Origin of the sequence: Tistrella mobilis, assembly GCF_039634785.1 — a bacterium.
GTDB classification, from domain to species: Bacteria; Pseudomonadota; Alphaproteobacteria; order Tistrellales; family Tistrellaceae; genus Tistrella; species Tistrella mobilis.
Map to the genome: position 1 here is coordinate 1 of NZ_JBBIAB010000003.1, position 57,671 is coordinate 57,671.

Consider the following 57,671-nt stretch of genomic DNA (forward strand, 5'->3'; position numbering starts at 1 on the left):
ATCTCTCTAGGCACAAGGTCATATCGAGATGCCAAGGCGCTCATCGGTCAGTCGTTCTTAAAGTCCTAAGATCGACGACCGCCGCCCTCGCATCCCTTCCGATCCGTTTCACAATGTCAAAGATCCTGACGAAGCGCTTCCGCCTCGCGGCACCCTCGGGCGCCTGCCTCTCTTAAGAGGCTGTATTCTCTGGCTTTTCAGCCCCGCCCGGCGCCGCGTCGTCCGCGGTGCCCGTCGGTGTGGGGCGGTTTTTACCCCCGCCGTCCGGCTGCGTCAACTGCTTTTTTCGAAGCGTTTTCGGCGGCTGTTTCGGCGTGTCGCTCAGCGCATTTCTGCGTGGCGACAATTTCTGAGGCTACAGAAGCCGACCGGGTCTGGCAAGCAGTTTTTGCGGCATCATGCCCTCTGCTCTCCGCCCCTTGTGGTGTGAAGCGGATATGGTGCGCATCTTCGCCGTCGTCGAGTCCCCCCGCCGTCGAAATCGGCAGCGTTCATCGGCCTGCGATATTCCGCCGCGGCCCGGACCGGACACCTTTCGCTAACCTTCATTTAAGCTTTGGTCGCTAGCCTGTAGGGCAACGACAAGGCCCGCGCCGCGCCCGTCATGCGCAACGCGTGGCAATAATACGGTTCCCAGGGTCGCCCTGATAAACGCCCCATTCAGCAGAAGGCAGCCGACGGATGGCCCGACCCAACCGCCCGTTCACCACAAAGACCATCAGGCTGACGGCCCTCGTCGTGGGTGTCACCCTGTTCAGCCCTGCGCTGCTGCCGGGCACGTTGCCCTTCGCCGGTCTCACCCCGGTTGCCGGCGCTGCCCGCGCTGCGGAAGGCTCGTCACTGGCCGCCCCCACGGGCAAGGTCATTCTCGACGTCTCCGGCAGCATCGCCGTGACCAACACCCCAGAAGGCTCCGCCGCCTTCGATCGCGCCATGCTTGCCGCCATGCCGCGCTCCGCCATAGAGACGACCACCCCCTGGACGGAAGGCGCGCAACGCTTCGAAGGGGTATTGCTGGCCGATCTGGTGGCGCGCCTCGGGGCCACCGGCACCAGGATCACGGCCCGGGCCCTGAACGACTATTCCTATACGTTCGATCTGGCCGACGCGATGTCGCGGGGCGCCCTCATCGCCGACCTCACCAACGGCAAACAGATGTCGGTGCGCGAGCGCGGCCCGCTCTGGATCGTCTTTCCGCTCGACGACATGAAGGGCATGACCGAGGTGGAGCGGCACGAGATGCAGTCGCGCATGGTCTGGCAGCTCAAGCAGATCACCTTCAACTGACCCGACTTCCAGTCTCCCCAACCGGATCGGCCGCCGGCATGCGACGCCTTCTCACCTCGAAACGCCTGGCAGGCGCGCTCGGCGCGGTGATCGTGATCCTGGTCGCGACCATCGGCTGGACCGTGGCCCAGCTGGTGTCCGAAACCCGGCTGAGGGCGACGGAGCGGAGCGAGCGCGACTGGGCCGTGGTGCAGCTGGAATTCGAAACACTGCGCATGGCCGACGCCTATACTCATTACCGCTTCGAGCGCAGCCAGGACGCGCTCGACGAGCTGTTGCTGCGCGCCGACATCGTCGAGAGCCGGCTCAGCCTGTTCCGCGAGGGCATCGTCGCCGACGCGCTGGCCGGACGTCCGGACATCAAGGATCTGGTCTTCACCATCCGTATCACCCTTCTGGATGTGGGCATCGTCGAGACCTCGGACGATGCCGAGGCCATCGCAGCACTCGGGCGCAGCATCGAAGCCCTGCGGGCGAAGGCCTACGACGCCTCGGTGGCGCTTCTGCTCGACAGCAATCGCAGCCTTGCAGCACTCGAGGTGCGCCTCAGATCGCTCTGGTACTGGATCGCCCTGCCGCTTACCGCCCTGATCCTGGTCGGCGGCTTTCTGGTCGTGCTGCTGACCGGGGCGGTGAGGCGGGAAAGCCAGCGCCGCGAAGAGGCCACCCGCGCCCGCCGCGAGGCGCTGGCCGCCGAACAGATGCTGTCGAATGCGATGAGCGCGATGTCCGACGGCCTGCTGATCGCCACGGCCGACGGCCGGATCGTCACCGCCAACCGCCGGGTCGACGAGCTGATGCCCGCAACCATCAGCCGGCCCTTTGCCGGCCGCCGCATCCGTGCCCTGCGCGACCAGCTGTTTGCTGAAGCGGTGATGGACATCCGGACCAGCGCAGCCGGATCCGGGGCCGAGATCGACCCGCTTGATCCGCAGCCTCTGGACCGCGATCACGAACTGCATCTGGCCGGTGACCACTGGCTGCGGATCAGCCGCCGCGCCACCGCCGATGGCGGCATGGTCTTCGTGATGTCCGACATCACGCCGCTGAAGCGGCGCGAGCGCGACCTTGCAACCGCCATGCATGCCGCCGAGGCGGCCAGCCGCGCCAAGACCGAATTCCTGGCCAATATGAGCCATGAGTTCAAGACGCCGCTCAACGCCGTCATCGGTTTCACCGATATGATCATGCAGGGGGCGGCAGGCCCGCTGAACGATCGGCAGCGCGAATATCTGGGCCATGTCCGCGACGGCGGCAATCGTCTGCTGTCGCTGATCGACGATATCCTGGAAATGGTACGGGCCGATCGCGACGGGCTGAAGGCGGCACCGCTGGACCTGGACCGGCTGGTCGCAGGTGCGGTCACCGACGCCGAACGCGCCGCCCGCGAGGCCGACGTCACGCTGGCCCGGCTGGAGCTGGATGTGCCGGTGCATGGCGCGATCCGCGGCGACCGGCGTCTGCTGCGCCGGGCGATCGATGCGCTGCTGTCGAATGCGATCAAATTCACGCCGCCCGGCGGTCATATCACCGTCAGCCTGCGCAACACCACCCTGCCCCATCCGGAGGGCAGCCCGATCGCCGGGATCGAAGTAAGCATCGCGGATACCGGGATCGGCATTGCCGCCGAACAGATCGAACGGGTGCAGCAGCCCTTCGTGCAGATCGACAGCAGCCTGGCCCGCCGTTACGAAGGGGCCGGGCTGGGCCTGCCGCTCGCCCGGCGTTTCGTCGAGGCTCATGACGGGCAGTTGAGCCTGAATTCGGCCCCGGGCCTCGGCACCGAAGCCCGGATCTGGCTGCCGCTCTCCAGTGCCGAACCCGAGGCGGCACCGGCAACGCGACTGCGCGCCGCCTCGCGCTGACGACCGCTTCGCTCAGTCCTCGTCCCGCCCGCCCTCTGCGGGCAGCGGCAGCAGGATCACCGCCTGGGTCCCCTCCCCCGGCTCGCTGAACAGGTTCAGCCGCCCACCATGAGCCTCGACCAGCCGGCGGGCCAGCGGCAGCCCCAGCCCTGTCCCTTCGAAGCGGCGCGAGAAGCCGGCATCGAGCTGAACGAAGGGCTCGAAAGCCCGCTCGATCTCGCCGGGGGGCATGCCGATGCCGTCATCCGCAATCTCGATCCGTATCCACCCGGCCCCTCTCTCCTCCTGACCGGCATCCACCGTCCGCCGGGCCGTGATCGTCACCCAGCCGCCCGGTTCGGTGAACTTGATGGCATTGGAGAGCAGGTTGACGATCACCTGACGGATGCGGACTTCATCGACCACGGCCGGCAAGGCCGGCGGGTCGACGTCGAGCGACAGGGTCAGCCCGCCCTGATCGGCCTTGGGCTGCAACATGCGCACGGTGGAGCGCAGCAGCCGGGCCAGATCCAGCGGCCGGGGATCGAGCGGCAGAGCCGCCGCCTCGGCCCGGCTCAGATCCAGGATGTCGTTGATGACGCTCAGCAGATGGGTGGCGCTGTCGCGGATATCGCCCAGATATTCCCGCTGCCGGTCCGACACCGGGCCCGCATAGCCCATCAGCAGCATGTCGGTAAAGCCGATCACGGCGTTCAGCGGCGTGCGAAGTTCGTGGCTGACATTGGCCAGGAAATCCGTCTTCACCTTGTTGGCCCGCTCCGCCGCATCACGGGCGGCGGCGAGCGCCGCTTCGCGCGCCTTGATCGCGGTCACGTCGGAATAGAGCGAGAGCAGCCCGCCGTCATGGGTGGGGCTTTCCCGGACCATCAGCCAGCGGCCGTCGGCCATACGCATCTCGAACCGCCCGCGTCCGCGGGCCCGCATCTCGCGCCGGCGCCGCCCCCAGGCCTCCGCCGTCTCACCCATCGTATCGATGATGCCGCGCTCCAGCACGTCGCGCATCAAGGTATCGAAGGACATGCCCGGCCGGAGTTCCGGCGCCCCGGGCCCCATGATCTCCTGATAGCGGATATTGCTGATCAGATAGCGGTCGTCGGGCCCGCAGAGCAGCAGGGCATCGGTCATGGAATTCAGGGCGTCGAGCAGGCGCGCCTCGCTTGTGCGGCGAACCCGTTCCGCCGCCTCGGCGCGGGCCAGATGGCGCCGGGCGATGGACCGTTCGCGCCGGACCAGCATGGCCAGGACCACGATCATGGCGCCGAGGCCGAACAACATGGCCGCAACTGCACCCGGGCCGGGCGTGATCGCGCCGCTGCCCACGGCAAGCGCCACGGCGGCGGCCGCGATCCCGAGCGCGATCAATCCGCGGGTGAGGCCTCCGGCGGATTCCTTGTCCCACTGCTCCACGGGCGATCCCTCATTCTGCTGCGGCGGTCCTGCTTGTTGTCATTCGTGACCATCCGCCCTCAACTCCACCCGCTCGGAGCCGCGGGGTCAAGCAGCGAGCGCGGCCGCATCATCAGCGCTTGCAACGCGCCGCCACAGGCAGTACAAACCGCGTCGACCGCATACGGGATCCCGGGGCCGTAGCTCAGCTGGGAGAGCACCTGCTTTGCAAGCAGGGGGTCAGGGGTTCGATCCCCCTCGGCTCCACCAATTCCGTTGCATCAAAACGTCTCAGCAGGGGCCGACCGCACACGCGGCCGGCCTTTTTCGTGTCTGTCCCCGCCGTCCCTGCCCCACGCCGTCCCCGAACGGAGCCCGACCACGCCATGCCCGTGCCCAGCCCCACCCACGTCCTGACCATCACCTGCCCCGACATCGTGGGCCTTGTGGCGGCCGTGTCCGGCTTCCTGTCCGGGGAAGGCGTGTTCATCAACGAGAGCGCCCAGTATGGCGACCCGGAAACCCAGACCTTCTTCATGCGGGTGGTGCTGTCGGTTCCGGGCGATGGCGATGGTGCGCTGGGGGTGCGCTTCGCCGAGGTCGCACGCCGGTTCTCCATGCGCTGGACGCTGCACGATCTGCGCCGCCGGCCGCGGGTGCTGATCTGCGTGACCAAGGCGGGCCACTGCCTGAACGACCTGCTGCACCGCTGGCACAGCGGCCTGCTGCCGATCGAGGTGGCCGGCGTGATGGGCAATCACGACAGCCTGCGCCATCTGGCCGACTGGCACAACGTGCCCTTCCACCACCTGCCGGTGACCGCCGCGACCAAGGCGGAGCAGGAACGCGCCCTGCTCGACCTGATCCGCACGCTGGATGTCGAACTGGTGGTGCTGGCCCGCTACATGCAGATCCTGAGCCCGACGCTCTGCCAGGCACTGTCCGGCCGCTGCATCAACATCCATCACAGCTTCCTGCCGGGCTTCAAGGGCGCCCGCCCCTATCATCAGGCCCATGCCCGCGGCGTGAAGCTGATCGGCGCCACCGCCCATTACGTGACCACGGACCTGGACGAGGGCCCGATCATCGAACAGGCCGTGGAACGGGTCGATCATACCCACACCGCCGAAGAGCTGGTGACCATCGGCCGCGACATCGAAACCGTGGTTCTGGCCCGGGCCGTGCAGTGGCACGTGGAGCGGCGGGTGCTGATCAATCACAGCAAGACGGTGGTCTTCCGCTGAGCCGCCACGCTCTGCGATACCACTGCCCCGACGACACATGCAGCTTTTGCTTGCCGCAGGTCACCCCCACACGGCTAAACTGGCATGACCAACGGCCGGTCCCGCAGAGGTCGGGACGCTCCGCCTGGGGAGGCGGAGGGCCGGATGAATGCCGGAAACAGCGGCAATACGGGGGTAACGACATCCATGATTTCTCTGGGCAAGCGCGCCGGCGCACGACAGCTGGCGGGGCTGGCAATGGCCGCCGCGATCACCATTGCGGCACCGGTGGCGGCCAAGGCCGAACAGTTCGTCAACGTGCTCACCGGCGGTACCAGCGGCGTGTACTACCCGCTGGGCGTGGCACTCTCGAAGATCTACGCCGACAACATTCCGGATGCCCGCACCTCGGTGCAGTCCACCAAGGCATCGGTCGAAAACCTGAACCTGCTTCAGGCCGGCCGCGGCGAGATCGGGTTCGCGCTGGGTGATTCGGTCGGCCTCGCCTGGGCGGGCGACACCGAAGCCGGCTTCAAGGGCAAGCTCGACAAGCTGCGCGCCATCGCCGCCATCTATCCCAACTATGTTCAGATCGTGGCCAGTCAGGACAGCGGCATCAAGACGCTCGCCGATCTGAAGGGCAAGCGCATCTCGGTCGGCGCGCCGCGCTCGGGCACCGAGCTGAATGCCCGCGCCATTCTGGGGGCGGCCGGTCTCAGCTATGACGATCTGGGCAAGGTGGAATACCTGCCCTTCGGCGAATCGGTCGAGCTGATGAAGAACCGTCAGATCGATGCCACCCTGCAGTCGGCCGGCCTGGGTGTCGCCTCGATCCGCGACCTCGCCACCAGCGTGCCGATCACCATCGTGGCGGTGCCCGCCGATGTGGTGGCGAAGATCGGCGATGCCGCCTATCAGGCGACCGAAATCCCGGCCGGGACCTATGACGGCCAGACCGATGCGGTGCCGGCGGTGGCCATCCGCAACATCCTGGTGACCCATGCCGAGGTGCCGGATGCGCTGGCCCACGAGATGGCGAAGCAGATGTTCACCCATCTCGACACCATGGTCGCGGCCCATGCCGCCGCCAAGGCGATCTCGCTGGATGGCGCGACCAAGGGTCTGCCCATCCCGCTCCACCCGGGTGCCGAGGCCTATTATCGCGAGGCCGGCGTCCTGAAGTGACGGAACCCGAGGCGGCCGGCCGGTGAATCATGCATGCCAAAGCATGCAGTTCCCGGCCGGCTTCCCGTGTCGACACGCCTGTCTCGGGACATCCACGCACATGACCGCATCGACCGTCCGGCCCGCCGACGAGGCCCGGCATCAGGGCCATGACCACCTCCAGGACCACAGCTTCGAGGCGGGGCCGATGCATGCGCCCCTGCCCGACCGGACCCAGGGCCTCGGCCGGGCCATCTTTCTGGTCGCCGTGATCTTTTCGGCCTTCCAGATCTACACCGCCGCCTATACGCCGCTGTCGAGCCTGGTGGTCCGCTCGATCCATGTCGGTTTTCTGCTGCTGCTGGGCTTCATGATCACCGCCGCGCACCGGCCGAAAGGCTCGGCAATGCGCTGGATCGATCTTGGCCTCGGCATCGCCGGCTTCGCGCTCGGCCTCTATCACTGGATCTTCGAGACCGACATCCTGCTGCGCGCCGGCGATCCGTCGATGACCGACATCGTGCTGGGCTGCGCGATGGTCCTGCTGGTCTTCGAAGCCGCCCGCCGGGCGATGGGCATCGCGCTGCCGATCATCTGCGCGCTGTTCCTGTCCTATGCGATCTTCGGGCATCTGCTGCCCTCGCCGCTCAATCATCGCGGCTACGGTTTCGATCAGGTGGTCGACCAGATGTTCCTCGGCACCGAGGGCATCTTCGGCATCCCGATCCTGGTCTCGTCGACCTATATTTTCCTGTTCATCCTGTTCGGCGCCTTCCTGGAACGCGCCGGCATGATCATGCTGTTCTCCGACGTCGCTATGGGCACGGTCGGCGGCGCCCGCGGCGGCCCGGCCAAGGTGGCGGTGGTCTCCTCCGCGCTGATGGGCACGATCAACGGCTCGGGCGTCGCCAATGTGGTGACCACCGGCCAGTTCACCATCCCGCTGATGAAGCGGTTCGGCTATCGCCCCGCCTTTGCCGGCGCGGTGGAGGCGACGTCGAGCATGGGCGGCCAGATCATGCCGCCGGTGATGGGCGCGGTGGCCTTCATCATGGCCGAGACGCTGAACGTCCCCTATATCGACGTGGTCGAAGCAGCGCTGATCCCGGCCCTGCTCTATTTCACCACCGTGCTCTGGATGGTGCATCTCGAAGCCGGGCGCCTGAACCTTTCCGGCCTGCCGCGCGCGGAACTGCCGGATCCGCTGGCGGCGGTGAAGGCGCGCTGGCACCTGATCATCCCGCTGGCCATCCTGGTCTACCTGCTCTTCGCCGGCTACACCCCGCTGTTTGCGGGCACGGTGGGGCTGGCGCTGACCGCGGTCCTGATCCTGGGCGCGCCGATCTCGGGCCTGCTGCCGGCCATGCCGCTCCGCATCCTGTTCTGGGTGGCGATCGGCCTTGCCACCGCCGGCTTCTTCCACTGGGGCATCGACGTCATCGCGGTGGTGATCCTGGCGCTGGTGGTGGTCTGCCTGGCGATCAAGGGGCTCCGCTCCACGGTCGACATGATGGTCCAGGCCCTGGCCGACGGCGCCCGCAATGCCCTGGGCGTCGGCATCGCCTGCGCGCTGGTCGGCACGATCATCGGCGTGATGACCCTGACCGGCCTCGCCACCAACTTCGCCCGGGTGATCATCGAAGTCGGCGATCAGAGCCTGTTCCTGTCGCTGGTGCTGACCATGCTCACCTGCCTGGTGCTGGGCATGGGCATTCCGACCATCCCCAACTACATCATCACCTCGTCGCTGGTGGGGCCGGCACTGCTGGAACTGGGCGTGCCGCTGATCGTCAGCCACATGTTCGTGTTCTATTTCGGCATCATGGCCGATCTGACGCCACCGGTGGCGCTGGCGGCGTTCGCGGCCTCACCCATTGCCAAGGCCAGCGGGCTGAAGATCGGCGTGAACTGTCTGCGCATCGCCATCGCCGGTTTCGTCGTGCCGTTCATGGCGGTCTACACCCCGGCGCTGATGCTTCAGGATGGCGGCCCGATGGCCCAGGCGATCGGCTACTGGCCGGCGGTCGGCTATATCGTGCTCAAGGCGGTGATCTCGATGGGGCTGTGGGGGGCCGCCAGCATCGGCTTCCTGGCCGGGCCGCTTGCCTGGTGGGAACGGCTGCTCGCCGCCGTCGCCGCCTTCATGCTGGTTGCGGCCCTGCCGGTCACCGATGAACTGGGTCTCGCCCTCGCCGCCCTGGTCGTCGGCCAGCATCTGCTGCGCCGCCGCATGGCGCGGCGTGCTGCATCATGACCACCGCTGCCGCCCTCGGCCTGTGCATCGCACTGGCCGCGGGCGGCCCGCCGCTCACCCGTCTGCCGGCCGATCCCGATGCCGCGCTCGACCGCTTCACCCTCGCCTGGACCCATTCGGTGGAGCGCATCCGCTGGCGCGAGGACTGGATCATCGGCCGGGACGGCCGCCTGCATGCCGGGGAGGCTGCCATAGAGGGCAGCGGCGCCGGCATGGAACCGCCCGATGATGCCCGGCTGATCGACGGCCACTGGGTCTACACCCCGCATCTGCCGCCGCAGGATGCGCTGACGCTCGCCAATTCCACCATGACCGGGCCGCACGAGATCTGCGTCGCCGGCAGCTGCCGCAGCCTGTTCGATCTGGCACCCGCCGCACGCGACCGGCCGGTGCGCCTGTTCCCATGTCCGGGCGATGCGCTATCATCGGGCAGCACGACAGCACCAGAGGCGGGAACCGCAAGATGATGGAGGGTCTGCGCCAGCGGATCTGGACACGGCTGCGCCAGACGCTGTGGTTCCAGCCGGCCCTGGCCTCGGCACTTGCGGGCTTCTGGGTGGTGCTTGCCATCATCGGCGGGCCGCTGCTGTCGGGCATGGACGATCTGCCGATTCCCGACAAGGACACCATCGTCGAACTGCTGAAGATGGGCGGCGGCAGCCTGCTCACCATCGCCACCGTCACGCTGTCGGTGCTGATGGTGGTGCTGAACGCCGCCGCAGGCCAGGCCTCGCCCAGGGCCCTGCCGGGGCTGATGTCCGACCGCATGACCCATCGGGCGCTGGCCGCCTTCATCGGCGGCTTCGTCTATGCGGTGACGGGCGTGGTGGTTCTGGGTCTCGGCCGCGACGGCGACGGTGCGCGGCTGCTGATCGGCGCGGGCGGGCTGCTCACGCTCTGCCTCGCCCTCTACCGCATGGTGCTCTGGTTCCACCACATCGCCGACCTGCTGAAGCTGTCGAGCATGATCGACCGCATCTTCCGCACCGGCGACCAGGCGATCGAAACCTATCGGGCATCCCCCGCCTACGGCCTGCGCCTCAGGCCCGCGGCCATGCCGGCGCTGAGCGGGCCTGGTCTGGTGCCGCTCTATCCGCGCCTGACCGGCCATCTGCGTCTGATCGACGTTGCCCGTCTGGCCGGCACGGCCGAGGCGCACCGGCTGTCGGTCATCATCTGCCACAGGCCCGGCACCGCCATGCACCCGCAGAAGCCGATGGCGATGATCCGCACCCATGACGGCCGCCCGATCGACGATGCCCTTCGCAACATCCTGATCGGCTGTTTCGACATCGGCCGCGACCGCACCGAAGAACAGGACCCCCTGCTCTGCCTGGAACTGCTGTGCGAAACCGCCTGTCGGGCGCTGTCGCCCGGCATCAACGATCCGGAGACGGCCATCATCTGCCTGGACCGGCTGGAATCCCTGCTGACCGGGCTCGTCGCCCGGCCCGCCGATGCCGATGCCCCCGCCGATACCGAAAGGCTGGGGCCCGGTGCGGCCCATGTGGTGCTGCCGCCGCTGCCGCTGGATCTGGTTCTCGACCGTGCCCTGATGCGCATCGCCCGTTGCGGCGCCGATGCGGTCGAGGTTTCCTGTCATCTGCTGCAGGTGCTGGAGGCGATCGTGCGCAATGCGCAGAACGAGGCCGATGCCGATGTCGCCCGCGCCGCCGCGATCAGGGCCCATGCCCATGCGGCGGCGGCCCTTGCCACCGTCCACGATCGGGATCGGGCCGATACGGCCCTTGCCGCCATCCCGTGATCCCGACGCCGTTTCCCCTCGCCTCACGAAAGGCAGCACGAATGAGCGCCCCCCACGATCATGATCACGGCCCGAATCACGGCTCTGGCGACGACTGGCGCCATACCGGCGTGCAGGTGATCGCCGGCGATCAGCTGGACCCGAACACCGCCCAGACGCCGGGCATGTCGCGTGCCACCGCCATCAACAATGCCCGCACCGGTGCCAACAAGATCTGGGCCGGCACCGTCACCATCCAGCCCGACGCCAAGACCGGCGCCCATCATCACGGCGCGCTGGAAAGCGTGATCTATGTCGTCCGCGGCCGCGCCCGCATGCGCTGGGGCGACCGGCTGCAGTTCACCGCCGAAGCGGGGCCGGGCGACTTCATCTATGTGCCGCCCTATGTGCCCCACCAGGAAATCAACGCCGCAGCCGACGAGCCGCTGGAATGCGTGCTTGTCCGTTCGGACCAGGAGCCGGTGGTGGTCAATCTCGACATCGAGCCGGTGGAAAAGCCGGAAGCGGTGAAGTGGATCGATCCCATCCACCGCAGCTGAACCACCCAAGCCTTGTCAGACCGCCGACCAGCCGCCATCGACCAGATGGGCGCTGCCGGTGACGAAGCCGGCCTCGTCGGACAGCAGGAAGCAGGTGAGCGCCGCCACCTCTTCCGGCGTGCCCAGCCGGCCGATCGGATGCTGCCGGACCAGATGCCGGCGCGCCTCGGGCTCGACATGGGCGATCAGCGGCGTGTCGATGAAGCCGGGGCAGACCGCGTTCACCCGCACGCCCTGCGCCGAATATTCGACCGCCGCCGTCTTGGTCAGCCCGATCACCCCATGCTTGGCGGCGACATAGGCGGCCGATCCGGCAAAGCCGTTCAGCCCCAGGATCGAGGCCATGTTGACGATGGCCCCGCCCCCGGCCGCCAGCATCGCCGGGATCTCGGCATGCATGGCATAGAAGACCCCGTTCAGGTTGACGTCGATCACCCGGCGCCAGCCGGCGATGCTGTAGTCCCCGACCGGTCCTTCGGCCCCGCCGATGCCGGCATTGTTGACCGCGAGATGCAGGCCGCCGAAGCGGGTCACGACATCGGCGACCAGACCTGCCACCGCATCGGGGTCGGCCACGTCGACGGCAAAGGCGGCCGCCTCGACATCGGCATCGCGCAACTCCGCTGCCAGGGCTTCGGCCGCATCCGCCTTCAGATCGGCAAGCGCGACCCGGGCGCCGCCCGCGCCAAGCCGGCGGGCAATGGCGGCACCGATGCCGGATCCGGCGCCGGTGACGAGGGCGATGCGGCCGTCGAAACTCATGGATGGTCTCCTCTGAGGCATGCGGCCGGAATGGCATCGGCCCGCATGAACGGATCTTTCACCGCAGCCGTGTTAGGCTTCGTTTGTTACGGTGTCTGTGGAGGATGATGACCGTGGTGAAACAGGTCAACCCCGACGCGGAAGACCGACCTGGCGTCCAGGCGATGCGGCTACGCGAACTCCATCGCGTGCTGGTGACGGCGCATGCCGCGCCGGACATCGCCTATGCCGACTTCATCGATACCGGCCGGCGCATTCTGGGCCTACATCGCCGCCCCGGTCTGGGTGAAAGAGCGGATCTATGGCACGCTCGCCTTCATGGACGCGCGACCCCGGCCCGAGGGATTCGGCAGCGGCGAGGTCGAATTCCTCGAGATGATGGCAACGGCACTCGGCCGGGTCGTCGAGCGGGATCTTGCGGAACGGGACCGGCCGCTGACCGAGAAGCGGCTGGATACGGCGGCACGGCTGTTCGGCACCGCCTTCGATCAGGCGCCGATCGGTATGGCCCTGGTCGCCCCGGATGGCCGCTTTCTCAAGGTCAACCGCGCCTTGTGCCGGATCTGCGGATATGACGAGACCGAGCTGCTGGCGATCGATTTCCAGCAGATCACGGACCCCGATCATCTCCAGTCCGATCTGGCCCTGTTGCGGGCTGTCCTGCGCGGCGAGCGCACCGACTATCGGATCGAGAAGCGCCATATCCGCAAGAATGGCCGCCGGACCGAAGTGGAGCAGGCCAATCACCGGCTGGAGCGGCTGGCCGCCACCGATCCGCTGACCGGTCTCGCCAACCGGCGCGCCTTTATGGCGCAGTTCGAAAACGCGCTCGATCGTCACGCCGCCACCGGCCGGTCGCTGTGTCTGCTGCTGATCGACATCGATCATTTCAAGGCCTTCAACGATCGCTTCGGCCATCCGGCGGGGGATGCCACCCTGTCGCGGGTCGCCGCCGCGATGACCGGAAGCCTGGGCGAGAACGGCATCGTCGCCCGTCATGGCGGCGAGGAGTTTGCCGTTCTGCTGCCCGAGACCGACCCCGAGGCCGGCTACGCGCTGGCGGAACGGCTGCGTTGCGACATCGCCCGACTGCGGGATCTGCCGGCGCCGGTCACGATCAGTATCGGGCTCGGCCCCTGCCCGCCCGGCTCGGGCCAGGACGACATCGCCCGCGCCGAGCTGATCGCCCTGGCCGATCGCGCGCTTTATGCCGCCAAGGCCGCGGGCCGCAACCGGGTGGTGACCGCAAGGCGGTAGCAGGCTTGATCGCGGACAGCGGTCGCGGGACACTGCCCCATAAACCCGGACGTCAGATGCCGGACCGGATATGTGAGGGGGAGGAGGCCGCCCGCGGCGGATCATGGACAGCTGGCTCGTGCTCGCCCTGTCGCTGGGCTATCTCGCCGTCCTGTTCGCCATCGCCTGGCAGGGCGATCGGGTGGCGGCGCGCCGCGGCGGCACGGCCGCACGTCGCGCGCCCCTGCTCTACGCCCTCAGCCTTGCGGTCTACTGCACCTCGTGGACCTTCTATGGCGCCATCGGCCGCGCGGCCACCGGCGGCTTCGATTTCCTGTCGATCTATGTCGGCCCGATCCTGATGATCGGTCTCGGCTGGCCGGTCCTCGCCAAGATGGTACGGGTGGCCAAGGCCGAGAACGTCGTGTCGATTTCCGATTTCATCTCGGCGCGTTACGGCAAAAGCCGGGTGCTGGCGGCGCTGGTCACCGCGATCGCGGTGGTCGTGGTGCTGCCCTATTTCGCCCTGCAGCTCAAGGCGATCACCATCAGTTTCGAGGCCCTGGCCGGCAACCCCTTCGCCGGCTCGGTCATGCCCGACCTGCCCGGGCGGACCACCCTGCTGGTCACCGTGATCATGGCCGCCTTCGCCATTCTCTTCGGCGTGCGCACCATCCATGCCAACGAGCATCACCCCGGGCTGATGAGCGCGATTTCGGCCGAATCCCTGGTCAAGCTGGCCGCCGCCCTGATCGTCGGCGCCGCGATCACCGTGGTGGCGGCGGGCGGGCCGGTCTCTCTGGTCGGCACCGCGCTTGCCGACCCGGCGCTCGCCCATATGCTGGAACCGCGGCTCGGTCTCAGCTGGTGGGCGATGACCCTACTGTCGGGCTTCGCCATCCTCTGCCTGCCGCGCCAGTTTCATGTCGCGGTTGTGGAGAATACCCATGTCGGCGACATCCGCACCGCGGCCTGGCTGTTCCCGGCCTATCTGATCGCGATCAACCTGTTCGTGGTGCCGGTCGCCATGGCCGGCCTGCTGCTCTTCGCCGGCGCCGACATGAATGCCGACACCTTCCTGGTGACCGTGCCGCTGGCGATGGGAGAGCCGGGCCTCGCCCTGCTCGCCTTCATCGGCGGGCTGTCGGCCGCCACCGGCATGATCGTGGTCGGCGCGGTCGCCCTCAGCACCATGGTCTGCAACGACCTGATCGTGCCGGCGCTGATGGCGCTGCGCCCCGGCTCCCGCCGGCTCAGGGACAACCCCACCCGCATGCTGCTTCTGGCCCGCCGGCTGGCGGTGATCGGCATCCTGGCGCTCGCCTATATCAACTACCTGCTGCTCGGCAGCACCTTCCCGCTGGTCACCTTCGGCCTGGTGTCCTTTGCCGGCGTCGCACAATTCGCGCCGCCCCTGCTGCTCGGCCTGTTCTTCCGCCAGGTCACCAAGGCCGGCGCCATCGCCGGTCTGGTTGCAGGCTTCGCCGCCTGGGTCGCCACCGTGCTGTTGCCGTCCTTCGCCGAGGCCGGTGTGGTCGCCGGCAGCCTGCTGCACGATCTTCTGTTGCGGCCCGGCTGGATCAGCATCGACGACATCACCAGCGTGCACGACCTGGACGTTCTCTCCGGCGGTGCGCTCGTCAGTCTGGCACTCAATCTCGTGGTGCTGCTGGCGGTGTCGCGGTTCACCCGCCAGTCAGATCTGGAGGCGCGGCAGGCGGAACGTTTCGTCTCCATGCGCCACGAGCTGGGCGAACGGCGGGTGCACCCGCGCGGCGCGACCCTGGCCGATCTGCACGAACTGGCCGCACGCTATGTCGGCCGCACCCGCGCCGACGCCGCCTTTGCCGACCTCGCCCAGGCCCGCAACCCTCATACCGACGGCTTCGACGCCGCGCCGCCGCTGCGCATCGACCAAGAAGCGGTGCAGGCGACCGAATGGCTGCTGGCCGGCGCCATCGGCTCGGCCTCGGCCCGGGTGGTGGTGGCCAGCCTGCTCGCAGACCGGCGTCTGTCCCGTTCCGATGCCCGCAGCATCATCGACGAGGCCTCGCGCGCCATTCTGGATCAGCACACCCTGCTGCGCTCGACCATCGAGAATGTCGGCAAGGGCATCTGCGCCTTCGATCGCGACTTCCGGATCCTGGTCTGGAACCGGCGCTTCCTCGACATGCTCGACGTGCCGGAAAGCCTGATCACCGTCGGCACGCCCTTGTCCGACATCGTCGACCATCTCCATGCCCGTGGCGAGTTCAGCCATGACCGCGAGATCGTCACCCTGCTGCGCCGGTCCGACCCGGATCTGCGCGGCCGGCCCGACATGTATCAGCGGATCCGCCCCGACGGCACGGTGCTGGAGGTCACCTCCAACCCGCTGCCCGATGGCGGTTTCGTCGCCGTTTTCAACGATGTGACCGAGCGTCACCGCGCGGCCGAAGCACTGCGCGAAGCCAATGAGGGGCTGGAGCGCGGCATCGCCGAACGCACCGCCGATCTTGCCGATGCCAAGGCCGAGGCCGACCGGGCCAACCGCGCCAAGACCCGCCTGCTGGCGGCGGTCAGCCACGATCTGCTGCAGCCCCTGCACGCCGCCCGGCTGTTCATTTCCGCCGCCCGCGACCGCGGCAACGACCCGCTGGTCGGCCAGGCCGATGCGGCGCTCCGCTCTGTAGAACAGCTGCTGGGCGACCTGCTCGACATCACCCGGCTCGACACCGGCGTGGTCAAGCCCAGCCGCGGCGCGGTGGTGGTCGACGAGGTGCTGCGGCCGCTGATGGGCGAAATGGCGGTGGTCGCCGCCCGCCACGGGCTGAAACTGGTGCACGTCCCCAGTTCGGTGACCGTCGAGACCGATGCCGTGCTGCTGCGCCGGATTTTGCAGAACCTGATCGGCAATGCGCTGCGCTATACCCGAACCGGCCGGGTTCTGGTCGGTTGCCGGCGGCTGGGCGACCGGCTGCGGATTGAGGTCCACGATACCGGCCCCGGCATCCCGGCCGAAAAACAGGCCGAGATCTTCCAGGAATTCCGCCAGCTCGATGGCGGGCCGGGGGACCGCGACAAGGGGCTGGGGCTGGGTCTGTCGATCGTCGAGCGGCTGGCGGCGATCCTCGGCCACCGGGTCGGGCTCCGCTCCACCCCCGGCCGCGGCAGCTGTTTCTCGGTCGAGCTGCCGGTGAGCGAAAGCCGCGCCCTGGCGCGGCGCGTGGCACCAGAGACCCGCGGCGGCGGCTTCGACGGTACGCTGGTCCTGTGCATCGAAAACGAACCCGCGATCGCGGAAGCCATGACCGCCCTGCTCGGCGGCTGGTCCTGCGAGGTGGTCTGGGGCACCACTGCCGAGGCGGCGCTGTCGGCCCTCGGCGACCGCCGCCCCGACATCGTGCTGACCGATTATCACCTCGATCACGGCCTGAGCGGGCTCGACGTGCTCGCCGGCCTGCGCACCCGTTTCGGCGCCGCCCTCCCCGCCGCCGTCATCACCGCCGACCGCAGCGACGCCGTCCGGCGCGCGGCCGAGGCGGCCGACTGCCGCATCGCCTACAAGCCGCTGCGCCCGGGCGCACTCCGGGCGCTGATCGCGCATATGGTCGCGAAGGGGCGAAGCCGCGCCGCCGAATGACCTCGGCTACGGGTGATGTCAGCTGCCCGCCGTCTCGACCTCGGTCGCATGCAGCGCCAGCCGGCCGGCCAGGATGGCGGCCTGGGTGCGGCTCACCACGCCCAGGCGGCGCAGGATCACCGTCACATGGGCCTTCACCGTGGTTTCGACCACGCCCATTTCATAGGCGATCTGCTTGTTGAGCTTGCCTTCGGCAATGCCGGCCAGCACGCGCAGCTGCTGGGGGGTCAGGCCGGCGATGCGGTCGGCGACGTCGACATCCTCGGCCGTGTCGGCCTCGTCGGTGTCCGGCTGCCAGATCTGGCCCTCGATCACCGCACGGATCGCGGCACCAAGCCGGTCGACCGGCGCCGATTTCGGCACGAAGCCCGAGGCGCCGTACTGCATCGCCCGGCGGATGGTGGCCGCATCCTCCATCGCCGAGACCACGATCACCGGAATTGCCGGATGTTCGTTGCGCAGCAGCACAAGGCCGATCAGCCCGTTCATACCCGGCATGTGCAGGTCCAGCAGCACGCAGTCGATGCCGTCATCCCGGGCCAGCACCGTTTCGACTCCCGAAAATTCCGAAGCCTGGATGGTCTCCGCCCCGGGCAGGCTGTCGGCCACCGCCTGGCAGAGTGCCGCCCGCATCAGCGGATGATCGTCGGCGATCAGGATCCGATACGACATGTCCCGCCCTCCCCTCGGGTCCCGGGCATCCGGCTGCGTTGGCCGTACCCTTATGAGGCAGGATCATGCGCAAGTTTCTGTCCGACGCAAGGCCGGTCTGCATATGAATTGAAACGGACAGCCGAAGCTGCCCGTTCCATGATACCCCATTCGCGGGTGCAGCACGCACCCTTGGGCTGTATGTTGCGTCGCTCAATCGTGCTGGTAGATGTCCACCGACCTGGTATCCCGGACGAAGAGCACGCCGATCACCAGGGTCGCCGCCGCGATCACGATCGGGTACCAGAGGCCCGAATAGATGTCGCCGGTGGCGGCCACGATGGCGAAGCTGGTGGTGGGCAGGAAGCCGCCGAACCAGCCATTGCCGATGTGATAGGGCAGCGACATCGAGGTATAGCGGATCCGGGTCGGGAACATCTCGACCAGCATCGCCGCGATCGGGCCATAGACCATGGTCACGTAGATGACCAGCACGGTCAGCAGCACGATCAGCATCACATGGTTGACCCGGGCCGGATCGGCCTTGGCGGGGTAGCCGGCCGCGGTCATGGCATCGCCAAGCGCCTTGTTGAAGGCGGCGCCGGCGGACTGCGGGTCGACCGGGGCGGCGTGGCTGCCGCCGCCATGCAGGTTGACCTCGGTCTTCCCCGTGGCGCCCGATGCATCGTAGCTGTCGATCACCACATCGCCGACACGGATCTGGGCGATGGTGCCGGCGGGGGCGGCCTCGTTGCTATAGGGCGCGCCCTTCTTCACCAGGGCCGACTTGGCGATATCGCAGCTGCTGGTGAATTTCGACGTGCCGACCGGGTTGAACTGGAAGCTGCAGCTCTCCGGATCGGCATAGACCACGATCGGCGCGCTGGCCACGGCCTGTTCCAGCGCCGGGTTGCCGTAATGGGTCAGGCCCTTGAAGATCGGGAAATAGGTCACGATCGCAAGCGCCAGGCCGACCATGATGATCGGCTTGCGGCCGATGCGGTCCGACAGGCTGCCGAAGATCACGAAGAAGGGCGTGCCCAGCAGCAGGGCGGCGGCGATCATCAGGTTGGCGTCCTGCGGATCGATCTTCAGGGTCTGCTGCAGGAAGAACAGGGCATAGAACTGGCCGGTGTACCAGACCACCGCCTGACCGGCGACCAGGCCGAACAGCGCCAGCAGGACGATCTTGAGGTTCTTCCAGTTGCCGAAAGCCTCGGTCAGCGGCGCCTTCGAATGCTTGCCCTCTTCCTTCATCTTCTGGAAGACCGGGCTTTCGTTCAGCATCATCCGGATCCAGACCGACACGCCGAGCAGCACGATCGAGATCACGAAGGGAATGCGCCAGCCCCAGCTTTCGAAGGCCTCGGCCGACATCGACACGCGGCAGCCCAGGATGACCAGCAGCGACAGGAACAGGCCCAGCGTCGCGGTGGTCTGGATCCAGGCGGTATAGGCGCCGCGGCGGCCATTCGGGGCATGTTCGGCGACATAGGTCGCCGCACCGCCGTATTCGCCACCCAGCGCCAGGCCCTGCAGCAGGCGCAGGATGATCAGGATCACCGGTGCGGCGATGCCGATGGTGGCGTAATTCGGCAGGATGCCCACGATGAAGGTCGAGGCACCCATGATCAGGATGGTGACGAGGAAGGTGTATTTGCGGCCGATCAGGTCACCCAGGCGGCCGAAAACCAGCGCACCGAAGGGACGCACGGCGAAGCCGGCGGCGAAGGCGAGCAGTGCGAAAATGTACGCCGCCGTCTCGTTCACGCCCGAGAAAAACTGTTTGGCGATGATCGCGGCCAGCGAGCCGTAGAGGTAGAAATCGTACCACTCGAACACGGTTCCCAGCGAGGAGGCGAAGATGACCTTCTTCTCCTTGCTGGTCATGGGTGCGGCCTTGCCCGTATCCGCCATGGATATGTTGGCCATGTATCCTCCCTGCAACGTGGCGTTGCTCAGACGTTTTCTGCGTTGGAAGACGCTGCCTGACGCCGATCCTGAAGCAGGGCCGTTCCCGCGGACCCGGATGCTTCGATCTTCCCCATCGCCCGTCAGGCCGGTCGATGGTGAAACGATGCGCCGCGCGGCCGAAGGACGCAGCCCCGACCTTGGTCGGGGTGAGATCCGATACAGACCCTTGAAATGAAAGAGGAATTCTTGTGCGCCGCAACATATCGTCGCATCGCAGCGCACAAATGCCTGCCGGGGCATTCACCCGGAGATTGCGCGCCTGGTCTCAGGCGGCGATCCAGCCGATCAGCAGATCGGCGAGCGCATCGGAATTGTCATCCATCATCGGCATGTGCGAATTGCCGCGGATGCCCATCGCCGGCAGGTCCATCAGGCTCGCCTCCACCCCGGCCGCCCTCAGCTGATCCACATGGCTGCGGGTGGTGGCGGCCAGATACGACCAGAACGGCGTCTCGTCGACGAAATCGCCCAGCATCAGCAGGCGCCGCTGCGGCCGGCCGTCGGGGCCCAGGGGCGACCAGCCTTGGGGCAGCGCCGGCATGCCCGAGGGCTCGATGCCGATGCAGCCGCGGACGAGATCCGGTCTGGCCGCCGCCGCCGCATGGGTGAACCAGCCGCCCTGGCTGTGGCCGACCAGGATGCAGGGGCCGATGGTTTCGATCACCGCGATCAGCGCCGCCAGCGCCTGGGGCGCCGTCGACAGCCAGCGCGGCACATGGTTGCGGCAAAGGTCGTCGAAGCCCGCCATCGGGAAACGCTGCCCCGGGAAGGGGCGCCGTGCCGCCATGTCTGCCGCAGCGCCCAGCCGATAGAGCGTCCAGGCCTGTTCGTCGGTGCGCATGATCGCCCGGCCCGGCCAGTGGCCATCGACCGCGCACCAGCCGGCACGGCCGCGCTCCACCCCGTCGACGACATGGGTGGTGAACCCCGCCTGAACGAAACGGGTCAACCAGCCGGGCCGGCCGTCGGGCGTCGTCTCCCACATCGATCCGGTCAGCGCGCCGCCATGGACCAGAACCAGCGGCAGCGCGCCGGGCCGGGCGTTGCGCGGCACGAAGCTCTGGACATAGGCCTGATCGGCGAAGACAGCGCCATTGGGGTCGTGCACGAAATCGGGCGTGTCGGCCGAGAAATTGATCCGCTCAGGCGCCGCATCCCGGGTGACGACCCGCCCGCCGCCGCAGCGAAAGCTGCGGAAGCAGGCGAGATCCATCTCGTGGCCTCGGGCCTCGGTCACTTCGCCACCAGCGGGCAGGTGCTTTCCGACAGCGGCCAGACCAGCTGGTCGCCGGGAATGGTCGCCACGATATCGAGATAGTCCCAGGGGCCCTTGGATTCGGCCGGCGCCTTCACCCGGGCCAGATACATGTCCCGCACCACCCGGCCATCTTCGCGCAGCCGGGCATTGCGGCTATAGGGATCGTCGATCGGCAGCGCACGCATCTTGGCCGAAACCGCATCGGCATCGGTGCCGCCCACGGCATCCACCGCCTTCAGATAGTGCAGCACCTCGCCATAAACGCCGGCCTGAAGCATGCCGGGCATGGCGCCCACCCGCTCCATATAGCGCTTCGACAGCGCCCGTGCGCGGTCGTCGACATCCCAGTAGGACGGCGTGGTGAGATAGGTGCCCTGCGCCGCCTGAAGCCCCAGACCGTGGATGTCCGACAGCATCAGGATCAGGGCCGCCAGCTTCTGGCCGCCCGCGACCAGACCGAATTCGCCGGCCTGTTTGATGGTGTTGATCGTGTCGCCGCCGGCATTGGCGATGCCCACCACCTTCGCGCCCGAGGCCTGGGCCTGCAGCAGGTAGGACGAGAAGTCCGCCGTCGCCAGCGGATGGAACACCTCGCCCACCACCTGGCCGCCGGCGCCGGTGACCACGGCTGCCGCATCGCGCGCCAGCTGATGGCCGAAGGCATAGTCGGACGCGATCATGAACCAGCTGTCGCCGCCGGCCTTCACCACCGCCCCGGCCGTGCCCCTGGAGAGGGCATAGGTGTCGTAGGTCCAGTGCACGCCATAGGGCGAGCACGACTTGCCGGTCAGCGCCGGGGTGCCGGCGCCCGAGAACAGCACCATCTTCTTCTTTTCGCGGGCGATTTCCTGCACCGCCAGCGCCACAGCCGAATTGGGCACGTCGACGATCACGTCGACCCCGGCCTGATCGAACCATTCACGCGCGATCGACGAGCCGAGATCGGTCTTGTGCTGATGGTCGGCCGAGATCACCTCGACCGGACGGCCGGCAACCTTGCCGCCCATGTCTTCGACCGCCAGCCGCGCCGCCTCGACCGAGCCCTTGCCGGTCGCATCGGCGGTAACGCCGCCGAGATCGGTCAGCACGCCGATCCGGATCGGCTTCATCTCGTCCGCCGCGGCCTGCCCGGCCACGGCCATCAGTCCCGCCACCACGGCCAGGACCACCGCCAGGCGGCCGCCGGCCGCCTTGCTCTTGTTCCGCATCTGGTTTCCTCCCGCTCCGGCGCCATGGCGCCGCGGGCTTCAGGGCGCAGAGGCCCGGCCCGTTCTTGTGTGCTCGGCTTGTGTGGTCGGGCATCTCGCGCCGGGTCGCCGATCTGCTATCGTGCGGAGCGCTGATGCCATGGGGAGCATAATCCTCCCATATGGGACGAATTGTAAACCCCCGCCAGACCAGGCTGCCACCAGGAGGCCCGCCCTTGCCCCGTCCGTCGAAGACCACCACCGACATGGAGGAGACGGCTCCCCTCGTCCGCGATCTGAAACTCTTCGGTCTGTTCGACACGGTGCCGATCCGCCAGGCCTATCGCCTGGCTTTCCTGACCAATTTCTACCGGGCGCCGCTGCTGCGCCGGATCGAGCAGGAACACGGGCTGACCCGCCCGGAATGGACGATCCTGATCTGTCTCAGCCACCAGGACGGGCTGAACCCGCGCGACATCTGCGATTTCACCGAACAGCCGCGCAACAATGTCAGCCGCGGCGCTGCCCTGCTGGAAGCCAAGGGCCTGATCACCCGCAGCCCCGACCCGGAGGATGCCCGCCGCGCGCTCCTGCACCTGACCGAGACCGGCCGCGCCCTCTATGCCCGGCTGATGCCGCTGTTCCAGGCGCGCGAGGCCGAAATGCTGGCAGTGTTGAGCCCCGAGGAGCGCGCGCAGCTCGACCATCTGCTGACCCGGCTGACGGCGGAGCTGCCGGTCTGGCGGTGACCCCGCAGCCCGCATCCTCCGGAACCGATGGCGACGGCGCCGGTTGCGTCCCCGAACCGCAACCTGCAACGGAGCCCCCGATGACCCGGATCACGCCTGAGATGCAGCGCTGCATCGATGCCTGTCTCGCCTGCTATCAGTCCTGCCTGGGCACTGCCATGGGCCATTGCCTGGAAAGCGGCGGCCGCCATGTCGCGCCCGAACATTTCCGCCTGATGATGGCCTGCGCGGAAATCTGCCGCACCTCGGCCCATTTCATGCTGACCGGCACCCGCCACCACCGCCATGTCTGCCGCGAATGCGCCGAGATCTGCCAGGAATGCGCCCGCAGCTGCAACGACCTGGAGGGCATGGAGGCCTGCGCCGCAGCCTGCCGCCATTGCGCCGAACGGTGTCTGGCGATGGCGGCGTGAGGGTCACGCCATCTCGCCAAATGAGATAAATATCGTTCAGAGATGAAGAAGGCCCGGGTGGTTTATGCTGTCCGGGCTCCTTCACCGTCAATCAGCAGCAGTGCCGAAATTTTTCATCGGACTGCTGCTGATTCAGCTCGTCAATTTTTTCGACGTGATCTAGATTTATATCTTCATTAACTTGCACGAATGGAAAGCAATCGCTTTCATATTATCATTTTAATATATACAATTTTTGCGAGTATTTAAAATGATACAAGAGCGCATCCTGCCCCCTTTGAGCCATTCCCTGGCACTGATCAACTTCCCACTAACGGTAACTACGCTCAGAGCGTATAATGTGCCGCACGCGGTTTGAGTGGGACGACGCCAAGCACAAGAAGAACCTGCGAGATCGCGGCTTTGGTTTTGACCAGGCCGCCAGGATCTTCTCCGGCCACGTCGTCGAATGGCTCGATGACCGCTTCACCTATGACGAGGACCGCATCTGCGCCCTGGGTATGGTCGACGGCCGACTTTATTGCGTTGTCTACACCATGAGGGGTGACACGATCCGGATCATCTCCGCCCGCCTCGCCACCAGAAGGGAGCAGTCGCTATGGCCATAACCCGCATGACGCTGGACGAGATCATGTCGCGACCTGCGGAGGTAGATCAGGCGAAGATAGATGCCACCACCGAAACCGACCTCCGCCGGCATATGATCGAAGACGGACAGGATCCGGACGCCCCTCTCGACACCCTCCGCTTCCTGAACCCGCGCGACGTCCGCCGCCGGTTGGGCATGACCCAGAAGCAGTTCGCGGACGTCCTGCATATCCCCCTGGGGACCCTGCGCAACTGGGAACAGGCCCGGACGGCGCCCGATCCGGCCGGGCGTGCCCTGATGATCATCCTGCAGCGCGAACCCGAAGCGGCCCTGCGCGCTCTCCGGCAGTCTGCGTGACCTGTGCTCTCGCCGAAGGTTCTTGCGGGATCGCAGATGCTCCCGAATCCGTGGCCAAGCCTATCCCAACAGCCATCTTGACGCCTGTGGAATTGGTAGCGACCGGTCGATACCATCGACACCACAGCACGAGCAAATTACAATAACCGACTGAATTTTCTAATCTATTCAGTCACCCACCGCCTTTCGTGCCAACTCAGCTGCGGCATTTACCTCAGCGACACGCTGTTCGGCGACGTGGACAAGCGACTCACGCATACTGCGCGTCACCTTCACAGCGCCGCTAGCCACGCGATTAATCGCCCGCACGGAATATCCTGAAGCATCGGCAAACGCTGTCTGCCATCCGCTGGCTCCGTACAAGGCGCGAGCAATTGCCACAAATTCTTCATTCGTCATTTATTGTCATCTTGCAGTTTTTACATAGGCATTCAACGGATCATCTACTTTTGGTTGCATATAGAGGCAAAACCGCCGTCGTAGGCCAACCGGAGTGCCTCAGCTGAAGTCAACTTGCTCCTCGGCCGGCAGCCCCTCGATGACCGCCTCAATACGCTTCAGCCGTTCGCCCTCCTCAGGCGGAAGATCCTGAGGTGCGTCGGTTCGAGCTTCCGGTTTCCCACCAGCGTCAGGAGACCTGGTCACGCGCCTTGACCTGACGGAAAGCCGCATACATGTCGCGACCGACATTCTTCACGTCGGATGCCGGGCCGGATGGATTGCGGATGTTCTGGAATCTGCCGGTGACGGGCGGGGCCAGAGCGCCGGCGACGAACGAGCCCATGACGGTCAGCCCGGCCATCATCCCCGACACGAAGGCACCGGCCGCCCGCTTGCGATTTCGTCCGTTTTTCATGGCCACCTCCCCTTACAGGGTCCGTCACATATAGATGACGTCGCCGTCCCACGCCGTCAATCTCGACCTGACGCGGCAGCAAAATGACGATCCACCTGGCACCTCAACCGTCGAAACGGAAAAAGGCCCGACTGACAGAAACGTCAATCGAGCCTTTTCCCACAGTGCCAGTAGCACTGCATTGATTGGTAGCGAGGGAGGGATTTGAACCCCCGACCAAGGGCTTATGAGTCCCCTGCTCTACCACTGAGCTACCCCGCCGCAATGCGGTGGTGCCGGTTCGTCTTCGGCGCCGCCGCTCAGGTGGGCGTGAAATAGCGGATCGGCAGGCGGGTTGTCAAGGGGCGGTGTGACGGTTTTTGGCAGGCTGGTCCCCGATCGCGGTCGTGGCGGTCAGGCCGTAGAGGCGGGCCGCGGCGGCCGCGTCGTCGAGGATGGGCGGCAGGCGGTCGAGCAGACCGCGATACGCCGCCCGGGCCTCGTGGCGGGTATGGGGCCAGTCGCTGCCCCAGAGGATGCGGTCGGGGCCGAGCCGCTGCGCCAGCCAGGCGACATGGCCGTCCACCGCCACCCGGCTGCGATAGGGCGCGCTGGCCTTGACATGAACCCCATGATCCGACGGCAGGGCGGCCAGTGCCCGAAACCAGGGCTCGGCGGCCGGGTCCGCCGCCTCGGGCAGGCCCAGATGGTCGATCACCAGCCCGCCCGCCGCCCTGGCGAGCGGCGCCAGAACCGGCGCCAGGCGGCTGCTTTCCAGCTGGATTTCCAGATGCAGCCCGGCATCGCGCATGCGCCCCAGAAAGCGCCGCACTTCCGGATCGGCCGGGTCGGGCACGGGGGCGCCCGCCACCAGGTTCCAGCGCAGGCCGCGCACCCCGGCCGCCCGCAGGCCGCTCAACTCCCCGGCCGCCGCGTCGGTATCGACGACCGCCACCCCGGCGAAGCGGCTGCGATCCAGCCGCTCCAGCGCGTCCAGCATCATGCGGTTGTCGGTTCCGAGAAAGCTGACCTGAACGATCACCCCGCCTTTCAGGCCGTGCGCCGCCAGCAGGTCGAGCCAGCCCGCCAGAGGTGCCGGCCGGTCGGGCAGATAGCGCACGCGGCCGACGGCCGCCACCTGATCGTAGACATGAACATGCGCATCGAAACCGATCATCTCGCCTCCATCATATAGTTCTATATAGAACTGGTTGACCTGAGGGGTCAAAGGGTTTAGGCAGGAAGGCAGAGGGAGACCAGAGCGATGCCATATCAGTCCATGCCGTCCGATGAACGGCTGCCGGCCTATCTGCGCCTGCGCGACGAGCTGGCGGCCCGCATCGCCGCCGGGGAATGGGGCCCCGACCGTGCGCTGCCGTCGGAAAACGCGCTCGCCCGCGATCACCGGCTGTCGGTGGGTACCGTGCGCAAGGCCGTGCAGCAGCTGGTCGATGAAGGCCTGCTGGAACGGCGCCAGGGCTCGGGAACCTATCTGCGCAAGCCCGCCTTCGACGCGACGCTGTTCCGCTTCTTTCAGATGCAAGGCCCGGGCGAGGATGCCCGCAGCATTCCGAAAAGCCAGCTGATCACCCGTGTCCGGATGACGGCGCCCGAGCCGGTCGCGGCGATCCTGGGCACGGCCGATACCATCCGGATCGAACGCGTCCGTTCGCTCTCGGGCCGGCCGATCCTGGCCGAGGAGATCTACATCCGCGCCGATCGTTTCGAGGGGCTGGAAAGCCTGCCCGCCCACGAACTCGGCCCCCTGCTCTACCCGGTTTATTACGACCGCTTCGGGGTCTTCGTCGCACGCGCGATCGACGATGTCAGCTTCGGCCGGGCCGACGCCACCACCGCGGCGCGGCTGGGCATCGCCGAAGCTGCGCCGGTCGCCTGCATCGAACGCACCGCCTTCACCATCGACGGCACCGCCGTCGAATGGCGGATCGCCCGCGGCGACGCGCTGAATTTCCGCTACCGCAGCCGGATCGGCTGAATCACCGCCCTCTGGCCGCCCTCTGGCCGCCCACGCCCGCCCGCGGATGCGCCCGCCGTGCAGGCCCGGCCAGACATATCGGGAAGCCGCCCCAGAGAAGACAACGTCCAGGGAGGGACGACAATGAAGACGCTCGTGACCACGGCCGCCATGGCCGGCCTGCTCGCCACCTCGTCGCCGGCGCTCGCCGCCTATCCCGAACGGCCGATCGAGATGACGGTGCCGGCACCTGCCGGCGGCGGCACCGACACCGCCGCCCGCAAGCTCGCCACCCTTCTGGAAGAGAAGCTCGGCACCAGCATCGCCATCCTGAACGTGGCCGGCGGCGGCGGCGCAGTCGGCGCCACCCAGTTCCTGCGCGCAAAGCCCGACGGCTATGCCCTGCTCGCCACCTGGAACAGCCCGCTGACCACCGTGCCGCAGGTGCAGAAGGTCGCCTATGACGCGGCCAGCTTCACGCCGATCGCCTCGACCTCGGAAACCGCCTATACGCTCTGCGTCAAGGCGGATTTCCCGGCTGCGACCGGCGCCGAATTCCTGGCGGAACTCGCCGCCCATCCCGACAAATACACCTATGGCAATGACGGCATCGGCGGCACCATGCAGCTTGCCGCCGAGCGGATCTTCCAGGCCAAGGGCGTGAAGGCGGTGGCCATCCCCTTCGGCGGCGCCGGTGAAACCCTGCAGAACTTCCTGGGCGGCCATGTCGACATCTATGGCGGCTCGATCTCGCCGGTCATCCCTTACGTCCAGTCGGGAGAGGCCAGGTGCCTGATCGTCACCTCGGCCGCGCCGGTCGCGGCCCTGCCCGATGCCGCCGGTCTCGCCTCTCTGGGGCTCGGCAGTGAAGAGACCCTGCTCTGGCGGGCGATCATGGGCCCCAAGGGCATGGATCCGGCCGAGGTCGAGATCCTGACCCGGGCGATCCAGGAGGCGGTGAACACGCCTGAATATGTCGAGTTCCTGGCAACCCGCGGCGAGATCCCCAATGTCGTGACCGGTGAGGCGCTGGCGGCCCGGCTGCAGGGCGAATACGACGCCCTTGCCCGTGTGGCCAAGGCGCTGGGCCTGGGCAACTGAGATGGAGCGGCGGCAGGACGTCGTCCTCGGCCTCGTCCTCGCCGCCCTCGGCGGGTTCGCGGGCCTCGAGGCCTCAGGCTATCGCGGTGCCTCGGGCCACTACCCCCTGGCGCTCGGGATCGTGCTTGCAGTGCTCGGTCTGGCCCTGGCCGTCCGTGCGGCGGTCCGGGGCAGCCGGAAGCCGCGACCGCTGGCCATCCACGCCCCCCGGCTGATCGGCACCAGCGCCATGGGCGCCGCCTATCTGGCCCTGGTGCCGGTGCTCGGCTTCTACACCGCCTCGGCGCTCGCGGTCGCGATCATGCCCGTGGCGCTGGGCCTGCGCCGGCCGGTGCTGGTCGCGCTTGGCACCGTCATCTTCACCGCGGCGGTCTGGCTGGTGTTCTCGATGGTGCTGAACAAGCCGCTGCCGCCCGAAATCTGGTTCCGCCCCGGCTGAGGTTTCCGCACCCCCATGGACATCATCCTCCAGATCCTGTCGGGCGTGTTCGCGGCCGGCCCGCTCCTCGCCATGCTCGGCGCCTCGCTGCTCGGCGTGTTCATCGGCGCCCTGCCCGGGCTGAACCCGGTCATGGCCATCGCCCTGCTGCTGCCGCTCACCTATTCCATGGACCCGCTGGTGGCGCTGGGCATGGTCGCCGGCATCTATAACGGCTCCATGTATGGCGGCGCGATCCCGGCGATCCTGCTGCGCATCCCGGGCACGCCGGCCGCCATCGCCACCACCTTCGACGGCCATCCCATGGCCCAGCGCGGCGAGGCGGCCAAGGCGCTCAAGATCGCCTGCTGGTCCTCCGCCATCGGCGGCACCGCCTCGGCGATCGCGCTGATGACGCTTGGCCCGCTGCTTGCCCGCGGCACGCTCTATTTCGGCCCGGCGGAGTATTTCTGGATCGCCATGTTCGGCATGGCCTCGGTCGGCGTGATGGTCGGCCGCGATGCGCTGAAGGGCCTCATCGCCTCGGTGCTGGGGCTGTTGCTGGGAACGGTCGGGCTCGACCAGCTTTCGGGCAGCTCGCGCTTCACCTTCGATCAGCCCTGGCTGCTGGGCGGGCTGGACCTGATCGTGATCCTGGTCGGCCTCTACGCCCTGCCGCCGGTGCTGCAGCTGGCGGAGGCCGCGGATCTCAAGGGCCTGCCGGCCAGCGCGCTCCGCCTCGCCCGCGTCCGGCTCGGCCGCGCCGAGGTGCTGGCCCTGGTGCCAACCTGGATCCGCTCGTCGCTGATCGGCATCGCGGTCGGCATTCTGCCCGGCGCCGGCGGCAACATCGCCGCCTTTCTGTCCTACAACGCGGCCAAGAACCGCGCCCGCGACCCCGACCGTTTCGGCAAGGGCGCGCCCGAGGGCGTGGCGGCGGCCGAATGCGGCAACAATGCCGACAATGCCGCCTCGATGATCCCGGCGCTCACCCTGGGCATTCCGGGCAATGTGGTGGCGGCCCTGGTGCTGGGCGCGCTGCTGATCCACGGCCTGCAGCCGGGCCCGCAGCTTTTCCACCAGGCGCCGGATCTGGTCGGCGGCTTCATGGTGCAGATGCTGGTGACCTCGGTGCTGATCCTGGCGGTGGGCGGTGCCGCCGCCACCCGGGTCTTCGCCCAGGTCCAGCGCCTGCCGGGGGTGATGCTGGTCCCGACCATCCTGGTGCTGATGGCGGTTGGCGTCTATGTCATCAACGGCCGGGTGGTGGATCTCTGGCTGATGTTCGGCGCAGGCCTTGCCGGCTATCTGCTGGAGAAGCTGGAGGTGCCGCTCGCCCCCATCGTGCTCGGCATGATCCTGGGCCCGATGGCGGAACAGGGGGTGCGCCGCGCCCTGCTGATCGGACGTGGCGACCCCCTGCACCTGGTGTCGAGCCCGCTGTCGATGGTCATCGCCGCGGCGACCGTGGGCTTCATTCTCTGGCCGCTGCTGCGGCGCCTGAAGCCCAGCCGCCGCCAGAGTGCCCGCCGCAGCGACCGTTGACGCCTCAGGGCTTCAGCTTCTCCTGACGCGACAGAAGATCGCGCAGGGTCGACTGCTGGCGGTCGAGATTGCGGATCTGGTCGCGCAGGCTGCGGCGCTCGTCATCCTTCTGCGCCTTCTGCAGCTTGCGCTCCAGTTCGTTGATCCGGAAATCATTGTTCTGGAGGTCGCGGCGCGTTTCGGAGACCTTCAGCCCGTCGCGGAGCGCCCGTTCGAACGCGGCGCCCTGGGGCTGGCCGCGGCAGACATCGCTCTTCCAGGAATTGCCGTCCACGCCCTCTTCCCAGCCGCGGGCCGGGGTGCAATAGGTCTTGATGCCCTGGTCCCAGCCGGCCCGCCAGGCCTTGGCATCGGGGCGCACACCCGCCTTGGCGCAGTCGCTGGTATAGCTCGCGATCGTGTCCTGGTCCTCGCCGGCGGCGCCGTCGGCATAGCCGGTGCGCTGCCAGTCGGCCACGCGGCACTCGTCCTCGCTCATGCTGGCGCAGGCAGACACGACCAGCGGAGCGGCCAGCAGGGCAAGCAGGATCAGACAGCGCCTGATCAGCCTGGCGGGGGTGAAGAAGGTCCGGGCATTCATCATGGGTCAGCGTCTTCCAGGGCATCGTCCCCCGACCGGGGCCGGTCGCGGGCGGCAGGGCCCGCAGCGCGCTTATAGCACCGCATCCGTTGCCCGGCACTTCCCCGGCCGCTCGGGGGCAAACCGCTGTCAACCTGCCGTCAGGCGGCGACCTGGCCGTCGACGGCGCCGGTGATCCAGCCGCCGCCCAGCACGCGGTCTCCCTGATAGAACACGCAGGCCTGGCCCGGGGCGACCGCGCGCTGCGGGTCGTCGAACACCACGCTCGCCGTCAGCCCGCCCGCCGCATCGGCCGTGACCGTCAGCCGGGCCGCTGCCGGCTCGACGGTAGAGCGGATCCGCGCCTGGATGCGCAGCCCCTCTGCCGGCGGCAGATCGCCCTCGCCCAGCCAGTGCACATCGCTGACCGCCACCTCGTGATGGCCCAGAAGATGGCCCGGTCCCACGATCACCCGCCGGCGCACCGCATCCAGCCGCACCACATAAAGCGGCTCAGGGCCGCCGCGATCGAGCTTCAGCCCGCGGCGCTGGCCGATGGTGTAGCGATAGACGCCTTCATGCGCGCCCAGCACCTCGCCGGTCACCGCATGGACGATCTCGCCCGGGGCCTCGGCGGCCGGGGCGAGCTTGCGCACGGTTTCGGCATAGCGGCCGGACGGCACGAAGCAGATGTCCTGGCTGTCGGGCTTGGCGGCCACCACCAGCCCGTATTCGGCGGCGAGCGCCCGCACCTTCGGCTTTTCCATGTCGCCCAGCGGAAAGCGCAGCCGGGCGAGCCGTTGCTTGGTGATCGCGAACAGGAAATAGCTCTGGTCGCGGGCCGGGTCGCGGCCGCGCAGCAGGGCCGGCCCGCCATCGGCGCCCGTGGTCAGCCGGGCGTAATGGCCGGTGACCAGCAGGTCGGCATCCAGGTCGAGGGCTGTGTCGAGCAGGTCCCGGAACTTCACCCGCTCGTTGCAGCGCACGCAGGGGATCGGCGTCTCGCCGGCCAGATAGCTCTCTGCGAAATCATCGATCACCGCCGCGCGGAAACGCTGCTCGTAATCCAGCACGTAATGCGGGATGCCGAGCTTTTCCGCCACCGCCCGGGCGTCGCGGATGTCGCGGCCGGCACAGCAGGCACCCGCCTTTTCCACCGCCATGCCGTGATCATAAAGCTGCAGGGTGACACCGACGACGTCATAGCCCTCGGCCTTCAGCATCGCGGCCGTCACCGAGCTGTCGACGCCGCCCGACATGGCGACCACCACCCGCGTGGCGGCGGCGGGCTTGTCGAGGCCGAGGCTGTTCATCTGCCGTGTCTTTCCTTAGCCGGTTTCGAAGGGCGGAGGCTCTGCATGCCTTCAGATGTCGGTCGCGCGGGCGGCCGCGTCCAGTCCCATTTGCCAGAACGCGGCTTCCAGGCGGCTGGCGGCGGCGAAAAGTCCGGTCAGGGCCGGCAGCCGCGCCTCGGCGCCGCGCTCGCGCCAGACCCGGTCGATCTGGTCGGCGGCGGCCCGGGCGATCGCCAGATATTCCTCGCCCGAATAGGCCTCGATCCAGTCGCGATACGCATCGCCTTCGGGCAGTGCCGCCGCGGCCGCCTTCAGGCGCAGCCCGATCTCGCCATAGCCGACCACGCAGGGCGACAGCGCCACCAGCAGGTCGAGCAGGTCGCCCTTCAGTCCGGCATCGATCACAAAGCGGGTGTAGGCGATGGTCGGCAGATCCTCGGGCGTCGCCGCCATCTGCGCTTCCGTCAGCCCCCAGCCGGCGCAGGTCCGGACATGCAGCTTCATCTCGGTATCGGTCAGGCCGCGCAGGGTCTCGGCCGCGGCGCGCATGTCGTCCAGCGTCTCGGCCTTGAAGGCGGCGAGCGCATAGGCCCGCGCGAACTGGATCAGGAACAGATAGTCCTGGATCAGATAATGCCGGAAGGCCGGCCGCGGCAGGTCGCCCCGGCCCAGCCCGCGCACGAAATCATGGCCGATATAGGCCTCCCAGTCGGTGCGGGTCAGATCGCGCAGCCGGGCGATCAGCCCGTCTTCGGCGAACAGGCCATGGCCGGCCGGCAGGTCGTCGAGCATTCCGGATCTCCTCTGGGCGGTGCGGCAGGAGGCAGGGCCCGCAGACTAGCCGCGCCAGCCGGACCTGGCCAGCCCCGGACGGGACATCCCGGCCATGCGAAAACGCCGCCGGCAGAACCGGCGGCGTCCTCAAAGTCTCAAATGCCAGAACGCGCGGTCCCGATCAGTCGATCAGCGCGTTGTGGACCTCACTCGGCAGCGAGACGGTCAGGCCGTCCAGCTCTTCGGTGATGATGATCTGGCAGCCGAGGCGCGAGGTCTTGGTCAGGCCCCAGGCGAGGTCGAGCATGTCCTCTTCCTCTTCCGCCGCGTCGGGCAGACGCTCGAAATCTTCGGGTGCCACGATCACATGGCAGGTGGAGCAGGCCAGCGATCCTTCGCAGGCGCCCTCGATATCGATACTGTTGCGGTGGGCGATCTCGAGGATCGACAGGCCGACGGGCGCCTCGACTTCGCGGCGGTTGCCGTCACGCTCGATGAAGGTGATCTTGGGCATCGCGTTTCTTCTCTCGTCCCTCGTGTCCGCCGCACGGACCCGGACGGGCTCCACGCCCGCGGCGGCAAGCTCGCTCGGCTTCGTTGAACCGCATTCCATCGCCGAGGGCAAGCCCGAAACTCTCCGAGCCCGCGGGCACTTGCGCCTGCGACCATCGCCAGACTATGCCGGATCTTCCGGACATTCAACCTATAGTGAATGACCCGTTTTCGACTCAACTGTTGCTAGGTGCCGTCGGGCGGGCCGGCGATCAGACGTGGAAGCTCTCGCCGCAGCCGCAGCGACCCTTCTCGTTCGGGTTCCGGAATACGAAACCGGCCTGAAGCTTGTCCTCTTCCCAATCCATCTCGGTGCCGATCAGGAACAGGATCGCCTTGGGATCGATCAGGATGCGGACGCCCTTCTCCTCGATCACCTCGTCATGCTTGGCGACGTCGTCGGCCATTTCCATGGTATAGGCGAGCCCCGAGCACCCGGCGGTCTTCACGCCCACGCGGATGCCGACCACACCATCCTTGTCGGCCATCAGGCCGCGCAGCCTGTCGGCGGCGGCATCGGTAATGCGCAGTGCCGGCATGGGCATCGGCTGGACCTCCTTGCTGTGACCTGCATGCGACGGCCGCGAACGAAACCGATACGTTGACGACCGCCCGACCCTCGCGCCCGACGGATTCCGGGCGACGTGGCCTTTGAACTCTAACATAATCGCTCGCCGGCCGGATGAAAGAGGGCAAAATTCCCGTCTCCGGAAATGAGGCCCGTCTCCGGAAAGGGAGCCCTGCCCCTTCGGCATTCCAGGCTGCATTCAGCTGCGGATCATTCCGTCCGCCCGCCAGCATCACCGCACCAATACCGGCCAGCGCGGCAATCCTGCCGCGCCACGGCCGGCACGACCGGGACCGAAAGCCAGATGACCGACCGACGCCACCAGACCCGCCGCAGGCAGCTTCGTGCCCATCCCGCAGCCGCGGCGGTGGCTGCCCCGCTTCTGACGGCCGCGATCCTCATTCTGCTGCCGGGGCCGGGCATCACCAGCGCTTTCGCCCAGGGCGCCCCGCAGGGCATGCCGGTCGAAGCGGCAAAGGCACGCGCGGAACCCTTCGCCGAAACCATCACCGTCGCCGGCGGGCTGGAAGCGGTGCAGGCGATCGACGTCGCCTCGGAAATCACCGGCCGGCTGTCGGCGATCGAGGTGACCGACGGGGCCAGGGTGAAGGCCGGCCAGGTTCTGTTCCGCCTGGACGACGCCATCGCCCGCACCGTGCTGGCCGAGGCCCAGGCCTCGATCGAGGTCAACCGTCGCAATGCCGAACGCGCCCGCGACCTTGCCCGCCGCGGCGCCGGCACCGCGCGGGCCAGCGACGAGGCAGAGGCCGAGTTGCTGATCACCCGGGCCCAGGTGCAGTCGGCACAGGTCCAGCTGGAAAAAACCGTGATCACGGCCCCCTTCGACGGCATCGCCGGCTTCCGTCAGGTCGATCTGGGCGCCTATGTCTCGCCCGGCCAGACCCTGACCACGCTCGACGACATCGACCCGATCCGGGCGGTGTTCCGCCTGCCCGAACGCTTCGCGGGCTCCGTCCATCCCGGCACGGCGGTGACGGTGGAGGTGGAGGCCTTTCCCGGCGAGCGCTTCCCCGCCCGGGTGGCCGCCATCGACCCCCGGCTCGACCCCGGCGGCCGCAGCCTGGCGGTGCGCGCCGAGATCGACAATGCCGACGGCCGGCTCCGGCCCGGCATGTTCGCCCGCATCACCGCGGTGCTGAACGAAATCGGCGATGCGCTGATCATTCCCGAACAGGCGATCGTGCCCGGCCGGGACGGGCCCTTCGTCTACAAGATCGTCGACGGCAAGGCGACGCCCCAGCCGGTCACCATCGGTGCGCGGCGCGTGGGTGAAGTGGGGGTGACCAAGGGGCTCGCCGATGGCGACCTGGTCATCACCGCCGGCCAGATCAAGATCGGCCCGGGCATGCCGGTGATGCCGCTGCCGACCGGCGCCGATCCCTTCGCGGCGCCCGCCCCCGGTGCCGGCGGCTGATCGCGGAGAGGACAGAGCCTTATGAAACTCTCCGATATCTGCATCCAGCGACCGGTCTTCGCGACCGTGCTGAGCTTCGTGGTCCTGCTGCTGGGCCTGGTCGCCTATGACCGGCTGTCGGTCCGCGAATATCCCAACATCGACCCGCCGGTCGTGAACGTCGAGACCACCTATCCGGGCGCCAGCGCCCAGATCATGGAAAGCCAGATCACCCAGATCCTGGAAGACAGCCTGTCGGGCATCGAGGGGATCGACTACATCACCTCGATCAGCCGCCAGCAGCAGAGCCAGATCACCCTGCGCTTCAAGCTCGACCGCGACCCGAGCGATGCGGCGGCAGATGTCCGTGACCGCGTGGCGCGCGTCCGCGGCCAGCTGCCCGACGAGATCGACGAGCCGATCATCGAGAAGGTCGAGGCCGACGCCCAGCCGATCATCTATCTCGCCTTCTCGTCCGACCGGCATTCGCCGCTGGAGCTGTCGGATTACGCCGACCGCTACGTCAAGGACCAGCTGCAGATCCTGACCGGCGTGTCGCAGGTGATGATCTTCGGTGAGCGGCGCTATTCGATGCGCATCGCGCTCGACCCGATCCGCGTCGCCGGCTACGGGCTGACGATCCAGGAGATCGAGGCGGCGCTGGCCGCGCAGAACGTCGAAATCCCGGCCGGCACGATCGAAAGCGCCGAGCGCGAATTCACCGTGCTCTCGGAAACCGACCTGCAGCGCCCCGAACAGTTCAACGCCATCGTCCTGGCCGAGCGCGACGGCCACCAGATCCACCTCTCCGATGTCGGCCAGGCCTTCATCGGCGCCGAGGCGGAAGACAGCGCCGCCCGCTTCAACGGCAAGCCCGCCGTGGCGATGGGTGTCGTCAAGCAGGCGACCGCCAACCCGCTCGACGTCTCGGCGGCGGTACGCGCCCGCATCCCCGAGATCATCGAGAACCTGCCCCAGGGCATGCAGGTCGACGTCGCCTATGACAGCTCGGTCTTCATTCAGGAATCGATCAACAACGTCTACGACACCATCATCGAGGCGGTGGTGCTGGTCATCCTGATCATCTTCCTGTTCCTGCGCTCGCTCCGCGCGACGCTGGTGCCGCTGGTGACCATTCCGGTCTCGCTGATCGGCGCCTTCTTCATGATGTATCTGCTGGGCTTCACCATCAACACGCTGACCCTGCTGTCGCTGGTGCTCGCCATCGGCCTGGTGGTCGACGACGCGATCGTGATGCTGGAGAACATCTTCCGCCATATCGAGGCGGGCATGTCGCCGATGCGCGCGGCCTTCAAGGGCAGCCGCGAGATCGCCTTCGCGGTCATCGCGATGACCATCACCCTCGCCGCCGTCTACATGCCGATCGCCTTCCAGACCGGCACCACCGGCCGGCTGTTCACCGAATTCGCCCTCACCCTGGCCGGCGCCGTGCTGATCTCGGGCTTCGTGGCGCTGACGCTGACGCCGATGATGTGCGGCGTGCTGCTGAAGCACCAGTCGAGCCATGGCCTGTTCTACCGGGTCATCGAAGGCTTCCTGAACGGCCTGACCCGCGGCTATCGGGCAACGCTCAAGGGCGCGCTCAAGGTCCGGCCGCTGATCCTGCTGATCGGTCTGGCTGTGGCGAGCGGCAGCTTCTTCCTGCTCAAGGCCCTGCCGGAAGAGCTGGCACCCTATGAAGATCAGGGCTTCCTGATCGGTTTCATCATCGGCCCCGAGGGCGCGACGCTCGATTATACCGAGCGCTATGCCCGCGGTCTGGAAGGCATCTATGCCGGCATCCCCGAGGCCGAGACCTATTTCGTGGTCGCCGGCTTCCCGCTGAAATCGCAGGGCATCAGCTTCGTGAAGCTCAAGGACTGGGCGGATCGCGAGCGCAGCGCCTCCGAGATCGCAGCCTCGGTGATGCCGTCGATGTTCGGCGGCCTGCCGGGCGTGATGGCCTTCCCGATCCCGCCCGCACCGCTCGGCCAGGAAATCGGCCAGAAGCCGGTGCAGTTCGTGGTCCAGTCCTCGCTGCCCTATGAACAGCTGGGCGCGCTGGTCGACAAGATCGTCGCCCGGGCCATGCAGAACCCCGGGCTGCAGAATGTCGAAACCGACCTCAAGCTCAACCGGCCGCAGCTGACCGTCTCGGTCGACCGGGCCAAGGCCGCCGATCTCGGCATCGGCGTGGACGTGATCGGCCGGACGCTGGAAACCGCCCTCGGCGGGCGTCAGGTCACCCGCTTCAAGCTGCATGGCGACCAGTATGACGTGATCATCCGGCTGGACGACCGCTATCGCGCCACGCCGTCGGATCTGAGCGCGATCTATGTCCGCTCGGCCACCGGCGAGATGGTCCAGCTGTCCAACCTGGTCAAGGTGACCGAGACCGTGGCGCCGCAGGGGCTGAACCACTTCAACCAGCTGCGCTCGGTGACGGTCGATGCCAATCTGGCGCCGGGCTATGCGCTGGGTGACGCCCTCACCTTCCTCGACCAGGTCGCGCGGGAGGAACTGGGCGGCCAGGCGACCACCGATCTCTCGGGCCAGAGCCGCGAATTCCGCGACAGCGCCTCCAGCCTGGTGATGACCTTCGTGCTGGCGCTGGGCTTCATCTTCCTGGTGCTCGCCGCCCAGTTCGAAAGCTGGCGCGACCCGTTCATCATCATGCTGACCGTGCCGCTCTCGATCACCGGCGGCCTTCTGGCGCTGTACCTCTCGGGCGGCACCTTCAACATCTACAGCCAGGTCGGCGTGGTCACCCTGATCGGCCTGATCACCAAGCACGGCATCCTGATCGTCGAATTCTCCAACCAGATCCGGCGCGAGGGCCTGTCGCGCAGCGATGCGGTGGTCGAGGCGGCGGTGCAGCGCCTGCGCCCGATTCTGATGACCACGGGTGCCATGGTGCTGGGCACGGTGCCGCTGGCGCTCGCCACCGGCGCCGGCGCCGAAAGCCGTCAGGATATCGGCTGGGTGATCGTCGGCGGCCTGCTGGTCGGCACCTTCTTCACCCTGTTCGTGATCCCGACGGTCTATACCTATATCAGCCGCCGCGACATGAAGCCGATCGTCGAGGCGCCGAGCGATGCCGAACTCGCCGCCGAGGGAGCCCAGGGCCATGTTGCCCACTGACGATCGGGCGCGCACTGACTGGCCGGCCCCCACTAGCCACCCCGACGGTGGCCCCGGGGTCGACCTTCTGGTCATGACCCTGGATGCGACCGATCCGGAGATCAATACCCGGCTCGCGCCCCTTCTCGACGACGAGGAGCGGGCGCGGGCCGCGCGCTTTCATTTCGACCGCGACCGCCGGACCTATATCGCCGCCCATGCCCTGGTCCGGTCGGTGCTGGCGGTGCGGACCGGCATCGCCCCGGCCCGGCTCCGCTTCACCGCCGGTGCCCGCGGCAAGCCGGAACTGGCGGCCGGGCAGATGCCGGTTCTGCCCGATGGCCGGCCGGCGCTGCGCTTCAACCTGTCGCACACCCGCGAGGCGGTGGCGGTGGCGGTCAGCACCGATCCGGCCTGTGCGGCGGTGGATCTGGGCGTCGATATCGAAGCCGCCGACCGGCTGGGCGATTACGACGCCCGCATCGCCCGGAGTTTCTTCGCCGAGGACGAGGCGGCGGCACTCGAAGCCCTGCCCACGGCGGCAGAGCGTGCCCGCCGCTTCCTCACCCTCTGGACGCTCAAGGAAGCGGTGATCAAGACCACCGGCCAGGGGCTGTCGCAGAAACTCTCAGGCTTCAGCATCCGCTTTCCCGCCGCCTGGCCGGCCGACGGGCTGCTGCCAGATATCGAAGCCCGCGATCCCGCCCCGCCGCCGGGCCTTGCCTGGCATCTGACCCATCAGGAACTGCCGCCCGCAGACGGGCGCGGGGGCCTGCATCTGGCGGGCGCCCTGCTCGCGCCCGTCAGGCAGCCCCGGCCCCGCTGGCGCTTGCACCGGGTGACACCGGCGATGCTGCCCCGGCTTCATCCGCAAGCCGCCGGCTGAAGGCCCGCAGGATCATGCTGCGGGCAATCTCTTCGGGGTCGGTCACCACTTCCACATGGCCCTGAGCCGCCAGATAGGCGGCCTGATCGTCATCCTCGGCCCGGGCGACCACGATCAGCCCGGGATTGGCCGCCAGCGCCTGGCCGACCACCTGCCCCGCCTCGAAACTGCGCGAGATCATCACGAACATCATCCGCGCCCCCGCCAGATTGGCGGCCTTCAGGATGTCCGGCGATGCGGCATTGCCGTGGACGCATTCGATGCCGCGTTTCGCCAGATCGGCGGTGCGGCCGGGCAGATCCTCGATCACCAGAAAAGGCAGATCGCGGGCCTCCAGCTCCGCACAGATCCGCCGGCCGACCTGGCCATAGCCCACCACCACCGCATGATCGGCCAGCGTGGTCGGCACCGGGGGCAGGTCGGGCGCGTCTTCGGGCCGGGCCGGCGGCAGCATCGGCTCGGTCCGCGCGCGCCAGATGTCGATCGCCCGGAACAGCAGCGGGTTGACCAGGATCGACAGGATGGCCCCCGCCAGAATGAAATCCTGCCCCTCGGCCGGCATCAGCCCCTGGGACACGCCCAGCGCCGCCAGGATGAACGAGAACTCGCCGATCTGGGCAAGGCTCGCCGAAATGGTCAGCGCCGTACCCCGGCCATGGCCGAAGGCCCGCACGATGCCATAGGCGGCCAGCGACTTGCCCAGGACGATGATGACCAGCGTCGCCGCCACCGGCAGGGGATCCTCGATCAGGATCGCCGGGTCGAACAGCATGCCGACCGAAACGAAGAACAGCACTGCGAAGGCATCGCGCAGCGGCAGCGATTCCTCCGCCGCCCGATGCGACAGGGTCGATTCGCTCAGCACCAGCCCGGCAAAAAAGGCGCCCAGCGCGAAAGAGGCCCCGAAGAGTTCCGAGGCGGCGAAGGCGACGCCCAATGCCAGCGCCAGCACGCACAGCCGGAACAGCTCGCGGGAGCCCATATGCGCCACCTGGTGCAGCACCCAGGGCACCACCCGGCGCCCGATCAGCAGCATCACGCCCACGAACACCGCGACCTTGCCGAGCGTCAGCGCCACCGTGACCGCAATCTCTGCCGGCGACGGTGCGCCGCGGCCTTCGGCGGTCATCAAAGCCCCGAAGGCCGGCACCAGAACCAGGGCAAGCACCATGGCCAGATCCTCGACGATCAGCCAGCCGACGGCGATCCGGCCGCGCTCGGTCTCGATCAGCCGGCGTTCCTGCAGCGCCCGCAGCAGCACCACGGTGCTCGCCACCGACAGCGCCAGGCCGAAGACCAGACCGGCCGTCACCGTCCAGCCCAGCGCAAGCGCCAGCCCCAGCCCCAGCAGGGTGGCCAGCCCCATCTGGGCGATGGCGCCGGGCAGAGAGATCCGCCGGACCGACATCAGATCCTTGACCGAGAAATGCAGCCCCACGCCGAACATCAGCAGGATCACCCCCAGCTCGGCCAGCTGCGGCACCAGCATCTGGTCGGCGACATAGCCCGGCGTCGCCGGCCCGATCGCCACCCCCGCCAGCAGATAGCCGACCAGCGGCGAAATCTTCAGCCGCTGGGCGATCGCCCCCAGCACGAAGGCGAGACCCAGGCCGGCGACGATGGTGGTGACGAGGGGCAGGTCGTGATGCATGCGCGGCCGGGTCTCCGGAAAAGCTGAGCGGAAGAATGGGAGGCAGGCGAAATCGGGTCGCGAGACGCCCGACGCAGACATGCGTCATCGGTCACGAAGGTTGAAGGAAGGGATCAGGGCGATGGGGAGGTGCGGACGGAAACCGCTCTTCCCGGTATATGGCGCAGCCCTTGACGGTTCAAGAACCTCACCCGACTTTACCGGTCAGTCTGCCCCGCCGCGCGCGCCCCGAAGGCCTCCCTCCCCATGCCCCAGCCCATCCCGCATGGCCCGCACGCCGCCGGCCGGCAGCGCCTGCTGCCGATGCTGCTGGCGCTGCTCGCCCTGTTGTGGACGGCGGGCGCGGTGGCGGGTGCGGTGCCGCAGCTGCCGGCCGCGCGGGATGCCGCCGGCCAGCCGCGCACTGTCGGGACCGCCACCGGGCCCGGCACGCCCTTCATCCTGCCGCGCGATGCAGGGCCGGTGCTTCTGGCCGATCACGGCCGCCAGCCCATGGGCCTGCCCGCCGCGGGCGGATCGGCCCTTCCCCCGCCGGCCGTCCCCATCCCCGGCCGCCGCCTCGCCCCGCAGCACCTGCGCCGTGCGGCAGAACCGCAGGATCGGATACGGCGCCGCCGCTTCTCCCGCCCCGCCGTCCGCGCCCCGCCCGCCGGCCGGGGCCGCATCGCCGCCGCCTGACCGGCCGCCGCGGCCCGCATGTCACCGACCTCTCCAAGCCATTGAAACCTCCCGTCCCTCCGGATCCGGGGATGGCGGCGCAGATCTGTGCCGCGACCCGGGTGCGGCGGCACGGGCCCCCTATGGAGACCGGTTAGATGCGCCTGTCGCGCTGGCTGATCCTGACCTATGCGCTGATCATTCTGGTGGGGCTGTCCGCCGCCCTGCCCAACCTGCTCACCCCCGGCCAGAGGGCGGCACTGCCCGGCTGGCTGCCGTCGAAACCCGTCACCCTCGGCCTCGATCTCCGCGGCGGGTCGCAGCTGGTGCTGGAGGTCGACGCCTCCGCCCTGCTCAACGATCCCAGGCTGACCGAGGCGGAGCGCGCCGAACGGCTGAATGCCGCCCTGACCCAGAGCCTCGAAATCGTCCGCACGCGCATCGACCAGATCGGCGTCGCCGAACCCTCGGTCCAGCGGGTCGGCGACGACCGGATCATGGTCCAGCTGCCCGGCGTGCAGGATCCGGCCCGGATCCGCACCCTGCTCGGCAGCACGGCGAAGCTCGGCTTCCATATGCTGGCCGATCCGCCGGCCCCCGGAGCCCGCCCGGCACCCGGCACCCTGCTGCTGCCCATGCAGGACGAACGCGACGGCAGCGGCGCGCCGCGAAAGCTGGCGGTTCAGGCACAGCCCGCGCTCGACGGCGACCGGCTGGCCGATGCCCATGCCGGCTTCGATCCACGCAGTGGCGAGCCGGTGGTCAATTTCCGCTTCGACGAGGCCGGCGCCCGGCGCTTCGCCGAGATCACGACGCAGAATGTCGGCCGCCCCTTCGCCATCGTGCTCGACGGTCGGATCCTGAGCGCCCCGGTGATCCGCGAGCCGATCACCGGCGGCGCGGGCCAGATCAGCGGCCGGTTCTCGGTGGCCGAGGCCGGCGTGCTTTCGGCCCTGCTCCGTGCCGGCGCCCTGCCGGCCCCGCTCAGGGTGATCGAGGAACGCAGCGTCGGCCCCGATCTGGGCGGAGACGCGATCCGTGCCGGCATCATTGCCGGCCTGGCCGGCTTCGCGCTGGTCTGCGGCTTCATGGTGGTGCTCTATCGCGGCTGGGGGATGATCGCGAACCTGGCCCTGCTGCTCAACGTCGCCCTCACCCTGGGCGCGCTCTCGGCGCTGGGTGCCACCCTCACTCTGCCAGGTATCGCCGGCATCATTCTGGGGCTGGGACTTGCGGTCGATGCCAATGTGCTGATCAACGAGCGCATCCGGGAAGAGACCCGCCGCGGCCGCGCGGCACGGGCCGCACTCGATGCCGGGTTCAAGCGGGCCTATGCGACCATCGTCGATTCCAACGTCACCAGCCTGATCGCCACCCTGCTGCTGTTCCAGTTCGGCAGCGGCCCGGTGCGCGGCTTCGCCGTCACCATGGCGCTCGGCATCCTGATCTCGATGTTCACCGCGGTCACCGTGGTCAGGATCGTCATGACCCGGATTCTGGAACGGCGCGGCGCGCTCCGCTCCTCCACGGCCAGGCTGGAGATCGAACCGCTGATCCGGCTGATGCCGAAAGGCGACACCCGGATCCGCTTCATGCGCGCCCGCTTTGCCGGCATTGCGGTCTCGGCCGCGCTGTCGCTCGCCTCGATCGGGCTGTTCGTCTCGCCCGGGCTCAATTACGGCGTCGACTTCAAGGGCGGCATCCAGATCGAGGCCGCAACCCATGCCGATCCGGGCCGCCTGCGCGACCGGCTGGACGGGCTGGGGTTGGGAGAGATCACCCTCCAGCAGACCGGCAGCGACGGTGTCCTGGTCCGGGTGGCGCGTCAGCCGGGCGATGATGCCGCACAGACCATCGCGGTCGAAAGGCTCAAGGCGGCGATCCGGGATGTCGACCCCGCCGCCGGCATCGAGCGGGTCGATGTGGTGGGGGCCAGGGTCAGCGGCGAACTTGCCACCGCCGGCGTGCTGGCGGTGGTGCTCGCCGGCCTCGCCATGATGGTCTACATCTGGTGGCGCTTCGAATGGCCCTTTGCGGTGGGGGCCATCGCGACGCTGGTGCTCGACATCACCAAGACGATCGGCTTCTTCGCCCTTACCGGCATCGACTTCAACCTGACCGCCATCGCCGCCCTGTTGACCCTGATCGGCTATTCGGTCAACGACAAGGTCGTGGTCTACGACCGGATGCGCGAGAACCTGCGCCTGCATCGCACGCTGTCGCTGCGCGAGATGATCGATCTTTCGATCAATCAGACACTGACCCGCAGCCTCTACACCTCGGCGACCGCCTTCCTCGCCATGCTGCCGCTGGCGATCTGGGGCGGCAGCGCGGTGGAGAGTTTCGCGGTCCCGATGGTGTTCGGCATCGTGGTCGCGGCCTCGTCCTCGGTGTTCATCGCCGCCCCCATCCTGCTGTTCCTGGGAGAGCCGATGCGCCGGCGCAGCCGGTCGGCCCTGACGGCGGAGGGGTCAGCGACCGCAACCACCGGGTGACAGGTCATCCCTCCTGAGGTATAGCGGTCGCATCCGGCCCGGATGCGGCCGCCCATGCCGACGACACCGAAGGAGGGGTTTCATGCAGCCCACCGCCTCGCGCTGGGTCCAGCCCGGCCAGGATCGCTGGCTCACCGGTCCCGCCGGCCGAAGCGCCGCGCCCTGGCGGCTGCTCTGCATCCCCCATGCCGGCGGCGGCGCCAGCGCCTTCCGCCCCTGGGAGGGGTTCACCGGCCCGGATGTCGAGCTTCTGGTCGCCCAGCTGCCGGGCCGCGAAAGCCGTTTTCCCGAACCGGCGCTCGACCGGGTGGCACCGGTGGTCGACGGGCTGGCCACCGCCCTCGGCCGTCTTGCACCCAAGCCGACCCTGATCTTCGGACACAGCATGGGTGCGATGATCGGCTATGAACTGGCCGCCCGGCTGGTGGGGGAGGCCTCGCCCCATGCGCCGCGCACGCTGATCGTCTCGGGCCGCACCGCCCCCGGCTCATCCAGCACGCTGGGCGATCTGCTCGGGCTGGACGATGCCGGCTTCGCGGATGCGCTTGCCGCCCGGTATGACGGCATCCCGGCCGCCCTGCTCGCCGATCGCGAATTGATGGCCGTGTTCCTGCCGACCCTCAGGGCCGATTTCCGGATGGTCGCGGAATATCGCCCGGATCCTGCCGCCTGCCCGCGCCTGCCCTGCCCGATCCTGGCGCTGGGCGGGGCCGACGACATCCATGCCGCCCCCGAACGGCTGGCCGCCTGGCAGGGTTTCACCACCGCCGGCTTCATGCGCGAGATCTTCCCGGGCGGGCATTTCTATCTGGCGGCCGATCCCGCCCGGGTGGTTGCGCGCGTGCTGGCCGCGCGCGGCATGGTCTGAGGCTCAGCCCCCCGCGCCCGCGACCCTGGCGCCGCCCACGGGCGGGGCGGTTTCAGGAACGACGCCATAGGGCCCGAACCCCGCCGGCCCATAGGGCGTGGTCACGGCACCCGTGCCGCCGCCGATGCCCAGCCACCGGCTCAGCTGTTCCAGGGTCACCGGCTCACCCGGCAGGAAGCCCTGGCGCACGGCGGTGGGCGCCGGCTGGGGCGAGGCAGGCTGCACCGGGGCCGCCGGCGCCGTCGGATGCTCGGGCGTGGTGGTTTCCGGCACCATGGCCCGGCCGACCGAGGCGGTGCCGGCAGGCGCGCCTTCGACGACCGCCTCGCTCTCGCCACTATCCATGCGCGGCCCTGATTTCGGCCCGCCGGCCGGCGCGGGCCGAGAGCCCGTCTGGTTGAGGGGCTCCGACCCCACCGGCCGGATCTCGGCCGTGCCCGCATCCACGTCGCCCAGGATGACCGGCTGGCCGGCACCGCCATCGGCAGCCTGGGGCCCGCCCGTAGCGCCGGACGTCGTCGCCGCGCGGGCGCCATTGCTGTCGATGCCACCCAGGATCAGCGGCATGCCGCCCGAATCCTTGTTGCCGATCACCACCACCTTGGCATTGGTCGACTGGGCCAGCTGCACCGAGGCATTGATGCCGAGCCAGGTGAGATAATCCGGAATCTCCGAGGCACCGACCCGGTCGAACAGCATGCGGATACCTTCACCTTCGATCCGCTTGCGTTCGGCTTCCTTCTGCTCGGTCGCCAGGCGGTAATCATATTCCAGCTGACGCTGATACTGCTCGACCTTGCGTTCGATCGCCTGGGCGACGCGCTCGGGCAGATGGATCGCCTTGATCAGCACGTCCTGCAGCTCGATCAGGTCGAAACCGGGCTGGCTGTAATAGTTGCCGCGCAGGAAATTCGCCTTCACGCCCTCGTAGATCTCGTTCTGCACGATGGTACGCAGGTTCGAGTAAAAATCCTCGGCGGTGTACTGCGAGATGCGCGCCCGGGCGACCGATCCGACCTCGGGAATGATGATCTTGTGCAGGTATTCCGGGCCGACATTCTTGTGCAGGATACCGACATACTGCTCGTTCACCCGGTAGCGGAACGAGATGGTGGTGGCGACCGTCAGGCCGTCTGCGGTGATCGCATCATAGGTCTGGGTCACGGTCTGGAAGCGGACGTCATAGATCTCCAGCCGGTCCCAGGGCCAGATCACCTGCAACCCTTCACCCGTCGGGCTGTCGACATCGGTCCCGCTGAAGCGGTGCCAGACGACGCCGGCATGACCGGCCGGCACGGTGATGAACATCGCCGGCCAGAACAGGATGATCAGCGCGCCGGCGATCAGCACCGACAGGGTCAGCGACCAGAGATGGCGGCGCAGCCAGCCGCCGATCCGGCCGAGAGGTCCGGGACGCTCCGGCTCGTCGGTCATGTCCATATCGGCGACCGTCATGCCGGATCCTCCCAATCTTCGCCTTCAGTACGGGCTTCGTCTTCAGTACGGGCGTCGCCGTTGTCGACGATCCTGACCACGCGCCCCTCCTCCATCGCCACCCGACGGTCGGCGACGTCGAAATAGCGGTCGTCATGGGTGATCGCGATCACCGTCTTGCCACGCGCCTTCAGCATCGGCAGCAGTTCCCGATAGAATTTGCGCCGGAACTGCGGGTCCTGATCGGCAGCCCATTCGTCGAGCACCAGCACCGGCCGGTCCTCGATCATCGACACCATCAGCGCCAGGCGCTTCCGCTGGCCGCTCGACAGGTCGATCGTATCGAACAGGTCGCCCTGAAGCGCCACCTTGCCGCCCATCTCCATCAGCTTCACCAGCGCCTCGAATTCGGCCGCATCCGGCGGCTCGATCCCGTAAAGGCGGCGGAACAGATGGTAGTCGGCATAGATCGCCGAGAACAGCGAACGATAGGTTTCGAACGAACCGCGGGTGACCGGTTTCCCATCCAGCCGGATCATGCCCCTGTCGGCATGATAGAGGCCGAGCAGCAGGCGGATCAGGGTCGACTTGCCCGAGCCGTTGCCGCCGGTCACGAAGATCAGCTCGCCGGCCCGGATGGTCAGATCCACCGGCCCCACCCCGAATGACACGCCGCCCACCGGCGCATAGGTGAAGGCCACCCCGTCCAGCCGGATCTCCTCGAACGAGGTCAGGGTCTGGGGCGGGGTCTCGGCCACCTCGGACGCGGCGGCGATCTCGCGCAGCACGCGGTCCATGCGCATCAGGTTCTCGGCGGCGGCATTGGCCATCGCCATCATCGGCACGGCCTGGATGACCATGCTGAGCGGGCCGACGATGAACAGGATCGCGGTGGCGGTGCGGACCACCGCCTCGGGCTCGGTATTGCCGAAGCTCGGCACCACGAAGACCACCACGCCCAGCAGCAGGAAGATCATCGTCTGGCCGAAAACGAATTCATTGCCCGACTTCACCTGCATGTCGGCCTTGGCATCGCGCGCCTCGGTGGACAGCCGTGCCATGTCGCGCAGCAGGGCATCGCGGCGCGAGGACGACAGCTTCACTTCCTTGAAGCCGTCGAGCACGTCGCGCATGCTCTCGAAAACCTGGTTTTCCTTCATCATCGCAGCCGGATACCGGTTGCGCAGATCGATCAGCCGCCGGACGACCAGAAACACCGCGATGGCGATGAAACCGGTGCTGAGCCAGAAGGCGGTGCGATCGGTGATGAAGATGTAGATCATCGCCAGCCCGACCAGGATCACCGACTGGGCGGCGATCACCAGCAGGTTGGCGGCCTGGGAAATCGTCTGGGTGTCGCGGATGACGCTGGCCAGGATATTGCCGCGCCCCACCTGTTCCAGGGGCAGCAGATCGGATCGCGAAACCGCGTCGATCAGGCTGCTACGCTGGCGATGGATGATCTCCTCCACCTCGGTGGCGGTGATCTGCATCATCCGGCGCTGGCTGAGCACATAGACCGCGACCACGATCGCAAACAGCGCCACCGTCCGCAGGTCGAGCGCATCGTCGTAGAGCCCGGCGGAATTGTTGATGATCGCCATCACCAGCGCGTTGCTGACACCGGCGAGCGCGGCGATGAACAGGAGGGTCGCCGGCTTCGCCGTCAGGTCGCGGCGAATAAGCTCGATCAGGGGCATCGTCACCGGGCGGAACTCGGTCTTGCTCGGGAAAATCCTGCCCGGGAGATGGCCCGGGGAAGCGGGTCGCGGTGCATCGGGTCAGGCCCCGTTCCGCGATACGGTCTTCCGGCGCTCAGCGCCGCCGCGCCTTGCGCGCGACCACCGGAGGAGCCGGCTCGCGCGGGCGGGTCGCATACAGCACCAGCAGCACCACGAAGGGGGTCAGCAGGATGGACAGCAGGAAGGAGACGACGAAGCCCGGTTTGCGGCCCGCGCCACAGAGGCCGACCATCACCGACATGACGACGTAGATGATGGGGAGCATGAGGCCGGCAATCGGCGGCATCGCGGTGATCCTCTCGGTGCGCAGGTCCAGAGACCGGGTTCGACGTGGTCAGGCGACGGGCGCCGCCCGCCCCGCGCCCCGCAGATGCGGTGACGGAAGCGGGCGGGCGACCTGTCGGATGGTCATCCGTTGAACGGCAGTCACGACGCCTTGGTGGCGGCGGGCTTGCCCTCGGCCTTCGCTGCGTCGGCCGCGGCCTTCGCCGCTTCGGTGGTCGACGGCGCATCGGCCTTGGCGGCCTCGAATTCGGCCTTGAAGTGCTCGCGCAGCTGATCCGGGTTGAAGTTCAGCAGCGTGCCGCCGGTCTCGAAGTGCTGGATGAACACCCGGCCGATGGCGTAGGTCACGGCATAGGAAACGGTGGGCGAAACCGCGAGACCGATGACGGTACCGACCACCGGCACCGCCTTCACCAGGCTGGCGACGCCACCGACCAGGCCGGCCGCGGCGGTGCCGGGGACGACGGTGTTGGCCAGCGAGCCGATGATCGCCTTGGCGCGGTTCTCGCTGAACGGCACGTCATAGAGCTTCGACAGCTCGTAGATCATCTTCACCTGCACGCCCGTGACCAGGGCCACGTCGAGCAGGGGGAAAGGCAGCAGGCCGGCGCCCGCGCCCCAGAGCGCGCAACGCTTGACCAGCGAACGCGCATCGTCGGCGCGCAGCTCAGGGGTGTACTCTTCGGCGGGAGCAGCCGTCACTTCGGCGGTGGACATCGATCGCATCCTCATCCAGGGGCCCGGACCAGTCTTGCCGGGATAGGCCAGTCTTGCCGGGATCGTTCGGTGGGTCGGAAGGGGGAAGGGACGACAGCCCGTCGTGGGGCAGTACCGTGGAGGGACAGTGCCGTGCGGGCAAGGTCACCCGTACCATACTGATGATCCACGCAGAGCGTGCCATTCTTCCTCTGAAACGCCAACGGAATTCCCGGAGACATCCGGTTCCGCAGGCGGTACGCCATCTGGCCGGCATCCCGTGGCGGGGTTTTCACACCCGGCGCGGTCATGATGCCGTCCGATCCTTCAATCTCTGCTGAAGCAGTGCATCGGGCGGTGGCGGTTCCACCAGCACCTTGCGCCGCTTCCGCGAAATCAGAGTATAAACCGCAGGTATGACGAACAGCGACACGAACGTACCAAAGGTCATGCCGCCGACGATCACCCAGCCCAGTTCGCGGCGCCCGCCGGCGCCGGCGCCGGTGGCGATGGCCAGCGGCACAGCGCCCAGCACGGTGGCGATCGTGGTCATGATGATCGGCCGGAGCCGGGTTTCGGCCGCCTCAATCACCGCCTCGGTCCGGTCGCGGCCGGCATCGCGCAGCTGATTGGCGAATTCGGTGATCAGGATGCCGTGCTTGGCGATCAGGCCGATCAGGGTCACGAAGCCGATGAAGCTGTAGATGTTCAGCCCGCCGCCGGTCTCGCTCAGGGTGAAGATCGCACCGGCCACCGCCAGCGGCGCGATGGCCAGCACGATCACCGGGTCGCGGAAGCTTTCGAACTGGGCGCTCAGCATGAAGAAGATGAACACCAGCGCCAGCAGCAGCACCAGACCGGCCGAGCCGCTTTCCTGCGAAGCCTTGGCGGCGTCGCCGGCCAGCACCGGCTTCATGCCCGGCTGCAGCACCTCGCCCATCAGCGGCATCAGCGCCTGGAAGGCTTCGGCCAGTTGATGACCGGGGGCGACCGCTGCCGTAAAGGTGGCCGAGCGCAGGCCGTCGGTGTGCTCCAGCGTGTCGGCGCCGACGGTGCGGCGCAGCTCCACGAAATCGCGCAGCGGCAGCGGATCGACGCTCTTGCCGCGGATTTCCAGCGTGTTGATCGTCTCCACCTGGCCCCGCCATTCGGGCGGCAGGTCGATGATCACCTTGTAGAGTTCGCCGCGGTTGGTGAAGGTGGAAACCGGGTTGCCGCCCAGCGCCGCCTGCAGCGTGTCGCCCAGCGCGGTTGCCGTCACCCCCTGCTCGCCCGCGCCGTCGCGGTCCAGCGTCACCTCCAGCTGCGGCCGGTCCAGCTCCAGGCTGGAGGCCGGGTCCGCGATCGACGGCAGCTCGCGGGCCTTCGTCACCAGCCGGTCCATGGTCCGGGCCAGATCGTCATAGCTGCCGGTGGTGGTGATCATCAGCTGGATCGGCCGCGAACTGCCGCCGCCACCCAGCGGGCTGACCTGCAGAACGTCGATCCGCAGGCCCTGGATCGCCGCCAGCAGCGGCTTCAGCGCATCACCGATTTCGGTGGCGCTGCGGCTGCGTTCCCCCCAGGGCTTCAGCAGCAGATAGGCATTGGCGGCGGACGGCTTGGGGCTGCCGAGCAGGGTGAGGACGCCGGTCGCCTCGGGCACGGTTTTCAGCACCGCCTCCACCCGGGCGATCTGATCCTGAAGATGATCGAGGGTCGAGGTGCCGCGCGCCTCGATATCGAACAGGATATAGCCCTGATCCTCGACCGGCGCGAAGGCGAAGTTCAGCCGGCTGGTCGCCGAGAAGCCGACATAGAGGGCGGCGATCACCCCCAGCAGCACCAGCCAGCGCCGGTGCAGCAGCCAGCCCAGCAGCCGGGCATAGCCGCGGGCCAGCGCCTCGGTCGCCCGTTCCACCCTGCGGGCATAGCCGTGTTCGGCCCGGGCACCGATCAGCCGCGCGCACATCATCGGCGACAGCGTGCGGGCGATGAAGCCCGAAATCAGCACGGCCCCCGCCAGAGTGAAGGCGAATTCCCGGAACAGCATGCCGATCTGGCCGCCGACCAGGCCGATGGGCGCGAAGACCGCCGCCAGGGTCAACGTGGTCGCGATCACCGCAAAGCCGATCTCGCGGCTGCCCAGGAAGGAGGCGGTGAAGGCATCCAGCCCGTCATCGACATGGCGCTGGACGTTTTCGATCTCGACGATCGCATCGTCGACCACCAGGCCGATCGCCAGCACCACCGCCATCAGGGTCAGGGTGTTGATGCTGAAATCCATCGCCGCCATCAGCCCCAGCGTGCCCAAGAGCGACAGCGGGATGGTGACCAGCGCGATGGCGCTGGAACGCAGCGAGCCCAGGAAGATGACCACCACACCCAGCACCAGGGCGACGGCGATCGCGATCGTCTCGAACACCTCGTGCACCGAGGCGTCGATATAGATCGTGCTGTCGAAGGCGATCTCGAGCCGGAAACCGCCGGGCAGGCCGGCCTGCAGGGCCGGCAGCTCGGCCTTCACCAGTTTCGCGATGTCGAGTGGATTGGCGGTGCTCTGCGGCACGATGCCGACGGCCACCACATCGCGGCCGTTGAAGCGGATGGCGTTGTCCAGGCTTTCCGGCCCCACCTCCGCCCGGCCCAGATCGGAAATGCGGACCAGATAGCCCGGCTCGGCACGCACCACCAGCCGGTCGAATTCGGCCGCGGTCGACAGCGCCCCTTCCACCACCACATCGGTGCGGTCGGTGCGGGTACGGATTTCGCCGCCGGGCACGTCGGCATTCTGGGCGACGATCGCCGCCCGGACATCGCCAATGGTGATGCCATAGGACGCAAGGCGGATCGGGTCGAGCACGATGCGGATGGCATAGCGCCGCTCGCCCAGCAGCGTCGCCTGGGCCACGCCGTCCAGCGCCGCGATCCGCGGCAGCAGCAGGCGGTTGGCGGTGTCGCTGATCTCCAGCGCATCATGGTTGTCGCTCGCCACCGTCAGGAACATGATCGGCTGGGCGTCGAGCGATTGCTGCGCCACCACCGGCGCCCGCGCCGCCTGGGGCAGCGTGTCGGTCAGCGGCGCCACCTTGTTGCGCACCTCGTTGGCGAGCAGCAGCCCGTCCAGCCCCAGGCGGAACTGGATCTGGACCAGCGACATGCCGGCGCGGCTTTGAGAGGTGATCTGCTGCACGCCCGAAATGCCCGAGACCGCCTGTTCGATCGGCGTGGTCAGCTGGCGTTCGACCTGTTCGGCCGCAGCCCCGGGATAGATGGTGGTGATGGTGACATAGGGGAAATCCATCGCCGGCAGCTGGCGGATGGACAGATGGTTGAGCGCGTAAAGCCCCAGCAGCGCCAGGATCAGGTTGATCACGATCGCGAAGACCGGCCGGCGGATGCAGAGGTCGGAGATCAGCATCAGCCGCCCCCGCCCGCCGGTACCGGATCGATCCGCATGCCGTCCTCGACCTTGAACTGGCCTTCCACGATCACCGGCGTACCGGCATCGAGCCCGGTCACGATCTCGACCGTGCCGCCATCGCCATCGGCACCGATGGTCACCGGGCGGCGGACGGCCTTGCCATTGTCGGCCACATAGACGTAGTCGCCCGAGAGCGACGACATCACCGCCGGCCGCGGCACCAGTACGGCGCCCTCGCGGCTGTCGAGCAGCAGATCGACATTGACGAACAGGCCCGGATGGATCGGCCGGCCGCCGATTTCGGCCTGGGTCAGCTCGGCGCGGAGCAGGATGCTGCGGCTGTCGGGTTCGATCGAGGGATCGACCAGCGTCACCCGCCCCTGGATGGGGTCGGGGCCCAGGCTCTGGGACGAGAGGGTGACCGGCAGGCCGGTCTTCAGCCGGGGCAGAAGTTTTTCCGACACCCGGAAGGTCACCCGCAGGCGGGAGCGGTCCTCGACCGTCAGCGCCTCTTCACCGGGAGAGAGAAAGCTGCCGACCTCGATCTTGCGGGTGCCGGCGACGCCGTCGATGGGTGCGCGCAGGGTGAGCAGGTCGAGCTGGGTCTGCTTCACCTCCAGCGCCGCCCGCGAGGCCGCGACCGCCGCCCGCGACTGGTCGATATCGGCGCGGGATTTGGTGCCCCGGCGGCCCAGTTCTTCGTCGCGCTTCAGGTTCTGGGCGTCCAGCGCCGCGGTCGCCCGGGCGCTTGCAAGCTCGGCCTCGGCCACGCGCTGGTCCAGCCGGACCAGGGGCTGGCCCTGCTTCACCGTCTCCCCCTCGCGGAACAGCACCGCGACCACATGGCCGCCGGATTGCGGCGACAGCACGATGCGCGCCACCGGTTCCACCGTGCCGAAGGTGATCAGGCGATCATAGGCCGTGCCGTGACCGGCCTTGGCCACGCCCACCTTCATCGCCGGCGCCGCCGGGGGCTGCTGGGGCGGCGTGGCGGCGGTTCCGGCCACGGCCGGCCCTTTCGTCGCCCCCGGCGCAGGCACGCCAGGCACGAGACCGGCCTGCCACGCCCAGCCGGCGGCGCCGGCCAAGCCTGCAACGATCACCAGCGTGATCCAGCCTCTCGCCCTCATCCCACTCCCCTGCTGCGGCGCAACACACCGCGAACGGTCACTGGTCCGGGATGGAGGGTGACACGACATGGCATCACCTGTCTACTGGACCGCAACCAAAAATCCACTTGCACGGGAATATCTCCCGGCCTACCAATGGGCGCAACTTCATGGGCACCGAAACTGTGGCGGAATGCACCGTGCCGGATCCCATGGTCATCGATAGCAGGATCTGCGGCTGCCTTCACCTCTGCGCCATCCGGCGATCAACAACCATCGACCGGAACACCCCCTCGCAGGTTGCCGCATCGCCAGAGCCGCGCCTATCATCGCTCGATCACCAGCGGAATGAAGACTGCCGATGACCGCGCCACATTTCATCGCACATCAAAACATCTGGCTGGATGAACGGCTGAATACCGGACCGGGCTCATATCACATCGGTGGATATGTTGAACTCCGTGGTCCTCTGGATATCGATATCTTCGGCGCGGCACTGAAGGCGGTGGCGGTTGCACATGCCGGCCTGCATATGCAACCGGTGCCCGAAGGAGACGGTTTTCGTCTTCTCACATACCAAGACACCTTCTCGTCACCTGTCAGCGTCGATCTGTCGCAGGAGGAAAATCCTGTGGCAGCTGCGAACGCATGGATGGCGGCGGATTTCCGCCGGATATTTCCGGCCGGCGCCCCCCTGTTCAGGTGGGGGTTGATACGCCTCGCAGCCGACCGCCATTTCTGGACCAAGACCTATCATCATCTGATCGTCGACGGCCACGCGATCTCCCGGATCGTGCAGGATGCCGCACATGCATACACCTCGCTGCTCGCCGGCCGCGACCCGGGCCTCGCCGGCAGCGATCCGCTGGCGATCGGGGATCCGCTTGCAGGCGACGGCGTGTCGGCGCGCCGCCACTGGTCGACGGTTCTGGCAGCGGCCCCGCCGGTGCTCAACCCGGTACCGCCCCTGCCGCCCCCGCATTTCGGCCCACCGGATTTCGGCCCACCGGATCTCGCCCCGCCCGAGCCCGACGTGCCGGGCCGGCGAACCCGGATCGGGCTGGAGCGCCGGGTCTATGACGGCCTCGCCCGGCTTGCCGCAGAGGCCGGCGCCGGCCTGCCGCAGCTGCTTCTGGTGCTGGCCTCCGCCGCCCTGCTCCGCCGGGCGGGGCGGGATGCCCTGGTCGCCGGCCTGCCGGTCGCCAACCGGCCGACCGCCGCTCACAAGGCTGCCGTCGGCCTGTTCGCCACCATGCAGCCGGCCATCGTTGCGATCGATGCGACCGACCGCCCGCTCGATGTCGCGGCCGCTCTGGCCCGCAGGATGCGCAGCGCCTATCGCCATCGCAGCATCGCCTTTGCCGAACAGGCGGCGATGCTGGCGGCGGTGCGTGGCCGGGGCACGCCCGCTTTCGATCTCACCCTGTCTTTCGAGCCGCACGACTACGATGCCCGCTTCGGCCCGGCGACGGCGACCGCCCATACCCTCTCCACCGGACGAGAGCCGCATCCGCTCTCGATCTTCGTGCGCGACTATCACGACGGCGCCGCCGTCACCGTCGATCTGGACTGGCGCAGCGACGTTTTCGCCGCCGACGACATCCCGGCCCTGATCGCCCGTTTCGACCGACTCTGCCATCGGCTCCTCGACCAGCCTGAAGCCAGCCTCGGCCGGCTCGACCGGCCGGACGCCGAAACCCTCGCCCGGCTCGGCCGGCTGGGCCGCGGCCGGCCGCCACGACCGGGCGATCTCGCACCGCTCGCCGATGCGATCGCGGCCCAGGCCGCCGCCACGCCCGCGGCCCTTGCGGTGGTCGATGCCGCGACCGGGGATCGGGTGGACTATCAGGGCCTCGTCGCCCGCGCCGGCCGCCGCGCGGCCGCCCTTCAGCGCGCCGGTGCCGGCCCCGAAAGCGTGATCGGCCTTGCCCATCCTTCGGGAATCGAGACCGTGGTCTCGCGGCTCGCGGTCTCGATGGCAGGCGCCGCCTGGCTGCCGCTCGATCCCGAGGATCCCCCTGCCCGCCAGGCGGCGATGCGCGATCAGGCCCGCCCCCTGCTGGTGCTGGACGACCAGTCGGCCCGCGCCCTCGACCTGACCGTTGCCGCCGATGCCCGGCCGGCAGCACGGCCGGTTGATCCCGAACAGCTCGCCTATCTGCTGTTCACCTCGGGCTCGACCGGCACGCCCAAGCCGGTCGCCGTGCCGCACCGGGCCCTGGCCATGCACATGGCCTGGATGGGCCGGCGCTATCCGCTCGGCCCCGACGACGTCGTCCTGCAGAAGACCCCGGCCGGTTTCGACGCCTCGATCTGGGAGTTTCTGGCGCCGCTGATGGCCGGCGCGCGGCTGGTGCTGGCGCCGGCCGGCAGCCATCGCGACCCTGAGATGATCGGGCGCCTTTGCGCAGATTACGGTGCCACCATCCTGCAGGCCACGCCGACCCTGATCGACGCGCTGGCCGCGAGCGGGGCGCTCGCCCGTGCCAGCCGGCTGCGCCGCCTGTTCGCGGGCGGCGAGATCCTGGGCCCCGCGACCATCGCCGCCGCCCGGGCGGCCCTGCCCGCCGATGCCGCCCTGATCAATCTCTACGGCCCCACGGAATGCTGTATCGACGCCTCGGCCGCCGACATCCCGGCGGATCTGCAGGGGGCGGCGCCGCTGGGTGATCCGGTCGACGGCGCCAGCCTGCAGGTGATCGATGCCGCGGGCGACCCGGTCGGCCCGGGGGTCGCCGGTGAACTCGCCATCGGCGGCCTCGCCGTCGGCCGTGGCTATCACGGCGATCCGGTGCGCACCGCGCTCGCCTTCCGCCCCGACCCCGAGGCGGAGATGCCGGGCGCCCGCCGCTATCTGACCGGCGATCGCGTCCGCCGCACGGAACGGGATGCCCTGCTGGCGCTGGGCCGGATCGACGGCCAGATCAAACTGGGCGGCCGGCGGATCGAGCCGGGCGAGATCGAAGCCGCGCTGATGGCCCATCCCGCCATCGCCCAGGCGGGCGCAGCCCTGCTGCCGGCGACCGACGGCGCCGCTCCCCGGCTGGGCGCCTGCATCGTGCTCCGCCCCGGCCATCCTGCCCCGGCCCCCGACGAGTTGCGCCGCCATCTGGCGGCCCGCCTGCCCGCCGTGCTCCACCCCGCGGTCGTCACCACCGCCGATCGCCTGCCGCTGTCGCGTTCCGGCAAGCTCGACCGCCGGGCCCTTGGCCAGGCGATGGCCGGAGAGGCACCGGCCACCGCCGCCCGCGCCCGCCTCGACGGCCCGCTTCAGGCCGAAATCGCCGCGATCTGGGCAGAAGTGCTCGACCTGCCGATGCCCGGATCCGGCGCGGATTTCTTCGCCCTCGGCGGCCATTCGCTGAAGGCCATGCAGGTGGCGACGCGGCTGCGCGCGGTGTTCGATGTCGAAATCGGCCTGGAAGAGCTGTTCGACCATCCCCGCCTCGACGATCTGGCAGCACTCGTCGCCGCCCGGCGCCGGGATGCCCCTGCGGCCCCCGGCCCCGTGCTCGACATCCTGCCGGTCCCCGCCGGCAGCCTGCGCCCGCTGTCGTTCGCGCAGGAGCGGATCTGGTTCCTGGCCCAGTGGCCGGATGGCGCCGTCGCCTACAATATGGCGATGGCGGTCCGCATCGACGGCCCGCTCGACGTCGCAGCCTTTGCCGAGGCCGCGGCCGTGCTGCCCGATCGCCATCCGATGCTGCGCACCTGCTTCGCGGCCCCCGACGGCGTGCCGCTTCAGCGGGTCGACCCTGAGGCACGGCTGGTGCTCGCGACCCGCGACCTCAGGGATCTCGATCCGGCGACACGCGATGCGGCGGTGACCGAGGCCGCCGCCCGCGACGCCGCCACGCCCTTCGACCTGACCCGGGCGCCGCTGCTGCGGCTGACCCTGCTGCGGCTGGCCGATGACGCCCATGTCCTGCTGGTCAACCTGCATCACATCGCCGGCGACGGCTGGTCGGGGCAGATCGTGCTGGAAGAGCTGACCGCCCTTTATGCCGC

The 57,671-nt window shown here is 68.3% G+C and carries 46 protein-coding genes and 2 tRNA genes (1 of these 48 running past the window's edge); 26 read left to right on the forward strand and 22 right to left on the reverse strand.

Annotation, left to right across the window (positions count from 1 at the left end; genetic code table 11):
* The first annotated feature begins 681 nt into the window (after nt 1–681).
* Entirely contained in the window at nt 682–1,287 is a 606-nt protein-coding gene (locus WI697_RS04970; RefSeq protein ID WP_062767378.1) for a putative pterin-binding protein, read from the forward strand.
* A 38-nt stretch (nt 1,288–1,325) separates the two neighbouring features.
* Nucleotides 1,326–3,152 carry a sensor histidine kinase gene (locus tag WI697_RS04975; RefSeq protein ID WP_345957661.1) on the forward strand — a complete coding sequence of 609 codons (1,827 nt, stop codon included), beginning with the start codon at nt 1,326–1,328 and terminating at the stop codon, nt 3,150–3,152.
* 12 nt (nt 3,153–3,164) lie between these two features.
* On the opposite strand, the gene WI697_RS04980 is transcribed toward WI697_RS04975, so the two are convergent.
* Nucleotides 3,165–4,559, reverse strand: a complete 1,395-nt coding sequence (locus WI697_RS04980; RefSeq protein ID WP_082828739.1) for a sensor histidine kinase — start codon at nt 4,557–4,559, stop codon at nt 3,165–3,167.
* A gap of 173 nt (nt 4,560–4,732) precedes the next feature.
* On the opposite strand from WI697_RS04980, the gene WI697_RS04985 reads away from it, so the two are divergent.
* From WI697_RS04985 to WI697_RS05015, 7 genes are all read left to right on the forward strand, one after another.
* Nucleotides 4,733–4,808: transfer RNA gene (locus tag WI697_RS04985), tRNA-Ala, on the forward strand.
* Nucleotides 4,809–4,924: 116 nt separating this feature from the next.
* Nucleotides 4,925–5,782, forward strand: a complete 858-nt coding sequence (gene purU / locus WI697_RS04990) for a formyltetrahydrofolate deformylase (RefSeq protein ID WP_296720145.1) — start codon at nt 4,925–4,927, stop codon at nt 5,780–5,782.
* A 186-nt stretch (nt 5,783–5,968) separates the two neighbouring features.
* A complete protein-coding gene (locus WI697_RS04995; RefSeq protein WP_062767372.1) occupies nt 5,969–6,946 on the forward strand; it encodes a TAXI family TRAP transporter solute-binding subunit in 978 nt (325 codons plus the stop codon).
* Nucleotides 6,947–7,046: 100 nt separating this feature from the next.
* A complete protein-coding gene (locus tag WI697_RS05000; RefSeq protein WP_296720140.1) occupies nt 7,047–9,179 on the forward strand; it encodes a TRAP transporter permease in 2,133 nt (710 codons plus the stop codon).
* The gene (locus WI697_RS05005) at nt 9,176–9,646 is read left to right on the forward strand and encodes a DUF1850 domain-containing protein (RefSeq protein WP_345957662.1); all 471 of its coding nucleotides are present in this window, start codon (nt 9,176–9,178) and stop codon (nt 9,644–9,646) included. Before WI697_RS05000 ends, WI697_RS05005 begins: the two co-directional genes overlap by 4 nt.
* A complete protein-coding gene (locus tag WI697_RS05010) occupies nt 9,643–10,944 on the forward strand; it encodes a DUF2254 domain-containing protein (protein WP_231889486.1) in 1,302 nt (433 codons plus the stop codon). Before WI697_RS05005 ends, WI697_RS05010 begins: the two co-directional genes overlap by 4 nt.
* Before the next feature lie 41 nt (nt 10,945–10,985).
* Nucleotides 10,986–11,483, forward strand: coding sequence for a cupin domain-containing protein (locus WI697_RS05015; protein ID WP_296720132.1), 498 nt, complete (start codon nt 10,986–10,988; stop codon nt 11,481–11,483).
* Between the two features lie 15 nt (nt 11,484–11,498).
* On the opposite strand, the gene WI697_RS05020 is transcribed toward WI697_RS05015, so the two are convergent.
* The gene (locus WI697_RS05020) at nt 11,499–12,245 is read right to left on the reverse strand and encodes an SDR family NAD(P)-dependent oxidoreductase (protein ID WP_345957663.1); all 747 of its coding nucleotides are present in this window, start codon (nt 12,243–12,245) and stop codon (nt 11,499–11,501) included.
* A gap of 225 nt (nt 12,246–12,470) precedes the next feature.
* Here WI697_RS05020 and WI697_RS05025 point away from each other — a divergent pair, with 225 nt between their 5' ends.
* Both WI697_RS05025 and WI697_RS05030 read left to right on the forward strand, forming a co-directional pair.
* On the forward strand, nt 12,471–13,502 hold the full coding sequence (locus WI697_RS05025; RefSeq protein ID WP_345957664.1) for a sensor domain-containing diguanylate cyclase: 1,032 nt from the start codon (nt 12,471–12,473) through the stop codon (nt 13,500–13,502).
* Nucleotides 13,503–13,605: 103 nt separating this feature from the next.
* Nucleotides 13,606–17,103 (forward strand): hybrid sensor histidine kinase/response regulator, encoded by a 3,498-nt coding sequence (locus WI697_RS05030; RefSeq protein ID WP_345957665.1) that lies wholly within the window; start codon nt 13,606–13,608, stop codon nt 17,101–17,103.
* An 18-nt stretch (nt 17,104–17,121) separates the two neighbouring features.
* On the opposite strand, the gene WI697_RS05035 is transcribed toward WI697_RS05030, so the two are convergent.
* From WI697_RS05035 to WI697_RS05050, 4 genes are all read right to left on the reverse strand, one after another.
* Nucleotides 17,122–17,775, reverse strand: a complete 654-nt coding sequence (locus WI697_RS05035; protein ID WP_345957666.1) for a response regulator transcription factor — start codon at nt 17,773–17,775, stop codon at nt 17,122–17,124.
* Nucleotides 17,776–17,967: 192 nt separating this feature from the next.
* The gene (locus WI697_RS05040) at nt 17,968–19,671 is read right to left on the reverse strand and encodes an MFS transporter (RefSeq protein ID WP_345957874.1); all 1,704 of its coding nucleotides are present in this window, start codon (nt 19,669–19,671) and stop codon (nt 17,968–17,970) included.
* Between the two features lie 322 nt (nt 19,672–19,993).
* Nucleotides 19,994–20,941: an alpha/beta hydrolase family protein gene (locus tag WI697_RS05045; protein WP_345957667.1), complete on the reverse strand. Its 948-nt coding sequence runs from the start codon at nt 20,939–20,941 to the stop codon at nt 19,994–19,996.
* A gap of 20 nt (nt 20,942–20,961) precedes the next feature.
* Nucleotides 20,962–22,194 carry an ABC transporter substrate-binding protein gene (locus WI697_RS05050; RefSeq protein WP_345957668.1) on the reverse strand — a complete coding sequence of 411 codons (1,233 nt, stop codon included), beginning with the start codon at nt 22,192–22,194 and terminating at the stop codon, nt 20,962–20,964.
* Between the two features lie 215 nt (nt 22,195–22,409).
* Here WI697_RS05050 and WI697_RS05055 point away from each other — a divergent pair, with 215 nt between their 5' ends.
* The 4 genes from WI697_RS05055 to WI697_RS05070 all read left to right on the forward strand — a co-directional run bounded on the left by WI697_RS05055 (nt 22,410) and on the right by WI697_RS05070 (nt 24,281).
* Nucleotides 22,410–22,922, forward strand: a complete 513-nt coding sequence (locus WI697_RS05055; protein ID WP_345957669.1) for a MarR family winged helix-turn-helix transcriptional regulator — start codon at nt 22,410–22,412, stop codon at nt 22,920–22,922.
* 80 nt (nt 22,923–23,002) lie between these two features.
* Nucleotides 23,003–23,335, forward strand: coding sequence for a four-helix bundle copper-binding protein (locus WI697_RS05060; protein ID WP_345957670.1), 333 nt, complete (start codon nt 23,003–23,005; stop codon nt 23,333–23,335).
* A gap of 338 nt (nt 23,336–23,673) precedes the next feature.
* Nucleotides 23,674–23,943: a BrnT family toxin gene (locus WI697_RS05065; RefSeq protein ID WP_345957671.1), complete on the forward strand. Its 270-nt coding sequence runs from the start codon at nt 23,674–23,676 to the stop codon at nt 23,941–23,943.
* Nucleotides 23,934–24,281: a helix-turn-helix domain-containing protein gene (locus WI697_RS05070; protein WP_345957672.1), complete on the forward strand. Its 348-nt coding sequence runs from the start codon at nt 23,934–23,936 to the stop codon at nt 24,279–24,281. Before WI697_RS05065 ends, WI697_RS05070 begins: the two co-directional genes overlap by 10 nt.
* 168 nt (nt 24,282–24,449) lie before the next feature.
* On the opposite strand, the gene WI697_RS05075 is transcribed toward WI697_RS05070, so the two are convergent.
* The 4 genes from WI697_RS05075 to WI697_RS05090 form a co-directional block, all read right to left on the reverse strand.
* On the reverse strand, nt 24,450–24,680 hold the full coding sequence (locus tag WI697_RS05075; RefSeq protein ID WP_345957673.1) for a hypothetical protein: 231 nt from the start codon (nt 24,678–24,680) through the stop codon (nt 24,450–24,452).
* Between the two features lie 229 nt (nt 24,681–24,909).
* Nucleotides 24,910–25,137: a hypothetical protein gene (locus tag WI697_RS05080; protein WP_345957674.1), complete on the reverse strand. Its 228-nt coding sequence runs from the start codon at nt 25,135–25,137 to the stop codon at nt 24,910–24,912.
* 186 nt (nt 25,138–25,323) lie between these two features.
* Nucleotides 25,324–25,398, reverse strand: a tRNA-Met gene (locus WI697_RS05085).
* 76 nt (nt 25,399–25,474) lie between these two features.
* Nucleotides 25,475–26,293, reverse strand: coding sequence for an amidohydrolase family protein (locus WI697_RS05090; protein WP_345957676.1), 819 nt, complete (start codon nt 26,291–26,293; stop codon nt 25,475–25,477).
* Between the two features lie 87 nt (nt 26,294–26,380).
* On the opposite strand from WI697_RS05090, the gene WI697_RS05095 reads away from it, so the two are divergent.
* The 4 genes from WI697_RS05095 (at nt 26,381) to WI697_RS05110 (ending at nt 30,155) form a co-directional block, all read left to right on the forward strand.
* Complete coding sequence (locus tag WI697_RS05095) at nt 26,381–27,112, forward strand: GntR family transcriptional regulator (RefSeq protein ID WP_062767343.1); 732 nt, start codon at nt 26,381–26,383, stop codon at nt 27,110–27,112.
* 123 nt (nt 27,113–27,235) lie between these two features.
* Complete coding sequence (locus WI697_RS05100) at nt 27,236–28,192, forward strand: tripartite tricarboxylate transporter substrate binding protein (protein ID WP_345957677.1); 957 nt, start codon at nt 27,236–27,238, stop codon at nt 28,190–28,192.
* A gap of 1 nt (nt 28,193) precedes the next feature.
* Nucleotides 28,194–28,631 carry a tripartite tricarboxylate transporter TctB family protein gene (locus tag WI697_RS05105; protein WP_345957678.1) on the forward strand — a complete coding sequence of 146 codons (438 nt, stop codon included), beginning with the start codon at nt 28,194–28,196 and terminating at the stop codon, nt 28,629–28,631.
* Nucleotides 28,632–28,646: 15 nt separating this feature from the next.
* On the forward strand, nt 28,647–30,155 hold the full coding sequence (locus WI697_RS05110; RefSeq protein WP_345957679.1) for a tripartite tricarboxylate transporter permease: 1,509 nt from the start codon (nt 28,647–28,649) through the stop codon (nt 30,153–30,155).
* Nucleotides 30,156–30,159: 4 nt separating this feature from the next.
* On the opposite strand, the gene WI697_RS05115 is transcribed toward WI697_RS05110, so the two are convergent.
* The 5 genes from WI697_RS05115 to WI697_RS05135 form a co-directional block, all read right to left on the reverse strand.
* Nucleotides 30,160–30,738, reverse strand: a complete 579-nt coding sequence (locus WI697_RS05115; protein ID WP_345957680.1) for a DUF2799 domain-containing protein — start codon at nt 30,736–30,738, stop codon at nt 30,160–30,162.
* A gap of 137 nt (nt 30,739–30,875) precedes the next feature.
* Entirely contained in the window at nt 30,876–32,027 is a 1,152-nt protein-coding gene (gene mnmA / locus WI697_RS05120) for a tRNA 2-thiouridine(34) synthase MnmA (protein ID WP_062767333.1), read from the reverse strand.
* A gap of 51 nt (nt 32,028–32,078) precedes the next feature.
* Entirely contained in the window at nt 32,079–32,801 is a 723-nt protein-coding gene (gene tenA / locus WI697_RS05125; protein WP_062767331.1) for a thiaminase II, read from the reverse strand.
* A gap of 163 nt (nt 32,802–32,964) precedes the next feature.
* Complete coding sequence (locus tag WI697_RS05130) at nt 32,965–33,297, reverse strand: ferredoxin family 2Fe-2S iron-sulfur cluster binding protein (protein ID WP_062767329.1); 333 nt, start codon at nt 33,295–33,297, stop codon at nt 32,965–32,967.
* A 250-nt stretch (nt 33,298–33,547) separates the two neighbouring features.
* Nucleotides 33,548–33,880 carry a HesB/IscA family protein gene (locus tag WI697_RS05135; RefSeq protein WP_062767327.1) on the reverse strand — a complete coding sequence of 111 codons (333 nt, stop codon included), beginning with the start codon at nt 33,878–33,880 and terminating at the stop codon, nt 33,548–33,550.
* Nucleotides 33,881–34,207: 327 nt separating this feature from the next.
* Between WI697_RS05135 and WI697_RS05140 the strand changes: the two genes are divergently transcribed.
* The 3 genes from WI697_RS05140 to WI697_RS05150 are packed head-to-tail and all read left to right on the forward strand — an operon-like array spanning nt 34,208 to nt 39,323.
* Entirely contained in the window at nt 34,208–35,338 is a 1,131-nt protein-coding gene (locus WI697_RS05140; RefSeq protein WP_345957681.1) for an efflux RND transporter periplasmic adaptor subunit, read from the forward strand.
* Between the two features lie 21 nt (nt 35,339–35,359).
* A complete protein-coding gene (locus WI697_RS05145; RefSeq protein WP_345957682.1) occupies nt 35,360–38,458 on the forward strand; it encodes an efflux RND transporter permease subunit in 3,099 nt (1,032 codons plus the stop codon).
* Nucleotides 38,445–39,323, forward strand: coding sequence for a 4'-phosphopantetheinyl transferase family protein (locus WI697_RS05150; protein ID WP_345957683.1), 879 nt, complete (start codon nt 38,445–38,447; stop codon nt 39,321–39,323). The genes WI697_RS05145 and WI697_RS05150 overlap by 14 nt, the downstream gene beginning before the upstream one ends.
* Here WI697_RS05150 and ybaL read toward each other — a convergent pair.
* Nucleotides 39,241–40,974: a YbaL family putative K(+) efflux transporter gene (gene ybaL / locus WI697_RS05155; RefSeq protein WP_345957684.1), complete on the reverse strand. Its 1,734-nt coding sequence runs from the start codon at nt 40,972–40,974 to the stop codon at nt 39,241–39,243. The genes WI697_RS05150 and ybaL overlap by 83 nt on opposite strands.
* Before the next feature lie 246 nt (nt 40,975–41,220).
* Between ybaL and WI697_RS05160 the strand changes: the two genes are divergently transcribed.
* From WI697_RS05160 to WI697_RS05170, 3 genes are all read left to right on the forward strand, one after another.
* Entirely contained in the window at nt 41,221–41,652 is a 432-nt protein-coding gene (locus WI697_RS05160; protein WP_345957685.1) for a hypothetical protein, read from the forward strand.
* A 137-nt stretch (nt 41,653–41,789) separates the two neighbouring features.
* Entirely contained in the window at nt 41,790–44,126 is a 2,337-nt protein-coding gene (gene secD / locus WI697_RS05165) for a protein translocase subunit SecD (RefSeq protein ID WP_345957686.1), read from the forward strand.
* A gap of 82 nt (nt 44,127–44,208) precedes the next feature.
* A complete protein-coding gene (locus WI697_RS05170) occupies nt 44,209–44,994 on the forward strand; it encodes a thioesterase II family protein (protein ID WP_345957687.1) in 786 nt (261 codons plus the stop codon).
* A gap of 3 nt (nt 44,995–44,997) precedes the next feature.
* On the opposite strand, the gene WI697_RS05175 is transcribed toward WI697_RS05170, so the two are convergent.
* The 6 genes from WI697_RS05175 to WI697_RS05200 form a co-directional block, all read right to left on the reverse strand.
* Complete coding sequence (locus WI697_RS05175; protein ID WP_345957688.1) at nt 44,998–46,449, reverse strand: prohibitin family protein; 1,452 nt, start codon at nt 46,447–46,449, stop codon at nt 44,998–45,000.
* Nucleotides 46,446–48,128 carry a cyclic peptide export ABC transporter gene (locus tag WI697_RS05180; protein ID WP_345957875.1) on the reverse strand — a complete coding sequence of 561 codons (1,683 nt, stop codon included), beginning with the start codon at nt 48,126–48,128 and terminating at the stop codon, nt 46,446–46,448. The genes WI697_RS05175 and WI697_RS05180 overlap by 4 nt, the downstream gene beginning before the upstream one ends.
* A gap of 115 nt (nt 48,129–48,243) precedes the next feature.
* Nucleotides 48,244–48,456 (reverse strand): hypothetical protein, encoded by a 213-nt coding sequence (locus WI697_RS05185; RefSeq protein WP_062763033.1) that lies wholly within the window; start codon nt 48,454–48,456, stop codon nt 48,244–48,246.
* Between the two features lie 140 nt (nt 48,457–48,596).
* Nucleotides 48,597–49,172, reverse strand: a complete 576-nt coding sequence (locus WI697_RS05190) for a YcjF family protein (protein WP_062763031.1) — start codon at nt 49,170–49,172, stop codon at nt 48,597–48,599.
* Between the two features lie 286 nt (nt 49,173–49,458).
* Nucleotides 49,459–52,551 carry an efflux RND transporter permease subunit gene (locus WI697_RS05195; protein ID WP_345957689.1) on the reverse strand — a complete coding sequence of 1,031 codons (3,093 nt, stop codon included), beginning with the start codon at nt 52,549–52,551 and terminating at the stop codon, nt 49,459–49,461.
* A complete protein-coding gene (locus WI697_RS05200) occupies nt 52,551–53,561 on the reverse strand; it encodes an efflux RND transporter periplasmic adaptor subunit (protein ID WP_345957690.1) in 1,011 nt (336 codons plus the stop codon). The genes WI697_RS05195 and WI697_RS05200 overlap by 1 nt, the downstream gene beginning before the upstream one ends.
* Before the next feature lie 463 nt (nt 53,562–54,024).
* On the opposite strand from WI697_RS05200, the gene WI697_RS05205 reads away from it, so the two are divergent.
* A protein-coding gene (locus WI697_RS05205; protein ID WP_345957691.1) for an amino acid adenylation domain-containing protein crosses the window boundary here: on the forward strand, nt 54,025–57,671 show its 5' portion. It continues 2,752 nt past the right edge of the window; the window shows 3,647 of its 6,399 coding nt (coding positions 1–3,647); its start codon is at nt 54,025–54,027; its stop codon lies off the right edge, out of view.

Bases quoted from the DNA above. Each gene is read 5' to 3' on its own strand.
- WI697_RS04970 (WP_062767378.1), top strand. From the start codon at position 682: ATGGCCCGACCCAACCGCCCGTTCACCACAAAGACCATCAGGCTGACG.
- WI697_RS04975 (WP_345957661.1), top strand. From the start codon at position 1,326: ATGCGACGCCTTCTCACCTCGAAACGCCTGGCAGGCGCGCTCGGCGCG.
- purU (WP_296720145.1), top strand. From the start codon at position 4,925: ATGCCCGTGCCCAGCCCCACCCACGTCCTGACCATCACCTGCCCCGAC.
- WI697_RS04995 (WP_062767372.1), top strand. From the start codon at position 5,969: ATGATTTCTCTGGGCAAGCGCGCCGGCGCACGACAGCTGGCGGGGCTG.
- WI697_RS05000 (WP_296720140.1), top strand. From the start codon at position 7,047: ATGACCGCATCGACCGTCCGGCCCGCCGACGAGGCCCGGCATCAGGGC.
- WI697_RS05005 (WP_345957662.1), top strand. From the start codon at position 9,176: ATGACCACCGCTGCCGCCCTCGGCCTGTGCATCGCACTGGCCGCGGGC.
- WI697_RS05010 (WP_231889486.1), top strand. From the start codon at position 9,643: ATGATGGAGGGTCTGCGCCAGCGGATCTGGACACGGCTGCGCCAGACG.
- WI697_RS05015 (WP_296720132.1), top strand. From the start codon at position 10,986: ATGAGCGCCCCCCACGATCATGATCACGGCCCGAATCACGGCTCTGGC.
- WI697_RS05020 (WP_345957663.1), bottom strand. From the start codon at position 12,245: ATGAGTTTCGACGGCCGCATCGCCCTCGTCACCGGCGCCGGATCCGGC.
- WI697_RS05025 (WP_345957664.1), top strand. From the start codon at position 12,471: ATGCCGACTTCATCGATACCGGCCGGCGCATTCTGGGCCTACATCGCC.
- WI697_RS05030 (WP_345957665.1), top strand. From the start codon at position 13,606: ATGGACAGCTGGCTCGTGCTCGCCCTGTCGCTGGGCTATCTCGCCGTC.
- WI697_RS05035 (WP_345957666.1), bottom strand. From the start codon at position 17,775: ATGTCGTATCGGATCCTGATCGCCGACGATCATCCGCTGATGCGGGCG.
- WI697_RS05040 (WP_345957874.1), bottom strand. From the start codon at position 19,671: ATGGCGGATACGGGCAAGGCCGCACCCATGACCAGCAAGGAGAAGAAG.
- WI697_RS05045 (WP_345957667.1), bottom strand. From the start codon at position 20,941: ATGGATCTCGCCTGCTTCCGCAGCTTTCGCTGCGGCGGCGGGCGGGTC.
- WI697_RS05050 (WP_345957668.1), bottom strand. From the start codon at position 22,194: ATGCGGAACAAGAGCAAGGCGGCCGGCGGCCGCCTGGCGGTGGTCCTG.
- WI697_RS05060 (WP_345957670.1), top strand. From the start codon at position 23,003: ATGACCCGGATCACGCCTGAGATGCAGCGCTGCATCGATGCCTGTCTC.
- WI697_RS05065 (WP_345957671.1), top strand. From the start codon at position 23,674: ATGTGCCGCACGCGGTTTGAGTGGGACGACGCCAAGCACAAGAAGAAC.
- WI697_RS05070 (WP_345957672.1), top strand. From the start codon at position 23,934: ATGGCCATAACCCGCATGACGCTGGACGAGATCATGTCGCGACCTGCG.
- WI697_RS05075 (WP_345957673.1), bottom strand. From the start codon at position 24,680: ATGACGAATGAAGAATTTGTGGCAATTGCTCGCGCCTTGTACGGAGCC.
- WI697_RS05080 (WP_345957674.1), bottom strand. From the start codon at position 25,137: ATGAAAAACGGACGAAATCGCAAGCGGGCGGCCGGTGCCTTCGTGTCG.
- WI697_RS05090 (WP_345957676.1), bottom strand. From the start codon at position 26,293: ATGATCGGTTTCGATGCGCATGTTCATGTCTACGATCAGGTGGCGGCC.
- WI697_RS05095 (WP_062767343.1), top strand. From the start codon at position 26,381: ATGCCATATCAGTCCATGCCGTCCGATGAACGGCTGCCGGCCTATCTG.
- WI697_RS05100 (WP_345957677.1), top strand. From the start codon at position 27,236: ATGAAGACGCTCGTGACCACGGCCGCCATGGCCGGCCTGCTCGCCACC.
- WI697_RS05105 (WP_345957678.1), top strand. From the start codon at position 28,194: ATGGAGCGGCGGCAGGACGTCGTCCTCGGCCTCGTCCTCGCCGCCCTC.
- WI697_RS05110 (WP_345957679.1), top strand. From the start codon at position 28,647: ATGGACATCATCCTCCAGATCCTGTCGGGCGTGTTCGCGGCCGGCCCG.
- WI697_RS05115 (WP_345957680.1), bottom strand. From the start codon at position 30,738: ATGATGAATGCCCGGACCTTCTTCACCCCCGCCAGGCTGATCAGGCGC.
- mnmA (WP_062767333.1), bottom strand. From the start codon at position 32,027: ATGAACAGCCTCGGCCTCGACAAGCCCGCCGCCGCCACGCGGGTGGTG.
- tenA (WP_062767331.1), bottom strand. From the start codon at position 32,801: ATGCTCGACGACCTGCCGGCCGGCCATGGCCTGTTCGCCGAAGACGGG.
- WI697_RS05130 (WP_062767329.1), bottom strand. From the start codon at position 33,297: ATGCCCAAGATCACCTTCATCGAGCGTGACGGCAACCGCCGCGAAGTC.
- WI697_RS05135 (WP_062767327.1), bottom strand. From the start codon at position 33,880: ATGCCCATGCCGGCACTGCGCATTACCGATGCCGCCGCCGACAGGCTG.
- WI697_RS05140 (WP_345957681.1), top strand. From the start codon at position 34,208: ATGACCGACCGACGCCACCAGACCCGCCGCAGGCAGCTTCGTGCCCAT.
- WI697_RS05145 (WP_345957682.1), top strand. From the start codon at position 35,360: ATGAAACTCTCCGATATCTGCATCCAGCGACCGGTCTTCGCGACCGTG.
- WI697_RS05150 (WP_345957683.1), top strand. From the start codon at position 38,445: ATGTTGCCCACTGACGATCGGGCGCGCACTGACTGGCCGGCCCCCACT.
- ybaL (WP_345957684.1), bottom strand. From the start codon at position 40,974: ATGCATCACGACCTGCCCCTCGTCACCACCATCGTCGCCGGCCTGGGT.
- WI697_RS05160 (WP_345957685.1), top strand. From the start codon at position 41,221: ATGCCCCAGCCCATCCCGCATGGCCCGCACGCCGCCGGCCGGCAGCGC.
- secD (WP_345957686.1), top strand. From the start codon at position 41,790: ATGCGCCTGTCGCGCTGGCTGATCCTGACCTATGCGCTGATCATTCTG.
- WI697_RS05170 (WP_345957687.1), top strand. From the start codon at position 44,209: ATGCAGCCCACCGCCTCGCGCTGGGTCCAGCCCGGCCAGGATCGCTGG.
- WI697_RS05175 (WP_345957688.1), bottom strand. From the start codon at position 46,449: ATGACGGTCGCCGATATGGACATGACCGACGAGCCGGAGCGTCCCGGA.
- WI697_RS05180 (WP_345957875.1), bottom strand. From the start codon at position 48,128: ATGCCCCTGATCGAGCTTATTCGCCGCGACCTGACGGCGAAGCCGGCG.
- WI697_RS05185 (WP_062763033.1), bottom strand. From the start codon at position 48,456: ATGCCGCCGATTGCCGGCCTCATGCTCCCCATCATCTACGTCGTCATG.
- WI697_RS05190 (WP_062763031.1), bottom strand. From the start codon at position 49,172: ATGTCCACCGCCGAAGTGACGGCTGCTCCCGCCGAAGAGTACACCCCT.
- WI697_RS05195 (WP_345957689.1), bottom strand. From the start codon at position 52,551: ATGCTGATCTCCGACCTCTGCATCCGCCGGCCGGTCTTCGCGATCGTG.